At 42.9% G+C, this 56,235-nt stretch carries 47 protein-coding genes and 2 pseudogenes; 26 read left to right on the forward strand and 23 right to left on the reverse strand.

All coding sequences use genetic code 11. The features are described 5' to 3' along the window. Positions 1–759, reverse strand: a 759-nt coding sequence (locus F6K51_RS16645; protein WP_293021946.1) for a caspase family protein, incomplete at its 3' end; no start/stop codon positions are given. A 12-nt stretch (positions 760–771) separates the two neighbouring features. After that, positions 772–1,626, reverse strand: a complete 855-nt coding sequence (locus F6K51_RS16650; RefSeq protein WP_293021947.1) for a hypothetical protein — start codon at positions 1,624–1,626, stop codon at positions 772–774. 890 nt (positions 1,627–2,516) lie between these two features. Between F6K51_RS16650 and F6K51_RS16655 the strand changes: the two genes are divergently transcribed. Further along, positions 2,517–5,426: a glycerol-3-phosphate acyltransferase gene (locus F6K51_RS16655; protein ID WP_293021948.1), complete on the forward strand. Its 2,910-nt coding sequence runs from the start codon at positions 2,517–2,519 to the stop codon at positions 5,424–5,426. 745 nt (positions 5,427–6,171) lie between these two features. On the opposite strand, the gene recG is transcribed toward F6K51_RS16655, so the two are convergent. Together recG and F6K51_RS16665 are read right to left on the reverse strand one after the other, a co-directional pair. Beyond that, positions 6,172–8,658 (reverse strand): ATP-dependent DNA helicase RecG, encoded by a 2,487-nt coding sequence (recG, locus tag F6K51_RS16660; protein WP_293021949.1) that lies wholly within the window; start codon positions 8,656–8,658, stop codon positions 6,172–6,174. A 44-nt stretch (positions 8,659–8,702) separates the two neighbouring features. Beyond that, on the reverse strand, positions 8,703–9,596 hold the full coding sequence (locus tag F6K51_RS16665) for a hypothetical protein (protein ID WP_293021950.1): 894 nt from the start codon (positions 9,594–9,596) through the stop codon (positions 8,703–8,705). A gap of 1,206 nt (positions 9,597–10,802) precedes the next feature. Here F6K51_RS16665 and F6K51_RS16670 point away from each other — a divergent pair. From F6K51_RS16670 to F6K51_RS16690, 5 genes are all read left to right on the forward strand, one after another. Next, positions 10,803–12,281 (forward strand): ammonium transporter, encoded by a 1,479-nt coding sequence (locus F6K51_RS16670; RefSeq protein WP_293021951.1) that lies wholly within the window; start codon positions 10,803–10,805, stop codon positions 12,279–12,281. Between the two features lie 542 nt (positions 12,282–12,823). Continuing rightward, positions 12,824–13,693, forward strand: a complete 870-nt coding sequence (locus F6K51_RS16675; RefSeq protein WP_293021952.1) for a GDSL-type esterase/lipase family protein — start codon at positions 12,824–12,826, stop codon at positions 13,691–13,693. 131 nt (positions 13,694–13,824) lie between these two features. Beyond that, entirely contained in the window at positions 13,825–15,033 is a 1,209-nt protein-coding gene (locus F6K51_RS16680; RefSeq protein ID WP_293021953.1) for a 4-hydroxy-3-methylbut-2-enyl diphosphate reductase, read from the forward strand. 388 nt (positions 15,034–15,421) lie between these two features. Beyond that, the gene (locus F6K51_RS16685; RefSeq protein WP_293021954.1) at positions 15,422–15,772 is read left to right on the forward strand and encodes a DUF433 domain-containing protein; all 351 of its coding nucleotides are present in this window, start codon (positions 15,422–15,424) and stop codon (positions 15,770–15,772) included. Beyond that, the gene (locus tag F6K51_RS16690) at positions 15,769–16,134 is read left to right on the forward strand and encodes a DUF5615 family PIN-like protein (protein ID WP_070395639.1); all 366 of its coding nucleotides are present in this window, start codon (positions 15,769–15,771) and stop codon (positions 16,132–16,134) included. Before F6K51_RS16685 ends, F6K51_RS16690 begins: the two co-directional genes overlap by 4 nt. A gap of 167 nt (positions 16,135–16,301) precedes the next feature. Here F6K51_RS16690 and F6K51_RS16695 read toward each other — a convergent pair whose 3' ends face one another. Together F6K51_RS16695 and F6K51_RS16700 are read right to left on the reverse strand one after the other, a co-directional pair. After that, positions 16,302–17,477, reverse strand: coding sequence for an LptF/LptG family permease (locus F6K51_RS16695; RefSeq protein WP_364301272.1), 1,176 nt, complete (start codon positions 17,475–17,477; stop codon positions 16,302–16,304). 815 nt (positions 17,478–18,292) lie between these two features. Next, the gene (locus F6K51_RS16700; RefSeq protein WP_008185577.1) at positions 18,293–18,505 is read right to left on the reverse strand and encodes a helix-turn-helix transcriptional regulator; all 213 of its coding nucleotides are present in this window, start codon (positions 18,503–18,505) and stop codon (positions 18,293–18,295) included. 132 nt (positions 18,506–18,637) lie between these two features. On the opposite strand from F6K51_RS16700, the gene F6K51_RS16705 reads away from it, so the two are divergent. Beyond that, positions 18,638–18,832: a hypothetical protein gene (locus tag F6K51_RS16705; protein WP_293021955.1), complete on the forward strand. Its 195-nt coding sequence runs from the start codon at positions 18,638–18,640 to the stop codon at positions 18,830–18,832. 186 nt (positions 18,833–19,018) lie between these two features. Here F6K51_RS16705 and F6K51_RS16710 read toward each other — a convergent pair whose 3' ends face one another. Next, on the reverse strand, positions 19,019–21,070 hold the full coding sequence (locus F6K51_RS16710; protein WP_293021956.1) for a hypothetical protein: 2,052 nt from the start codon (positions 21,068–21,070) through the stop codon (positions 19,019–19,021). 169 nt (positions 21,071–21,239) lie between these two features. On the opposite strand from F6K51_RS16710, the gene F6K51_RS16715 reads away from it, so the two are divergent. Further along, positions 21,240–21,440 (forward strand): hypothetical protein, encoded by a 201-nt coding sequence (locus tag F6K51_RS16715; protein WP_293021957.1) that lies wholly within the window; start codon positions 21,240–21,242, stop codon positions 21,438–21,440. Here the strand turns inward: F6K51_RS16715 and F6K51_RS16720 are convergent. Next, the gene (locus F6K51_RS16720; protein ID WP_293021958.1) at positions 21,394–22,608 is read right to left on the reverse strand and encodes a DUF790 family protein; all 1,215 of its coding nucleotides are present in this window, start codon (positions 22,606–22,608) and stop codon (positions 21,394–21,396) included. The genes F6K51_RS16715 and F6K51_RS16720 overlap by 47 nt on opposite strands. Positions 22,609–22,852: 244 nt before the next feature. Here F6K51_RS16720 and F6K51_RS16725 point away from each other — a divergent pair, with 244 nt between their 5' ends. Both F6K51_RS16725 and galE read left to right on the forward strand, forming a co-directional pair. Next, positions 22,853–23,134: a hypothetical protein gene (locus F6K51_RS16725; RefSeq protein WP_293021959.1), complete on the forward strand. Its 282-nt coding sequence runs from the start codon at positions 22,853–22,855 to the stop codon at positions 23,132–23,134. 459 nt (positions 23,135–23,593) lie between these two features. Then, positions 23,594–24,625, forward strand: a complete 1,032-nt coding sequence (gene galE / locus F6K51_RS16730) for a UDP-glucose 4-epimerase GalE (RefSeq protein WP_293021960.1) — start codon at positions 23,594–23,596, stop codon at positions 24,623–24,625. Between the two features lie 339 nt (positions 24,626–24,964). Here galE and F6K51_RS16735 read toward each other — a convergent pair whose 3' ends face one another. Beyond that, a complete protein-coding gene (locus tag F6K51_RS16735) occupies positions 24,965–25,168 on the reverse strand; it encodes a hypothetical protein (RefSeq protein ID WP_293021961.1) in 204 nt (67 codons plus the stop codon). Between the two features lie 2 nt (positions 25,169–25,170). Continuing rightward, on the reverse strand, positions 25,171–25,299 hold the full coding sequence (locus F6K51_RS16740; protein ID WP_267875737.1) for a hypothetical protein: 129 nt from the start codon (positions 25,297–25,299) through the stop codon (positions 25,171–25,173). A 103-nt stretch (positions 25,300–25,402) separates the two neighbouring features. Between F6K51_RS16740 and F6K51_RS16745 the strand changes: the two genes are divergently transcribed. Next, entirely contained in the window at positions 25,403–26,560 is a 1,158-nt protein-coding gene (locus F6K51_RS16745; RefSeq protein ID WP_293021962.1) for a glycosyltransferase family 4 protein, read from the forward strand. A gap of 304 nt (positions 26,561–26,864) precedes the next feature. Beyond that, positions 26,865–28,901, forward strand: coding sequence for an ABC transporter ATP-binding protein (locus tag F6K51_RS16750; RefSeq protein ID WP_293021963.1), 2,037 nt, complete (start codon positions 26,865–26,867; stop codon positions 28,899–28,901). Between the two features lie 159 nt (positions 28,902–29,060). Here the strand turns inward: F6K51_RS16750 and F6K51_RS16755 are convergent, their stop codons facing one another. Together F6K51_RS16755 and F6K51_RS16760 are read right to left on the reverse strand one after the other, a co-directional pair. Beyond that, the gene (locus F6K51_RS16755) at positions 29,061–29,576 is read right to left on the reverse strand and encodes a hypothetical protein (RefSeq protein ID WP_293021964.1); all 516 of its coding nucleotides are present in this window, start codon (positions 29,574–29,576) and stop codon (positions 29,061–29,063) included. Between the two features lie 62 nt (positions 29,577–29,638). Then, on the reverse strand, positions 29,639–31,501 hold the full coding sequence (locus F6K51_RS16760; RefSeq protein WP_293021965.1) for a S8 family serine peptidase: 1,863 nt from the start codon (positions 31,499–31,501) through the stop codon (positions 29,639–29,641). Between the two features lie 261 nt (positions 31,502–31,762). On the opposite strand from F6K51_RS16760, the gene F6K51_RS16765 reads away from it, so the two are divergent. The 6 genes from F6K51_RS16765 (at position 31,763) to F6K51_RS16790 (ending at position 39,654) form a co-directional block, all read left to right on the forward strand. Then, the gene (locus tag F6K51_RS16765; protein WP_293021967.1) at positions 31,763–34,210 is read left to right on the forward strand and encodes a GH116 family glycosyl hydrolase; all 2,448 of its coding nucleotides are present in this window, start codon (positions 31,763–31,765) and stop codon (positions 34,208–34,210) included. A 51-nt stretch (positions 34,211–34,261) separates the two neighbouring features. After that, positions 34,262–34,396 carry a hypothetical protein gene (locus F6K51_RS16770; protein ID WP_293021968.1) on the forward strand — a complete coding sequence of 45 codons (135 nt, stop codon included), beginning with the start codon at positions 34,262–34,264 and terminating at the stop codon, positions 34,394–34,396. 428 nt (positions 34,397–34,824) lie between these two features. Beyond that, positions 34,825–34,947 (forward strand): hypothetical protein, encoded by a 123-nt coding sequence (locus F6K51_RS16775; protein ID WP_293021969.1) that lies wholly within the window; start codon positions 34,825–34,827, stop codon positions 34,945–34,947. Positions 34,948–34,986: 39 nt separating this feature from the next. Continuing rightward, positions 34,987–35,232 (forward strand): DUF4278 domain-containing protein, encoded by a 246-nt coding sequence (locus F6K51_RS16780; RefSeq protein ID WP_293021970.1) that lies wholly within the window; start codon positions 34,987–34,989, stop codon positions 35,230–35,232. Between the two features lie 676 nt (positions 35,233–35,908). Beyond that, entirely contained in the window at positions 35,909–36,712 is an 804-nt protein-coding gene (locus F6K51_RS16785; protein ID WP_293021971.1) for a hypothetical protein, read from the forward strand. 413 nt (positions 36,713–37,125) lie between these two features. After that, positions 37,126–39,654 (forward strand): serine/threonine-protein kinase, encoded by a 2,529-nt coding sequence (locus F6K51_RS16790; protein WP_293021972.1) that lies wholly within the window; start codon positions 37,126–37,128, stop codon positions 39,652–39,654. Between the two features lie 381 nt (positions 39,655–40,035). Here F6K51_RS16790 and F6K51_RS16795 read toward each other — a convergent pair whose 3' ends face one another. From F6K51_RS16795 to F6K51_RS16810, 4 genes are all read right to left on the reverse strand, one after another. Beyond that, positions 40,036–40,809 (reverse strand): DUF1350 family protein, encoded by a 774-nt coding sequence (locus F6K51_RS16795; protein WP_293021973.1) that lies wholly within the window; start codon positions 40,807–40,809, stop codon positions 40,036–40,038. Between the two features lie 59 nt (positions 40,810–40,868). After that, positions 40,869–41,528: an ATP phosphoribosyltransferase gene (hisG, locus tag F6K51_RS16800; protein WP_293021974.1), complete on the reverse strand. Its 660-nt coding sequence runs from the start codon at positions 41,526–41,528 to the stop codon at positions 40,869–40,871. 215 nt (positions 41,529–41,743) lie between these two features. Beyond that, positions 41,744–42,142: a 2-amino-4-hydroxy-6-hydroxymethyldihydropteridine diphosphokinase gene (gene folK / locus F6K51_RS16805; protein ID WP_293021975.1), complete on the reverse strand. Its 399-nt coding sequence runs from the start codon at positions 42,140–42,142 to the stop codon at positions 41,744–41,746. Continuing rightward, positions 42,139–42,561, reverse strand: a complete 423-nt coding sequence (locus tag F6K51_RS16810) for a FolB domain-containing protein (protein ID WP_293021976.1) — start codon at positions 42,559–42,561, stop codon at positions 42,139–42,141. The genes folK and F6K51_RS16810 overlap by 4 nt, the downstream gene beginning before the upstream one ends. Before the next feature lie 19 nt (positions 42,562–42,580). Here F6K51_RS16810 and F6K51_RS16815 point away from each other — a divergent pair, with 19 nt between their 5' ends. After that, entirely contained in the window at positions 42,581–42,730 is a 150-nt protein-coding gene (locus tag F6K51_RS16815; RefSeq protein ID WP_293021977.1) for a hypothetical protein, read from the forward strand. On the opposite strand, the gene F6K51_RS16820 is transcribed toward F6K51_RS16815, so the two are convergent. Beyond that, on the reverse strand, positions 42,731–43,438 hold the full coding sequence (locus F6K51_RS16820) for an SDR family oxidoreductase (protein ID WP_293021978.1): 708 nt from the start codon (positions 43,436–43,438) through the stop codon (positions 42,731–42,733). It lies immediately after the preceding gene. A 199-nt stretch (positions 43,439–43,637) separates the two neighbouring features. Between F6K51_RS16820 and rppA the strand changes: the two genes are divergently transcribed. Then, the gene (rppA, locus tag F6K51_RS16825; protein WP_293021979.1) at positions 43,638–44,312 is read left to right on the forward strand and encodes a two-component system response regulator RppA; all 675 of its coding nucleotides are present in this window, start codon (positions 43,638–43,640) and stop codon (positions 44,310–44,312) included. A 31-nt stretch (positions 44,313–44,343) separates the two neighbouring features. Here the strand turns inward: rppA and F6K51_RS16830 are convergent, their stop codons facing one another. From F6K51_RS16830 to F6K51_RS16840, 3 genes are all read right to left on the reverse strand, one after another. Then, complete coding sequence (locus F6K51_RS16830) at positions 44,344–44,976, reverse strand: ribonuclease HII (RefSeq protein WP_293021980.1); 633 nt, start codon at positions 44,974–44,976, stop codon at positions 44,344–44,346. After that, positions 44,973–46,934, reverse strand: a complete 1,962-nt coding sequence (locus F6K51_RS16835) for an Rne/Rng family ribonuclease (protein WP_293021981.1) — start codon at positions 46,932–46,934, stop codon at positions 44,973–44,975. The genes F6K51_RS16830 and F6K51_RS16835 overlap by 4 nt, the downstream gene beginning before the upstream one ends. A 1,922-nt stretch (positions 46,935–48,856) precedes the next feature. Beyond that, the gene (locus F6K51_RS16840) at positions 48,857–50,026 is read right to left on the reverse strand and encodes an IscS subfamily cysteine desulfurase (protein WP_293021982.1); all 1,170 of its coding nucleotides are present in this window, start codon (positions 50,024–50,026) and stop codon (positions 48,857–48,859) included. A gap of 408 nt (positions 50,027–50,434) precedes the next feature. On the opposite strand from F6K51_RS16840, the gene F6K51_RS16845 reads away from it, so the two are divergent. Next, entirely contained in the window at positions 50,435–50,794 is a 360-nt protein-coding gene (locus tag F6K51_RS16845) for a hypothetical protein (protein WP_293021983.1), read from the forward strand. Positions 50,795–50,878: 84 nt separating this feature from the next. On the opposite strand, the gene F6K51_RS16850 is transcribed toward F6K51_RS16845, so the two are convergent. Further along, positions 50,879–51,481, reverse strand: a complete 603-nt coding sequence (locus F6K51_RS16850; protein ID WP_293021984.1) for a hypothetical protein — start codon at positions 51,479–51,481, stop codon at positions 50,879–50,881. Positions 51,482–51,857: 376 nt separating this feature from the next. On the opposite strand from F6K51_RS16850, the gene F6K51_RS16855 reads away from it, so the two are divergent. The 5 genes and pseudogenes from F6K51_RS16855 to F6K51_RS16875 all read left to right on the forward strand — a co-directional run bounded on the left by F6K51_RS16855 (position 51,858) and on the right by F6K51_RS16875 (position 55,278). Then, positions 51,858–52,034, forward strand: coding sequence for a hypothetical protein (locus tag F6K51_RS16855; protein WP_293021985.1), 177 nt, complete (start codon positions 51,858–51,860; stop codon positions 52,032–52,034). Further along, complete coding sequence (locus F6K51_RS16860) at positions 52,021–52,884, forward strand: helix-turn-helix transcriptional regulator (RefSeq protein WP_293021986.1); 864 nt, start codon at positions 52,021–52,023, stop codon at positions 52,882–52,884. The genes F6K51_RS16855 and F6K51_RS16860 overlap by 14 nt, the downstream gene beginning before the upstream one ends. A gap of 146 nt (positions 52,885–53,030) precedes the next feature. After that, positions 53,031–53,866 (forward strand): annotated as a pseudogene (locus F6K51_RS16865) (IS1 family transposase). Between the two features lie 522 nt (positions 53,867–54,388). Further along, positions 54,389–54,661, forward strand: a complete 273-nt coding sequence (locus F6K51_RS16870; RefSeq protein WP_293021987.1) for a hypothetical protein — start codon at positions 54,389–54,391, stop codon at positions 54,659–54,661. Between the two features lie 29 nt (positions 54,662–54,690). After that, the gene (locus F6K51_RS16875) at positions 54,691–55,278 is read left to right on the forward strand and encodes a phytanoyl-CoA dioxygenase family protein (protein WP_293021990.1); all 588 of its coding nucleotides are present in this window, start codon (positions 54,691–54,693) and stop codon (positions 55,276–55,278) included. Between the two features lie 228 nt (positions 55,279–55,506). Here F6K51_RS16875 and F6K51_RS16880 read toward each other — a convergent pair whose 3' ends face one another. Both F6K51_RS16880 and F6K51_RS16885 read right to left on the reverse strand, forming a co-directional pair. Next, complete coding sequence (locus F6K51_RS16880; protein WP_293021988.1) at positions 55,507–55,905, reverse strand: ectoine synthase; 399 nt, start codon at positions 55,903–55,905, stop codon at positions 55,507–55,509. A gap of 62 nt (positions 55,906–55,967) precedes the next feature. Then, positions 55,968–56,235 (reverse strand): annotated as a pseudogene (locus F6K51_RS16885) (IS1634 family transposase); the annotation flags it as partial.

Consider the following 56,235-nt stretch of genomic DNA (forward strand, 5'->3'; position numbering starts at 1 on the left):
TCTAAATTCTTCCCCATTCTGCCTAAGACTATACAAACATGGGAAGAATTTAGCAAATTTTTCAGAGCCAGAAGCTGAGTAGGAAGCACGTTGCTCTGAGGAAATAATCTGATTAATTTGGTCAACTATATAATCTAGAGGAATGTATAAATTACCGTAGTTTTTACTTAAATCGTTAAGAACTTGCTCCAAGCCCCTAGAAAATACATCTTCTTTGGCTGTATCTTTGGCACGACAAGCCGCAATCCCATGAACTGCGATACCTGCTCCTCCTACTGATTGGTATTTCTGAACAACTTGTGTAGTAAATTTCGAGACATCACTTATTCCGACCCCAGAATAACAACTATCGATAATATACAGGATTTGTTCAATCTTAACTCCTTCGTTATTCAAAGGACGAACTAAATCTTCTGTTGCCAAGGATGTCTGAGGAAGTTGATTGTAATCAGTCTCTTCCATCAAAAGATAATGTCTATCTCCTTTAAGATCTTCACCATGACCGGAATAGTAAAAGATAACGCGATCGCTCTGACATCGTTCTTCATGCTGAAGCCAGTCTGAAAATTGTTTTATCAACTCATTTTTATTCGGATTTAAACGAAGATTCGTCAAGGCTTCTTCATATCCAAATTTATGAATAAATAAATCAACAACTCTCTGTAAGTCTGTCGGAACACTATCTAAGTTATCTACATCCTGATCGTTGTAGTTGCTTGTTCCACAAGCGATTAAATAATACCTGGGTTTTCCCGCCATATACCTCGTCTACTAATCAATCAAGCCCAACTTAATAGCTTCTCCTGTTTCAGATGCAGTAAAATAGTTACTAGCATTGTGAGCATCAGATCCATTATAAACAAGCTTATCTTCCACTAACCCGTCAAATAAAGGATTTAATTCTTTTTCTAAAGCAACAATATCTCCCGCATCCGCAATGTTGATCCACTGTTTGACACTTCCCGGCCAAGACCCCAAATTAGAGACAGGTGAGGGTTCCAGGCGATCAAAAATCAGCCCTCTTATCCCCAATGGGGAACCTAGAGTCACAAAAACCTCCACTGACCATTCTGGATGTTGGCATAGGGCTTCGTAACAGACAACTGACCCCAGAGAGTGACCAACCAATACACGGGTATCTTGATCTATGGCTTCCACAACGCGATCGCGAATTTTCTGTCTTAACTCTGGTTTATGTAAGTAACCCCCAACTTGCTTCAGAAAAAAGATGACGATTTTTTCAGCAACACCACCAAAAAACCTAGAACCACTTAAGGCATTTAAAGCCTTTTGAACAAGTCTGGGTGTTGCCTTTTCTCTGGATATATCCGCTGGGCCTTTAATATCGTCTTCTACTTTTGCTACTTCTTCCCACCATTCCAGGAGGAGTTCCTTCTCCCAATCCGAGTCAATATCACTGGCGTCATAGTTAGGTATCCCCATTGCTGATTTTGACCGACCTCTGAACAGGTCTCCATAAAAGGCACAGCGAAATTCATGATCGGACTCTAATCTAGCTCCAACACGCTCCAAACCATCTTTGAGGGCTGGTAGCCACTTATCATAAATTGTATTACTACCTCTAAATTCTTGATTAATCCCATGAACACCCACAATCTTAGCCACACCATTACCTACCTATCTGTATAAGGATTTGCTCAAATCCTGTATTATAGCACTACCCATTCAGAGGTGCCGTGCCAAAGCTACCAACTCCTCCAGCAACGTTAGACACGTTGTTGTTATCGGCAAAGTTCTGAAAACTTACCCGATTGGTGTTGGGACGCAATCCACGCACCCACACCTTATAGCACTACCCATTAAGCTTAGGACATTCCTAAACTCAGCAAACCTAGTCCTAGCTTACTTTTGACTTCTGACGCAAGAACCTTGCTGACTTGCCCGTAGCGCTATACCAGTACAGAACTTACGTGGTTAAGTTAATTTTGCCCCCCTAGCCTGCCAATTTTGGGGGGGAAATCAACGTAACCGCGTAAGTCCTGTTCATATTATCAATTTACATTATCAATCGTTAAATAAAAGAAAAGAAAAAACGTTAACCTTACCAAACATCGTAGACTAATTCAAAAGTGTGACTACCGAAGGCAGGATGGGGTTTTACGGGCTGCTGGCATGGGAATCTCATTCACTATGGAAAACGCACTTGAGAACCCCTGTGCAAAAGCTGTGGGGATTAAAGCAACTTAGGGACTAAATCAGGTTAACGCATTGAACCCAAACTATAATTATAACAGGTAATAATATACCTACCAAATGATATAAATACTTTACTCGTATTTTAGTTAAATCAAGCAAATTGTTTAGACAATTTGGCTTGCTTTTGGGTTAGATAATTTTACAAACTACAATTGTGATTACTAGTTGTGATTACTAGTCATCTTTTGATGCCAGTAAGTCCAAATATTTATTATATACTTTTGATATACTTCTTATTTAATTCTTATAAAGTAGTTATAAAGCTCTCTCTATCTCACTAAGTGATTTCCATTAGTCCCATGACACTAACCCAGATTTTAGGGTTCTTGCTCATTTTTACCGTCTGTCCTATCTTAGGTGGACTACCTCTGATTGCCTGGATTACCTATGTACTGACAAGGCATAACCTAGCCCAGGTAGGTACTGGTAATATATCAGTTTCAGCCGCCTTTTACCACGGAGGAAATCTGGTTGGTGTCTTGGCAGTACTTTCAGAGGCAGCAAAAGGAATTGCAGCAGTCTTACTAGCTCGTCACTTCTTTCCCAGTGAATCAGCCTGGGAATTGATCGCTCTAATCATGTTGGTGTTAGGTCGTTACTGGATAGGCAAAGGTGCAGGGACGACCAATGTCACTTGGGGAGTATTATGGCATGACCCCATTCTCGCATTGCTAGTATTTTTGATTGGAGGGATTAGCTTTACCATTTTCCGCAATCCCAAACATGGCAAACGGGTGATTTTAGTATTGTTTCCCGTGATTCTGGCTTTATTGCATCCCCAGGATTACTCCAGAATTGTAATTGCCACCAGCTTGAGTCTATTATTAGCTTGGATTTATCAAAAAATTCCCGATGACTTAGACCTTCCCAGTGGGGAAGCTCAAGCAGAATCAAAGAAAGTGTTTCATTTTTTCCAAGGCGATAGTGCCGTAATTTCTCTGGACACCAAACTAGACCCTAAAAAAGTTGGGCAAAAAGCTGCCACCCTATCCCAGCTGAAGCGTTCTGGTTACTCAGTACCTGTCGGCTGGGTACTACCTCCAGGGGATGATCCAGAACCTTTGCTCAAATACCTACCCGTTTCTGAATCTGAACCCCTGGTTGTGCGTTCTTCCGCAGTAGGAGAAGATTCAGCCCAGGCTTCAGCAGCAGGGCAGTATCAAAGCATCTTGCAGGTGACCAGCTCAGCCGCACTACTCGATGCCATTAATCGAGTTTTAGAGTCTTATCGTAATCCAGTAGCTGCACAATACCGTCGCGATCAGCAACTGCCAGATACAGCTATGGCTGTGCTAATTCAAAAACAAGTCAAGGGGGTTTTTTCTGGGGTTGCTTTCAGTCGTGACCCTATTTCCCAACAGGGAGAAGCTGTAGTGGTCGAAGCCCTACCTGGATATGCTACACAAGTTGTATCGGGTAAAGTAACACCAGAGCAGTACCAAGTTTATTTCCAGAAGTCAGGGAAGCAAGAGGATTCAGCAGAAACTTTGCCCTCCTCACGGATTGAGGGCAGTGGTGATGTCCCTCCAGCTTTAATCAAACAAGTGGCGCTTTTGGCACGTCGGTTAGAAAACTATTACCAGGGTCTTCCCCAAGATATTGAGTGGAGTTATGACGGTCAAACCCTTTGGTTACTGCAAGCACGACCTATAACTACTCTACAACCAACCTGGACTCGTAAAATTGCTGCGGAAGTAATTCCAGGAGTAATCCGAACCCTAACTTGGTCGATTAATCGTCCCCTAACCTGCGGTGTTTGGGGAGAGATTTTTACCATAGTGCTGGGGAAGCGAGCTAAAGGAATGGATTTCAAGGAAACTGCCACCCTGCACTATTCCCATGCTTACTTCAATGTAACTCTGTTGGGGAAAATTTTTCGGCGTATGGGTCTACCCCCAGAAAGTCTGGAATTTCTGACTAGGGGAGCTAAGTTTTCCAAACCACCGATAAATACCACTATAAAAAACCTACCTGGTTTACTACGATTGCTCGGTCGGGAATGGCGTTTAGACCAAGACTTTGAAGCGGATTACCAAACCCACTTTCTGCCGCTATTGAATCAGCTTTCAGCAAGAACCCAGTCGGAATTATCTCCAGTACAACTCCTAGAACGCATCGACAGTATTCTGAAGGTGTTGAAACGAGCCACCTACTATAGTATTCTTGCTCCCCTTAGTATGTCCTTGCGGCAGGCAGTACTCAAGATTGATGACAAAGAACTAGATAACAGCAAAACTCCAGAGGTCGATAGTATGCGAGCCTTGGCTAAGATCGCAGCAGATGCTCGCCATTTATTAAGTCACGAACAGATTATCTATGACAGTGGAGCCTCTCTGTTTGCCACCCTAGTAGAAATCCCAGATGGTTCTAGCATTTTAGAGCAGTTTGACCGCTTTCTTGAGGGCTATGGTTACCTTAGCGAAGTGGCAACCGATGTAGCAATTCCCCGCTGGCAAGAAGACCCCCGATCGGTCAGGAAGCTGTTCGCTGAGTTTCTAGCTCATCCACTCCCCCAATCTCCAAAACCTAGAGGGCAAAACTGGAAAGCTGAAGTGGTACAAGCACGGCTGAATCTCAAAGGTCGAGTGACCCAAGTCTACTCTAAGCTGATGGCTCACCTACGCTGGAGCTTCTTGGCTCTAGAGGCACGCTGGCTGCTGTCAGGTTTACTAGTTGAACCAGGGGACATTTTTTTCTTGGAGTTACCCGAAATTCGCTCTCTAGTAGGTAGTGATAACCAGGAACTCAGACAACAGCTTCCAGAAATTGTGCAACAACGGCGCACTAAATTTGAACAGGATGCTCAGCTGACTACGGTACCTTTCCTGGTTTATGGCAATAATCCTCCCTTACCCGCTGACCCCAAATCTTTAGCTGGGTCTGAGCAACGACTGCTACAAGGCATTGGTGCCAGTTCGGGACTTGTAGAGGGTTTGGTAAAAGTAGTGAAAAGCTTGCAAAGTGATATCACTATTGACCAGCAAAGCATTGTAGTTGTACCCTACACCGATTCCGGTTGGGCACCATTACTCGCTCGTGCTGGTGGCTTAATTTCTGAAGTAGGGGGACGTCTGTCCCATGGTGCCATTGTAGCCCGAGAGTATGGTATCCCAGCCGTAATGGATATTAATCATGCTACTGATATATTACGAGATGGTCAACGGGTCAGGATTGATGGTCAGTTGGGGACAGTTGAGGTATTGGACTAGTATAGTAAAGGGAACAGGGAATAGGGAATAGGGAGTAGGGAGTAGGGAGTAGGGAATATGGCATCAAAAATTATCACAATTCATTGAGGATTTCTATACTGCTTTGCCCAATTCAAAATTCAAAATTCAAAAAATTATAGTCATTTACCGATAAATGAATTATAAAAATTCGGCTCTACCGAACTTGCTATGTAAAACTTTTAAAAAATAATTAGTCTAATCCTTATGCGGTAATAGTTTTAGTTTCTGATAGAATGATTTTTTATATAGCACTACGCATTCAGATGTTTGACATTCCTAAACTCCGAAACTTAGTCATAGCTTACTTTTGACTTCTGACGCAAGAACCTTGCTGACTTGCGCGTAGCGCTATAAATAGACTTCCCAATCAGATTTAGTGGTAAATAAGCGCGTATTTATGCATACTAGGTTCGGTATAGCCAAAAATTATAAACAAACAAAATACAGTTTACTTATTACAGCAATTTTAAATTGGGGTTCTTTAGTACCTTGTTTAAAACCCCTGTATACACCATATCTTTGAAGTCAAAAACTAACTCCAAATAATAAAACTAATTAGTTGCTTTTACAGTTAACCATTACCGTTTATCCATTTTATCCATTATTAATTTCTATTATTAATAGGTATCCGTGTAGGAATTATGAGAATTAATTTTTGTTCCCTCTGCCCTACTCCCTACTCCCTACTCCCTACTCCCAACTTATCAAATAATTCTATGGTAAATTAAGTCATAATTGTCCCATCCATTAACCACTGATACCGATACTCTAACTCGACTTTCATTAAAGGGTAATTCTCCAATATTTCATCCTGAAGAATAATCTTTTCTGCTGCATCCCTCGCCAAATTTAATACCTCTTGGTCTTCTACCAAACTAGCTAGAGCAAAATCTGCTAACCCGGATTGGCGCTTACCTAAAACTTCCCCAGGACCACGAAAACGCATATCCATTTCAGAGATAAAAAAGCCATCCTGGGACTGTTCTAATACCCCCAAACGTTGTCTAGCTGTTTCAGTATTAGAACCACTTACTAAAAGACAATAAGATTTGTCAGAACCTCGACCCACACGACCCCGTAATTGGTGTAACTGAGATAACCCAAACCGTTCTGCATTTTCAATCATCATTACGGTAGCATTTGGTACATCTACACCCACTTCAATAACAGTAGTTGAAACAATAATTTGGCTTTTGTTATCCCGAAAGGCACTAAGTGATTTATCTTTCTCAGCTGAATTCATCCGACCATGAAGTAACCCAACCTTAAATTCTGGAAATATACTTTCAGACAGTCGTTTATGCTCTTCAATTACTGACCGCAAATCTAATTTGTTCGATTCCTCAATCAAGGGCAATACCATATAGGCTTGCCGTCCTTGAGCCACTTCTCGACGAATCAGGTCATAGGCATGTTTCCTCTCTTTTCCCTTTAGTACAGTAGTCTGAATCTTCTGACGACCAGGGGGCAATTCATCAATCTGACTCACATCCAAATCCCCGTGGAGGGTTAGCGCTAGGGTTCTGGGAATTGGCGTAGCGGTCAGAGTCAGCACATGGGGAGATTGGCCTTTTTGCTGTAAACGAGCCCGTTGCTTGACCCCAAATCGATGCTGTTCATCGATTACTACTAAACCCAAACTGTGGAAGTTCACTGGGTCTTGAATCAAAGCATGAGTTCCTACCAACAAAGGAAGTTCTCCTGTTTCTAGCTGGGAATGAATTTTTCTACGCTTAGAAACTTTAGTAGAACCTGTTAGTAATTCAACCGGAAGGTGTAGTAAATTAAACCAATTTACTAACTTACGATAGTGCTGTTCAGCTAATACTTCAGTGGGAGCCATCAGAGCAGCTTGGTACCCCGATTGGATGGCGGCTAGAATAGCATAAACTGCCACAATAGTTTTACCGGAACCGACATCTCCCTGAACCAATCGATTCATGGGTGTCTCGGATTCCATATCCTTGAGAATTTCATTGATGACTCTTGTCTGAGCCCCGGTTAATTCAAAAGGAAGCAGTTGATGAAATTGGTCAAAGAGTTTACCAATCGGAGCCATGACCGCACTGCTTTGGGTTTTACGCTGAGCTTGGCGGCGCTGGAGAAATCCGAGCTGTAAGTAGAAAAATTCATCAAAGACTAAGCGCCTTCTGGCATCAGCAAGGGTGTCTGCATCTTGGGGAAAATGAATGTTTGCGATCGCATCAGAAACCCCCATCAACCCATATTCTTTACGAAAGGTTACTGGCAAGGGTTCCTTAATCAAAGAAGTGTAGGGAAGTGCAGCAATTATCGCCCGCCTCACCAAGTCGGCTGGTACCCCTTCGGTTAGGGAATAAACCGGTACAACTCGACCTATTTTCATCGAGTCAATGCTACCCCCTGGATGCTCTAATACTTCCAGTTCCGGGTCTTCTAGAGTAATCCCATATTTATTTTTCTTTACCAAACCCGAAGCAGCTACCACTGCTCCCACTGGATACCGCCGCTTTTGTTGATACTGCCAGTTACGATTACTGTAACGAAAGCCAGCAAAAAAACGACTGAGCTTAATTTCACCAGTAGAGTCTTTTAAGACTATATCTAAAATAGTTAATTTTTTATTACGAGGGCTACTGAAACAGTTACAGCGCTTCACTGTACCCATGATAGTAACTGTTTCACCAGGTACTAAGTCAGCCATATTGACCTGACGGGCATAGTTAACATGATCACGGGGGTAGTAATATAGCAAGTCACGCACTTTGTGCAGACCCAGACGTGCTAAATACTCACTGTTTTTACTACCCACCGCTGCCAACTTAGCCAGTGGTAGGTCAAGGTTTTTTTTACTACCAAGCTCTGAGGATGCCTGTTGTTTCTCCACCAAGGGCTTGGTTTTAGGCACTCTGACCATAGGATGTTCTGTTTGAGATTTATCTTTAGCTAAACGGCGTTGAGTGTCCTGCTGGAGGTCGTTGAGAAAGCGGCGAGTATCAGCTACCAGATGTTGCCTTTGCTGTAGCGTCATCTGAGCATAACGGGCAAACTGATTGCCGATTTCCTGCCAACGCCGTTTCTCAGTTGATGTGAGGACATTAGGAGTCTTACTAAAACTGAGGCAGAGGAATTCACTAAAGCGGTATTGATTCCCTTCCAAATCAGTAAAGCCAACTCTTGCTTCTACCGACAGGGCTTTTTGCAATCGCACCCAATCTGGTAATTCGGTCATTGGTCATTGGTCATTAGTCATTAGTCATTGATCATTACCTCAGTTTAATCATCAAACCAGCTGGCACGCCATGCTGCTTCGGCTTGAGCAACTGCCTTTTGCCGCTGTTTTTTGTAATACTCTCGCTTCAGTTGACTCATTTTAGCTAATAGATCTCTAATTTTATTACGTCCAGGGGTCAAGTTGGGCTCAGCAAACTCTATCTCAGATAAGCGCAGCTTAATGGCAATAATACGGGTTAATCTGGATTCATCGGTTTCCCGATCACCTTTAGTTTCCATCATTATTTTGATAATATTAGGAGATTCAGCCGTTTCGACCGCAGATGCTTCGACTTTTACCGCTGCTTCTAGGATTTCTTGGGGGAATTTGTCTGGTATAATAGAGCATTTATGCAATAGCCGATTAGCTTCCACAGAGACATCTTGAATGGTTTTGGTGATCCCACTGTCTAGGTGCTTGAGCCATTGCTCCAGTTTTTCTATGCTATTTCGTGGGTTACTCGTTAACTCAGCTGCTGGTGATGGCTCGGTTGGAGCTTTAAACCATGAAGAGTCTTCTGTAGATGAAGACATTTCAGAATTTTCAGAGTCATGACTTGGATCATGACTCTGATCATGATCCAAGTCATGATTAGAGTCATCAGTAGTAGCTGACCTTGACTCTTGCCACTGTTCGAGGAGTGATGGCAACTGTTGTTGAGTCTCTTGAGCCAGCTTTCGTAGGGATTGCTGTAACTGTTGCTTACTGTTAACCGACAAATTTAGAAAAGACTCAGGATACCCTTGAGTGCAAATCCGATAGGCAGCCATAATCAGCTGCTGCCCCACGCATTGACCTAAAAAGGTCAAATAGTTAGAGTAGGTTGTTTGGAATTCCTGTGCCAAATGGATGATGGCTTCCTCTAAGGTTGCCAATTCCTGGTCAATTCGATTCACTGCTGTTATCTATACAATTCCATAGTTAATCCGTTGAGCATATCAAATACATGCCTAGTCTACAGTATGCCCATTCTTATAGTTTTACCATGATCGGCTTATACCCGTGAGATTGTCCAATTCTCCACACCCAACTCCACACCCAATGAGATCCCCGACTAGACATGGCATCTACCTAATTTTGAATACGCTCATTTTTTGTGAAAAACAGTATCTATTGATACAGAATCATAACAGAAAAAGATATTATATCAAAACACCTCAAATACAAAGCTATCAACTAGTCAATAACCCCACCTAATCCGAAAGGATGTAAGTGGGCTAAGAAAGCGGTAACACTTTCTTAGGGTTGACTAGACCACAAGCGCGTTTAGCTGGTAAGCACTTCCGTTATACTTCCCCAGTTCGGATTATCGGAAAACTTTCGTGAGCATTAGTGTGTGGTAGTTGGGACATCTTGCTAAACTTGGGTCTTGGGGACTAATCACTTTTACACGAGAGGTTGATAACCATGTATCGTGTAACAGTTTTATCGAAATTGCTTGGTCAATTTTCTACCAAGAAAACACAGTTACTCGAACCTAGAACTGGATTAATTTGTAAACCGTTAGTTGGAGGTGCAGCATCTCACAGGGGGCTGAGTGCGACAAAGTGGCGTTCGCACTTTGACAGGACTTACGCGGTGAAGTTTATTTCGCCCCCCTAGCCCCCAATTATGGTGTGTAATGATGTCACAGTTACCCATAATTGGGTAATTTAGGGTGCAAATGTGTAAGTCCTGTTTGAAATCCCCTTAACCAGGTAACTCTACCAATGTAGAGGGTGTATCCTGCAGAAATTTTTAATGAAATATTTCATTAAAAATTTCAAATAATGCTTTAATTCCCTTGACTATAGTCCCAGTTATTTGTAGGGTTTTGTCTTAAGACGAGGCTTTAGCTGACGAAACTCCCTGATTACTGGCGCAGACAGGGGTCTAGCATCTAGCAATCAGGTATGTAAAGGTAGCAGGGTGAGGTCATGATGAGTCCTTGAAAAACGATGGACTCTTAGGTTTCGGTGGCTAATTTTACAATTTGTTTCCTGAAGTTTCTCAGTGTGAGGAAGTGTATCTAAAAGAGAGGTAAGTTAACGCTTATTATGACAAGTTCAAAATCTCAGCGAACAATGAAAAACAAAGGTACCCTAGTAAAATCTAGGCGACCTATGGCTCACCAAGCCTCCCGCTCATCGTGGGATTCTCCTTATCTAGAGCCATTCAAAGCGATCGCAAAATCCTTTTCCCCCTACTGGCTCGCCTGTATTCCCCTGACAGGGATAATTATTCTAGTTTGGCATACAGCTGCTGTTGCCCAGGATAGTGCGGCACCTACCCCAGCAGAAATTCAGGGAACTCTCAATACTATCTGGGTATTGGTAGCTGCTATTTTAGTTATTTTCATGAATGCCGGATTCGGAATGCTAGAAACCGGCTTCTGCCGCCAGAAGAATGCGGTAAACATTCTCTCGAAGAACCTAATCGTCTTTGCCTTGGCAACCATTGCGTTTTGGGCAATTGGTTTCTCCTTTATGTTCGGCAAAGGCAACGCATTTATTGGACTGTCGGGCTTTTTCCTCAACAGTGAAGAGCCCGCTACCTATGGGTTAGATCCATTTCCGGCAGGTCTACCGATATCGGTATTTTTCCTATTCCAAGCTGCTTTTGCTGGAACTGCTGCCACCATCGTGTCCGGTGCTGTTGCTGAACGGATTAAGTTCCTAGACTTTTTAATCTTCAGCATCCTGATTGTTGGGGTATCCTACTCCATCACTGGACACTGGGTTTGGAGCAGTGATGGTTGGCTTGGTGCCATGGGATTCTCAGACTTTGCTGGCTCAACCGTGGTTCACTCCGTTGGTGGCTGGGCGGCTTTGATGGGAGCTGCCTTCCTCGGACCCCGTAGCGGTAAGTACCAAAACGGTGAACCTCGTGCTATCCCAGGTCACAACATGAGTATTGCCACTCTTGGTTGCTTGATTCTCTGGATCGGCTGGTTTGGCTTCAATCCCGGTTCTGAGTTAGCTGCTAGTGAGGCAGTTCCCTATATTGCAGTAACAACTAACCTAGCCGCAGCAGCTGGTGGGATTACTGCTACCTTGACGGCTTGGCTAAAAGATGGTAAGCCAGACCTGTCAATGATCATTAACGGGATTTTGGCAGGATTAGTGGCAATTACCGCTCCCTGTAACAATGTCACTTATCTCTCAGCAGTGATTATTGGTGCTATTGGTGGCATCATTGTTGTATTCTCCGTTTCCTTCTTTGACAACATCAAAATTGATGACCCGGTAGGGGCAATTTCAGTCCACTTGGTCAATGGTATCTGGGGAACCCTAGCCGTTGGACTTTTCGCTAAAGATTCAGGTCTGTTCACCGCTGGTAGTGCTGGTCAGCTTGGCACCCAAATCATCGGTATTCTAGCGATTGGGGGCTTCACGGTGCTGTTTAGTGGCATCGTCTGGTTCGTGCTGAAACTAACCCTCGGTATCCGGGTGACACCAGAAGAAGAACTGGAAGGCTTGGATATTGCCGAACACGGTATGGAAGCTTACGCTGGATTTGTCAAGGAATCCAGTGTGATCCCTAGTTCTAGCATGGGTAACTTCAGTAGTACTACAGACATGGCTAGTAGCTCTGAATTTTAGCTTCCGGCAAAAGAAGCCCCACAACGAACATGCGCAGCATGAGTGTTTAAAGTTACCGTAAGGATAGGGTCGCCTTTATGGTTAGTCGGTTATGCGTAAAAGGGTTAAAACTTTTTGATTAAGGCGACCCTATCTATCGGTTTCGTCTCCAGGGATGAATTTTGCACAGAGTCTTTCACAAAAGACCAATCTATGTGTTATACTGGGAATACTGACTTTCAAAGCCGTTCGCGTAGCGTGGCCAAAGGCCATAAATGCTGGAAAGTTGGTCAAACATTATTAAACAAAAGACCAAAAAAACAGAGCGGCAGGGCAGTCCGTTCTTAAAGCCCAGCGCCTCCTAAGCAATAGCTGGATTGGCGCTTGTTGCCCACACTGAACTCAAAGAGTCAGTGTGGGAGCTGTCACCGTTTTGCTGATATGGCCGATTGCTTTTAACTAGGTTTTGTGAACAGTTAACAGTTAACTGTAAACAGTTAACTGTTAACTGATGGTATTACCTTTGCCCTCAGGGATGTTAGAACAGAAATAAGGCAAATTTTTTGTTCATTGAGTTGAAGCGTTGTCCACCTTGGGCTTTAATATCCCTTGCTGCCAATGGGTTTATGATTGTGACTCTCACCTGGTTACTACTGGGTGAGTATCACCAGTCAAAGTCAGATCCAGTTAGCCATCCTGTGGTAACTACCCGAATTTTAAATCCTACCCCTGAGCCAGTAATTGAATTAGGGCCACGACACCAGTTAAATTACCAACAATGGCTGGCACTGCTGGAGAAGGAAGCTCAGGTAGTGGCTAATCAACAACCGGAACAGTTAACAGTCCTGTTGGGAGATTCTCTAAGCCTATGGTTTCCCAATGCACTGCTACCCCCAAAACGCTACTGGCTTAATCAAGGACTGTCTGGGGAAACCTCAGCAGGGTTGCTCAAGCGCTTAGATATTTTGGATCAGACTAAGCCAGAAGCAATTTTTGTGATGATTGGCATCAATGACCTAATTCGGGGGGTCAAGGATGAAGCAATTCTAGAAAACCAACGGCTAACGATTCGCTACTTGCGGCGAGCCCATACCGAAACTAAGATTGTCCTTCAATCGATTTTGCCCCATGGTGCTGAACAGGCAACCTGGGAAGGACGCGATCGCTTACTTACTATCCCCAACAGTCGCATCCAAAATCTGAACCAGCAGCTAAAAGCGATCGCTCACGCAGAAGGAGCGATTTATCTAAATCTCTATCCCCTCTTTGCTGATAGTCAGGGCAACCTGCAACCTGAGCTTAGTACCGATGGCTTGCATCTGAGTCCCCAAGGTTACTTAGTCTGGCGCTATGGTTTACAAATCTTTGAGGAACTTATCCTCCAAGAAGGATTAGCTATTCCGATAGCAAAGGGGACAGGGAGCAGGGAGTAGGGAGAAGGGAGTAGGGAACAAAAATTATCACAATTTATTTAGGATTGCTATAGTAACTAAGGTCAAGGTTGATTAAAAGTAAATTAATAGTAATAGCAGTGATTGATAATTAATTTTATTCAGATAGCTCAATGGATACAAAAGCTTTCAAGCGCTCACTCCAAAAATCAGATAACTACCACCGTAAAGGATTTGGTCACGAAGCCGAAGTTACCTCTCAGTTGGAATCGGAATATCAAAGCAGTCTGATTGAACAGATTCGTGCCAAGAACTATCGGCTGCAACAGGGAGATGTGACCATCCGGCTAGCAGAAGCATTTGGCTTTTGCTGGGGTGTAGAGCGAGCTGTAGCCATGGCTTATGAAACCCGCACCCACTTCCCCAATGAACGGATCTGGATTACTAATGAAATTATTCACAACCCCTCTGTTAACCAGCGCTTGCGGGAAATGGAAGTAAAATTTATTGCCGTTGAGGATGGCAAGAAAGACTTCTCTGTTGTCGGTGCTGGGGATGTAGTGATTTTACCAGCATTCGGTGCTAGTGTTCAGGAAATGCAGCTGCTCCACGAGAAAGACTGCAAGATTGTAGATACTACCTGTCCTTGGGTGTCCAAAGTTTGGAATACGGTAGAGAAGCATAAGAAAAAAGAGTACACTTCCATTATTCACGGCAAATATAAACACGAGGAAACGGTAGCAACGAGTTCCTTTGCCGGAAAATATCTAGTGCTGCTGAATCTACAAGAAGCGGAATACGTTGCCAACTACATTCTCAATGGTGGCAACCGGGAGGAATTTCTCGATAAATTTAAAAACGCTATCTCAGCTGGCTTTGACCCGGAGCAGGATTTAGAGCGGATTGGGATTGCCAACCAAACTACTATGCTCAAGACCGAGACCGAGCAGATCGGCAAACTTTTTGAGCGCACCATGATGAAGAAATATGGTACGTCTAATTTAAACGATCACTTCCAAAGCTTCAATACCATCTGTGATGCCACCCAAGAACGGCAGGATGCCATGTTGGAGCTAGTGGAAGAAAAGCTAGACTTGATGATTGTGATTGGTGGTTTTAATTCTTCCAATACCACTCACCTGCAAGAAATTGCGATTGAGCGACAACTACCATCCTATCACATTGACAGTGTCAACCGGATTATTTCTGCTGATGAAATCGAGCATAAACCCCTGCATCAGGAGGTGGAAGTAGCACGAAATTGGCTTCCCTCTGGTTCGATAGTAGTAGGAGTAACCTCTGGAGCGTCTACTCCTGATAAGGTAGTAGAAGATGTAATCAATATGATTTTTGAACTGAAGGCGACTGCTGTCGCAGTTTAGAACTAACTGGGGTTAGTTTAGGAATAACTGGGATTAGTTAAAATTGAAAATTTCAACTGGTTAATAGCCATTGATTATTTTCAATTTTAACAATTTTGTAAGCATTCAGATCTAAGCTCATGCGCTACGCGCACGCTACGCGAACAGCCTAATGCTTACGTGCCTCGATATCGATCCTGGGGATGCTAAAAAACGATTGGATTCTTACCAGGAAAACAATGGTCAAAAGTTTGATTTATCCCTAGCAATCACGTTTCCATTATAAACGAATAGGTTGACTTAAAAAAAATAATAACGGTAAAATTAAATGTAGTTTACATCTACTTAAAAATTGTATTCGCGCCTCATATTTTTTTTTTAAAACTTTTTTTATTAATTGCAAATTGCCATGGAAATCCAAGACTACTTCGACTTCCTAGCCTCTGACGACATTCGCATCAAAGGTAGCCGCATTGGTATCGAAAGCGTCCTCTACGAATATATCTACCGCGCCAGAACCCCTGAAGAAATTACCCAACAATTTGACACCATTACCTTAGAACAGGTTCATGCCACTATTCTCTACTATCTACACAACAAAGAAGAGGTCAGCGCTTACTTAGCTGACTGGCTAGAGTTTTGCCGCCAACAACGAGAAGAACAAAAACAGAATCCTTCTCCTGCACGACAGAGGTTCCGGCAATTGAAAGCAGAAGCCGCTCTGGAGCGAGAGTCATCCCAAGCGAAGAGCGCTGTATGACGATCCAATATTTACTGGACGAGCATATCGCCTCCCTTTACCGAACCCAACTGATGCGCCAAGCACCAGAACTTATTGTCAGAAGGATCGGCGATCCAGGCGCTCCTCCTAAAGGAACTCTCGATCCAGAGATTTTAATCTGGTGTGAGATTCATGATTTTATTTTAGTAACAAACAATCGGAAATCTATGCCTAAACATTTAGTAGACCATCTCGCAGAGAGTCGGCACGTACCGGGGATTTTTGTAATCGATCCATCCAATCATATTGGAGAAACCCTCGCAGAGCTAATCATTATTGCTGGAGCTTCCTTTCCCAAGGAATATCAAGACCGAATTGAATACTTACCCTTGAGCGAATAAAAAAACAACAGTGTAACGCACGTGAATGCTTACAGAATTTTAAATTAACATCCAAGGTGATAAATTTAATGTAAGTATTAGGGTGAATACTGACGATCGTACTTATGAGGTACAGTCAATTTTATTCCCCCTACTCTCTACTCCCTACTCCCTACTCAAAATTACCATCAACCATTACCCTCCAATCGCCACAATAACCATCCTCCTGCTCCGAAACCGAATAAATTAGGTAACCAGGCGGCTAAAACTGGGGATAGAATTCCCGCTATACCGAAACCTCCGATTACAAAGCTCAGTAAGTAGTAGCCAAAAATTACGATTAAACAGACCCCAAAGCTAGTCCCTTTACTAATTCGTTTAGGTCGAATACTCATGCTTGCTCCCACTAAGCCAAAGATTATACAAATGAATGGAAAAGCAATTTTTTGTTGCATCCGCACTTGCAGCATCCGGAGTTTTTTGCGATCGCCAGCTCCCTTAAGCAAGTTAATCATTTCTATGGCTTGAATAATATTCATCTCATAAGGGTCACGGGCTTTAGTGACTAAATCAAGGGGTGCTCTAGGAAATGGGATTTGTTGATGATCAAAGGTTACTATTTTCTGGAAAGAGGTATTAGGACTAATAAAATAAATTGACCCATGGAAAAAATCCCAGGTATTTTGCTTAGAGTTCCAAAGGGCTGATTCCGATAGAATAATTTTCTTCAACTTACCCAGATTAGACCACTCCAAGACAGTCATATCTTTCATTCTCTGACCATCAAATCCATTGGCGTAGAATAAGCGTTTGATTGTCTGAGTACTTGTGCCATTGGTTTGGGTAAAAGTCTGATACTCTGGATACAGAATACCGTTTTCATCGAAAGCGGGTTTTTCCTGATTAAGAGCTTTTTCTAAAGTTATAGTTGCCTGGTAGTTAGCCGCTGGAACAATTAATTCATTGAAGAGGAAAGTTATCCCCGTGACCACTAGGCTGAGCACCAGAGCAGGGGCAACTAGTCGATATAAACTCACACCGCAGCTGCGCAGGGCAATTAACTCACTGTCATTACTCAAGCGAGAATATGCTATTAGTGTCGCGAGCAGTACTGATATGGGTAAGGCATAGGACATAAACTCAGGAAACTTTAAGAGCACGACTTGGGCAGCAATTGTCCAAGATAGTCCTAACTCAGTGATTTTGACTACCATATCAAACAGGCTACCCACAGCCACACCAATAGATGAAAACCCGCCAACACCAAATAGAAACGGTGGGATGAGTTCAGCAGCGATGTAGCGATCCATCACTGATAAGCTAGGAAAAACGAATTTGAGGAAGTAAGGTTTGCCGAGTTTCAATCTTCTTAAGTGGTTAGAGTTTCAAAAAGCATAGAAAACAATTTCATGCCTTTTGTTGCTAAGTTTTCCCAATCCAGTAAACCTACCATGTTTGTTATGCGAGTATCTGCAAACTATCGCAATTCTGATCACAAGTGGTGTGGGGTGTTTTATAGCAGAAGTCAGAAGTCAGAAGTCAGAAGTCAGAAGTCAAACTCTTGCGCTTATTTAGGTTTGAGACTTTTGTCATGTCCGCGCCTGCCCTGGCGACTGCTATACAAGGGTAGGTTTTTTACAAAGGGGCGAGTAGGTACTTTTATTGTCTTGATGCAATAGCGAGTGGGGGAAATCCCCAAGACCGCGCTGCATCGCTACGTATAAATTAATCCAAATATGTATCAAAATACACAATAATTTCCGGGATAATTCTCCCCATTTCCCGCTCTTCCCCTCCTGGGAGGCAGGGCTGTTTCAAACTTTAATAAGTTAACGATTATTGGAGATAGGGGGATAGGGGGATAGGGGGATAGGGAAATAAACTAAAATTTCCCGAAAAATCCGCCAATTTAGTCATTAAAATCTGACAAATTAGTTGGGAGGAAGCAACTCCAATGACTAACAATTCGTGATTCGGCCTTCGAGGAGGGTTAGATAAATTTGGCCAAAATTCCGACTATTCGCGCTCCTTTTCTCCCCATCTCCCCATCTCCCCATCTCCCCATCTCCCCATCTATTTTTGGCGAGAATGAAACAGCCCTGCCTCCTGGGAGGGGTTAGGGGTGGGTTCCGACTCCCGACTCCCGACTCCCGACTCCCGACTCCCGACTCCCGACTCCCTACTCTTCGATAACCTCTACCAAATCTTCAACCATAACATCAAAGGCCCGGGCTAGCTTCAGAATTGCTGTAAAGTCCGTCATACTCATGGCGTCACGTCGGGCATAACTAGCCACAGTGCTATAGGTTACTCCAGAACGATCGGAAACTTCTTTCAAGGTCCAACCCTTCTCCGCTGCTAATTCTCGAACTCGTAACCTAATTAATCCCATTTTGGACTTGACAAACTACGCAACTACATATTTACTAGTAAATAGAATATTCGGCGATCACCCAAGAGGCCGCAAAACTACTGGGCGATCGCCTTTCTTAAAACAACCCATAGAAATGGGGTATTTCACTATATGATATCAACTCGACAAACTTACCGAGACCGATTAAAGCCGTGGTGTGTCATTCGGCACCTACCTAAGATGCAACGCATAACCGTAGCTCGATTTCATCGGCGCAGTGATGCGGAAGCCTATCAGCAAGCTCTTCAGCGTTTGCTGCCCAATTTCAACCATGTGGTGATATTTGAAACACCCTTGAAGGAATAATCCTGTTGGGAAACTGCAGGGCTAAATTGCCCTTGGTGACGGTTAAAGGTTAAAGGGAAAACCTCTTTCTACCTTTAACCGAATCCTTTAACTGAAGTTAACCAGTACTAATGTACTAAATTATGCCAAAAGTCCTATCAATCTTGGCTTAGGAGTATAATTCAAGCATCGTTGCCATAGGCCAAATTAGGACAGCTCTTCCTGTAAAACCTGGTAATAACCATTAATCTTGAGTTTGACATCGGAAGCATTAGCGGGAATAAATTGTTCCAAGTCAATCTCTAAAGCCTCTCCTTGATGTAGACTAAAATAGTCTTCATCCACCTTTTGTAACTCAGTCATTGGATAAATGACTTCCTCTACCTTTTCTGTTTCGGGGTCAGTGTAAACAATTGAAAGTGCATCAATATAAGTAATTTCTGCTTCTCGTTCCTCTATCCTAATTTTCGATACGCTATCCCCCAGGCTATGCAACTCCTCCTGCTGTAAGGATTTATTCTTTCTGGCATATAAAATTGTGCCTAGTTCTAACCAGCCATCTTGTTTAGGATCATAAACCACCAAGTATGGACAACTTCCAGCCTGTAGATAAGTGGATATATAGACAGTAGGCTCATCACTGGGTGGTAATATATCGATGCTTTTACCATTTATTTTTATTGACTTAACATTTAAAATCGAACCGACAGCAATTCTATTAGGAATTAACTCCGATAATTCACTTAAAGAACTAGTACTGTTTATAAACTCTTGAGAAAGAGTGATAGGAGTCGTAAGTAGTCTGTTTTGCTGTTTATAATCTGACGTATTGGAAAATTTTTTCGACTCTGGCTTCGATAAAGCCTTCGTAACATAAATATCTTTAAGATTAACAAGTTTACTTTTATCAAAATATTTTAAACCCAGATTATGATAATACTCCTCAATATATTGAGCATTAAAACCAAACTCTATGGGGATTAAAAAATTATTCCCAGGTTTCAAATAAATGTTGAGTTCTTGTGTCCAAGTATCACTATATTCAAAAATGCTACTCCTTTGATCTGCAACTGTAAGCTCGTAAGGACTCTTTTTAATGGAATCATAAGTTATAGAATTTATCCTGACCGGTTCTTGATTATTGTTGACCAAATCAATAAATTTAACATAAGGCAATGAAGCAATTTTTTCAATTGAAAAAATTGCTCCATTGCCTCCACAGCCAAAAGATTCAAATTCATTTATATCAATAACAAATGGATAGTTAAAGCCGAGCAAACCACGAAACTCAGGATTATTAGCAATAATATTTTTAATCCAAACGTCCCGATTTTTACAGGCACTCAAACGATAGTAATCTTTTTGTCCATACTTAACAATATCTGAAAGCTTTGGGTATTGTATAATATTCCCAAGTACTTTTCCTTGATCATGATTATACATTAAAAATGTATATTTACTGTCATCATCGGTATTAAATTGACCTAAAACCGGTGCATAACTCAAATTCTCACAGAAATCATCTTGTAGAAATTTAATAGAATTATTTGTGTATTCTAATGAAAAGTCCCCAACTCCTTCTTCTCTATTTACTAATACTTTAGTATCATCCAATTTATCTTGACTCGCGATCTGAACACCCGAAGTAACATTTATTACTTCTTGATTGCCACTCTCATTTATGAATTTATTGATGTTGTTAAAAACATCATTACGAGCTACTAAAGGAACACTATCAATATCAATGGTTTGCAATATTTTTTGAATTAAAGGACTGTTTAGATCCGGTTTCATTAAGGATAGAGTTAGTGGAAAAACTTCATTTTCCGCTGTATAGTGTTGATAATCAATCTTCAACTCTAACTTTGATAACTTATTAGACTTTAATTTGAATTTTCTGTTGGTGTCCGGATCTACCTCCAGATTAATTATTTCCACTAAAATTTCATACCCTTCTTTAGTTATATTAATTTCAACACTTTCTCGATCAGGTACTTTAATTTCAGCATAGCCACTTTTTGTAGTATATTTAGTTGTTGGTGCTCCCTTACTGTGAAATTGTACTTCTGCACCTTCTATAGGTTGATTGTCTTCTGTTTGAACCAATAATGTAACGTCAACTAAACCCTCATCATTAAGTGTAGTTAAAATTGAGGGGAAGTAACTTATATTTAGCAATCCAGCCAAGATAAATCCAACAATGAACGATCCTAAAATAACCTTTACAGAATAAGGCAGACTTTGAAAATAGTTAAGCATATAGCATCAGGGGTAATCACCGGCATAGAGAAACTGAGTAAGCCCATAGACTACAGACTAACGAAAGAAGTCTATCAGCACTATTAACACTCTTTTGTCCAGAAGTTTTGAATCCAGTAATAAAAGTTTACATTGTCAACCTATCCTTGTTGTCAACAGAGCACGAAGTATGAGAAAAGCGATGCATCCCTACTCCCTACTCCCTACTCCCTACTCCCTACTCCCTACTCCCTACTCCCTACTCCCTACTCCCTACTCCCTACTCCCTACTCCCTACTCCCTGCTCCCTGCTATAACCCTCAACAACTGTACCTTTCCCCAAACTATTCCAAAAGCTCCAACACAGCTTTCGGTGAAAGTTTATCCTTAAACCAAACAACTTGAGCTGGTAAATTCTTCACCGTAACCCCAGCTTTATCCAAATTTAACCGTTCCGAAATCGCCAGAATCAAATTGTCACATTCGGCCTTGCGCACCTGAGCGAATTTCTTCCTTAAATACTCTGGACGCCAGTAACCAATAATTTCTAATAGGAAATTTCGCCCATCAGGATGAACAATCCGAAAGTCGGGCACCATCACACTACCAGGAATAGGAATTAAATCCACTTCTCGCTCTAAGACCCACTCAGTTTTCTGAGATTCCCAACGCTTAGCAAAGGAAGCTTCTAACATACTGTCGTAGGGTTTACCAGGGGGATAGTGAGTCACCAAGCCACAGCGGTCATTAAGGCTAAAATGCCCCGTCTTGATCGTACCGCTGTAAGGGTCACGGCTTTGTAAGGTAGCCTTGAGACTCCATTTAGTAACGTGTAGTAAGGCTGGAATCAGTTTTGCGATCGCTAAACCATAGCGAGTACTCGGCTTAAATAAACTAGTCGGTCCATCAATAGTAATCGTGAAGCCATGATCCGCATCCCCTTCAATGTAGGTCATCAGCTGAAACAACTTCAAATAGCGGATTAATAGCTTATACTCCCCTGGAACATTGCGGTGAGCATTCAGAGTCATCTCAGATGCCCGATAAAAAATACCCTGAACTTGAGATAAATTATAGCGATGTAGTAATGCCTCTGGTGCTGGGTGATCGAACTGAGTCAGAATACGATTTTCGTGTAAATCCGCATAAAGTCCTTTAGAAATTTGCTCAGGCAACACTTCCTGGTTTAATTCCTTAGATAAAGCAGTGCTCACGCTTTCTAGAGTCTCCTGAGTTGCCTGACGACTAGGAACAGATTGAGCCGCCAGAGCAAAGACTCGTTGACGGAGTTCCTTAGGGTCTATGGGGCTAACAACTTCAAAGGTACTGAAGCTCGTTTTAAGAATATGGGCTAAACCTCGTTTAACCCGGTAGTCAGGGCTATCTCCTTCCCAATCAGACAACTTACGGTCTAGTTCCCCTTGGGTACTACCAGTAGCCTCAATAAAGCAGCAAATTAACTCAGCTGCCATAGCACAGGTCTGATTGTTAATCAGCAACCGTTTGGGAATTATTTCTTCGCCATTTTGTCTACTAATTAGCAAATCAGTCGGTAGCATTAATAATTAAGTGTTTTTTTCTTTCTTTGCTGTGATATCTTGCTTTTAATGGCGGTGTCATGATAATAATAAACGGGTAAAGACACTGCCAGCTTACCTGGTACAGAGAATAAACAGAGAGTAAATGTTCAAGGAGGTTTTTAGTAAACTATTATACCAAAATTTATTCTTTACTCGAAATACTTCCTTTGACCCTAACCGTTAAGGTTGGCTCGATTGAATTATACAGAGGTGCTAAATAACCATGAAAATCGCTCTATCCCCAGAATGGCCATTTTTGATTTCCCACCGACTAAACCATAAATCTGTGGCGTCTACACCTGAACGCCAATCCAACCTGGACATAGAGACAATGGTAAACCAGATGATTACCAGGGGTCAATTGAGCCGTCAAGAGTATTTACAGCTGACGAGTGCCTTCCTCTGCGATTACAATATAAGCGACGCAGAACGCCACCAGATTAATCGGATATTTGATAATGTTCAGACTGGTCGTGTGAAATTAGTTGATTGTCAAGTTAGTTGATTAGGGACGCACAGTGATAACCACCCACACTTTGCTATCTCGAAAGTGTGGGATGACAACCAAGCCTTTGTTATTAGCCGTTATTAGCCTCAGGGTTTCCTTAAGACATCCATCTTGGTTGTGATTATCTCAGAAATACTACCTTACCCCAAACTAGATAAGCACTCCCCCGTGAGCATCCTGATGGATGGGACATTGTTTTAACTGTTGTCAAAGCGCATCTGACAGGCATTGAATCCCACGACCTCCTTACCGCTAGGACGTGGGGCTTGAAGCCAGAATAATTAAGCGGCATAATTAATCAGCTTGACTATTGCGTCACAATTAGGTTTAAGCATCACCAAATCAACTCTGGCATCTCCTAATGGGATTGCTATTTTACCGAATTTTGCGGAATTACAAGCTATCCCAGGGAATAATTTGGTAAAAGCAAAAATCTAGTAAGCGCGAGGTATTCAAGTGTCGCAATCCAAAGCAACTGTGCTAGTTACAGGGGGTGCCGGATATATTGGCTCCCATGCTGTATTAGCACTCTTGGAAGCTGGCTACGACGTGGTGGTTCTAGACAATTTAGTCTATGGTCATCGAGACATAGTCGAAGACGTTCTAAAGGTGAAGCTAATTGTCGGTGATACCAATGACCGGGTATTACTCGACAATCTTTTTAGTGACTATGATATCAGTGCAGTGATGCACTTTGCTGCCTATGCCTATGTAGGAGAGTCGGTAACTGACCCTGCTAAATATTACCGCAATAATGTCACCGGGACACTAACACTCCTGGAAGCTATGGTAGCAGCATCTATTAAGAAATTAGTCTTTTCCTCTACCTGTGCTACCTACGGGGTACCAAAAACTGTACCGATTCCAGAAGATCATCCCCAAAACCCAATTAATCCTTATGGGGCGAGTAAATTAATGGTAGAGCGGATTCTATCGGATTTCCATACCGCCTATGATTTAAAATCCGTAACCTTCCGCTATTTTAATGCCGCTGGTGCTGACCCAGAGGGTAGGCTAGGGGAAGATCACACTCCCGAAACCCACCTGATCCCCTTAGTGCTGCTCACTGCTTTAGGTAAACGGGAGTCCATCTCCATGTTTGGTACCGATTATCCCACAGCTGACGGAACTTGTATTCGGGACTATATTCACGTCAAAGATTTAGCCTCTGCTCATGTTTTGGGGTTGGACTATTTGTTAAAGGGTGGGGATAGTCAAATCTTTAACTTAGGCAATGGCAACGGCTTCTCAGTCAAAGAAGTCATTGAAGCAGCCAGATTTGTCACAAAACAAAACATCAAAGCTATAGAATGCGATCGCCGTCCTGGTGATCCCCCCGCTTTGGTCGGTAGTAGTGACAAAGCCAGACAACTTCTGGGTTGGTATCCCCAATATTCCCATATCAACACCATCTTGTCCCACGCCTGGCAATGGCATCAGAAGCGCCATGGGGTCAAGGATAATGTCCTTAGGGTTCCCGTAGCATAAAGGATTAAGGATTAAGGATTAAGGATTAAGGATTAAGGATGTTCGCCTTAGGCGTCCCTTGTAGGGTATAATTAAGGATTAACTATAATCACCAATTCCAAGATCTAAAACTATGTAGTAGGGACATAGGGACAGGGTTGCCGATTGGCCAGATCTAATGGTCAAGTTTTACTTACCTCTGTTCCCTGTGTTTCCCTTCTTCCCCTTCTGAACTATATTCTAAATTTCTATCTACCACACCCCTGAAACGTTCAACGCTTTAGGGGTTAGTGTCGTTCGTCGATTTTTTGTTTGATTAGATTAGGGTGTGGAAAGGGTGATAGTTGATCACACCTGAGATTATAGCACTTGAAACGGGAATTCTGATTCTATGCGCCATTTTCCATTTCCCTGATTAAAGTCTTTATCTAGCAAAGTGTCAATCACCCCACCTAAATCGAAAGGTAATGGTTGGTCTTCCTGAGATTTGACCCTTAGCACTAAGGGTTTAGCTGGTAAGCACTTCCGAATAGCTCCCGAGTTGAGATTATCGGACAATTCCATAATTATGAGGTAAATTCAATTTTGTTACCCCTACTCCCGACTCCCAGGGCTTGCGCTTGACCCGTAATTAAATTCGCCACGGGTCGCACCGCTCCCGACTCCCGACTCCCAACTCCCTCTTTAGTGACCATTAGTGCGTGGTAGTTGGGACATCTTGCTAAACCCGAGGGGACTAATCACTTTCACACGAGAGGTTGATCACCATGTATCGTGTACCAGTTTTATCAAAATCCGATGAACAAAAAAGTTTCCCTAGTTGTCAGTGACTTGTCCGGAGGTGGTGCTATCCGGGCATTTTTGCTCGGACAAGTCCTGAAAAAGCTCAACTATGCCATAGAGATTGTGGGATTTATGTTTGGGAAGGAGTTATATGCCACTCCTCCTTCTGGTTTTACCATTACTTCCGTCCCTGGTGGTAAATATCCTGGAGTCTTAACCGCTGCCCGAGACCTGTTAAAAAATATAGATGGCGATATTATCTATGCCGTAAAACCCAAACCCACCAGTTTTGGTCTGTCTGTGCTGAAAAAGTTTACTAGCCGTCGTCCAATCATCCTGGATATGGATGATTGGGAGCTAAGTTGGTATGGTGGGGACCAATGGCAGTATCGTCCAACCCTTAAACAGTTCGGTAGGGATATTATTACCAAAGATGGTCAATTGAGATATCCAGACCATCCCCTGTATATCAAATGGCTAGAAAACTTCGTCAATTATGCTGATGCTATCACTATAGATACTCAGTTTCTCAAGGAACGCTTCGGTGGTGTCTATCTATCCAATGGTAAAGATACCGATCTGTTTGACCCCGAGCACTATGACCCAGAACACAGCCGGAAGCGTTATGGGTTATCGGAGTATCGGGTATTAATGTTTCCTGGTGCGCCACGACCCCACAAAGGAGTTGAAGATGTTTTAGTAGCGCTAGAGTATCTCAATCAGCCAGACTTAAGATTGGTGATTGTCGGAGGCAGTCCCTATGATGATTATGATCAACAACTCATCAAAAAATGGGGACGTTGGATTATTAAATTGCCCAGAACCCCAGTCGAAGAAATGCCAGAGGTCGTGTCAGCAGCTCATATTGTGGTGGTTCCCCAGCGAGATACTCTGGCGGCTAGAGCTCAGTTTCCCTTAAAATTGACAGATGGTATGGCAATGGCTAAGCCAGTGTTGTCTACCCGTGTTGGGGATATCCCAACAATTTTAGGTGATACCGGTTATTTGGTTGAGCCTAGTTCGCCACAACAACTAGCTGAGGGGATTCAACAGATATTTCAGAATCTAGATGCTGCCAATCATAAAGGACTTCAAGCCAGGGAGCTATGTGTGAAGTACCATAGTGTTGATGCCATGGCGGCAGTTATTGCAGATGTTATTGCTGATTTATAATCTGCTAAGCTGTTCAACATATAATTTTGCTCAGTAACTAACAGCTTTTTTGTTGACTGTTTATGCTTGAATGGAGCACAAGTAAGTCTTCCCCTTTACCAGGGTAAACGCATCTAATTTTTTTAATTATATATATAGTGTTTTTAAAATCAAATAAACACTATATGTGGAAAAGCCATTGTCAATAAGCACAATAAGGCCAGGTTTATTGAGAACTACCCTCGCTTTATTGACAAGATGCGTTTACCCTGTCCCCTATACCAACAGTCAACAGTCAACACTCAACAATAAAAAAACAGTAATCATGTCTCCTAATCGATTACTCCTTAGCTACGCACTACGCCATCCTATCTTGATTGTATTGACTGTCTTGCTGGGATTTTCCAGTGCCATGTTTAATAGTGTCGGTACAACGATAATTGTACCGTTAGTGCTGGAGTTTTTAGGTCAAAAGAAACTAGAGCTAAGCAAAGCCCCCCCTATCATTCAGAAAACCATGGCTCTTTTTGAGGGGTTTGAAGGGGGCGATCGCGTGCTGATAATGGTACTTGTAGTGCTCTTAGCTATTGTCCTGAAAAATGTAGCTAACTATGTCAATATCTTAGTGTCTACCCATTTATCCAAAAAATTAATTAATACCTTTCGTAAAGAAGGGATTAAATTACTCCTGGATCTGGATCTAGATTTTTATGCTAAGACCAAAATTGGTGATATTATAAATCGGATTAGTCAAGAAATTGGTCGAGCCGCTAATGCCATTAAAATTGCCATTCAATTATTTACGACGGTAATCACAATTTTTGTATTTGTATTTATTCTAATCTCGATTTCCTGGCAACTAACTATTGCAACAAGTATTTTATTATTGGGCGTATTCATTATTAATCAATTTTTTGTTAGGCGGTCTAAGCAATTTGGTAAAATTCTATCAGAAAAATCCATAAAATATTCAGGATCATTACTGGAAATATTAACGGGAATTCGGTTAATAAAATCAGTGAGTAATGAACAAGATGAATATCAACGGATTGAAAAAGTTATTGATGAACGGGAACAGGCTGAATTTCAATCCCAGGCTAATTTTGCGGCAATTAACCCCATTAATGAAGTCTCGGGAATATTGGCAATTTTAGCCATCGTCTTTGTGGGCAAAAATCTCCTGTTGCAAGATAGTTCAGCAGAAGAACTGGAAGCGATCTCTACTGTTTTGGGGATTTATTTATTCTTACTATTCCGTTTGTTACCAGTAATCAGTCAGTTGAATGGGCAAAGAAGTCGGTTTGCTAATGTGTCTGCTAGTACAGCAATCGTGGCTGATTTTTTGCAGCGAGACAACAAACCGATTATGACCAATGGCAAAAATATCTACACGAAGCTATCCCAAGAAATTCGCATAGAAAATCTATCGTTTGCCTATCCTGGTCATGAGGATTTGGTACTCAATGGCGTGAATTTGTCGATTCCCAAAGGCACTACTATGGCATTAGTGGGTGCTTCCGGTGCCGGTAAGTCAACTTTGGCAGATTTGTTGCCACGATTTTATGACCCAGTTGAAGGACGAATCACTATCGATGGCACAGATTTGAAGGAGTACGATATTCGTTCCCTTAGACAAGCTATGGGGGTTGTCAGTCAGGATACGTTTTTATTTAATAATTCCGTGCGCAACAATATTGCTTATGGAATGAAAGATGTTACCGAGGCAGATATTATGGCAGCAGCGAAACGAGCTAATGCCTATGAATTTATCATTGAATTACCCGACGGGTTTGATACCAAAGTAGGCGATCGCGGTGTACTCTTATCCGGTGGACAACGCCAACGCATGGCCATTGCCCGGGCGCTGCTGCGCAATCCAGATATTTTAATTTTAGATGAAGCAACCAGTGCCTTAGATACGGTTTCCGAACGGCTAGTACAACAAGCTATTGATGAACTCTGTCGCGATCGCACAACGGTAGTGATTGCTCACCGACTGTCCACGATCCAAAAAGCTGATCAAATCGTGGTTATGGACAAAGGGCAAGTGGTTGAGATTGGCACCCATCAGGAACTGCTTAACAAGGAGGGTTACTACTCTCGTTTGTACAAGATGCAGTTTGAGCACAATAGCAATGGAGAGGTTAAAAATGTGGTCAAAAAGGAGTTAGTCAATACCTCCCATGAAGTGCGAACTCACCTGACCCCAATGATTGTTTGCTTGCAGTTAGTGGTGAATGACCTAGTTGATAGCTCTCAGGAACGTCAGGAATTAACTGAAGAAGCCTATCACTCAGCAGTTCGTCTGCTTAAAACCTTGGAGTCTTTAGAAGAAAGCTCAACTATAAAATCAATAGCCTGATTTGTGATCCCTTTTATCTAAAATCCCTAAAAGGGATGCAACATAGGATTGTGGGGTTATTGGTAATCGGTAAGCGGTCATTGGTAATCGGTAATCGTACTCCAGTTAACAATTGTAAGCATTCAGCTATCAGCGATCAGCTGAATGCTTAGTAGATAATTAATCATCATTTGTACTAATCGAGCCAATCCAGATCTCGAAGTCATAACCCTCTGCACGCTGGTCAACTCGCTTACCAATCACCCTCACCTTGCGATTAACAAATCGATCCAATATTTCTTCTTCACGACTGCTGACGTAGACACTCAGGGTTTCTGTTTGAGTTTCAAGCTTGAAGGGCATATCTCGTGTATTGGGACCAACCCGAACAGGGGATGATTGCAAAACTCCTGTTAAAGTTATCTCAGGTTCTGGTCGTTCACGATAAAAGGGTTTGTCCGCAAAAATTGTTAAAGTCTGTCTGTTGTTATCCATACTCGCTTGGGTGAGGAAGAGAGCCTCAGGTTTGACCAATCGCCTGTACCAAGGTGATACTGGTAATACTCTCAATGGTGTAGTTGAAGGTTTCCAGACGGTTGCCAAACCGTCTGGAGTGGTTTTGCCCAGTTCACATCCAAGACAACTAGCGCCCAGGAAGATGATTGCTATGAGTAGGATCCGATAATTTGTTTGCATAACATTTATCTTCCTGTGTACTATAAGCTAGTACTATGTGCTAGTTACGGATTAGTTACAGATTAGTTACGGATGTGGGATGCCCAGTAAACCACCTGGGAGCCTGTGGGGACATTAAATCCACGAATCCGAATCTTCCAAGTACCAGGTGTCAGACTACCGGAAACCCTTGCTCGCTCGAATACACTCACAGCTGAGAAACCCCTGGCTCTTTCAGTTCCTGTGGGATCAATCAGGTGGATATCAATGTCGTTGTGAGCCTGGGATGCAGATTCGGGCCACCACAGTGCACCATCAAAATCTTTTTTGCCAGCAGTGACATTAATTGGAATGTCAATAGTCATTCCGTTGCCTACTACTACTTTACCCCAATTTGCCCAACCATTAGTTGCCATCTTTAGAGGGCCAGCACCTTCTGTATTGTTATAGGGATAGGGATTCTGTCCGTAAAGAATCATGAAGGCGTAGGTTTGACCATGATCAAATGTTCCGAACTGTCGGAGCCAATTGCGGGAAAGCATAGCAGCAGCGGCGGCGTAAGGGGTTGCCCCACTAGTTCCTCCAAAGACCCTCAGAGCATTGTCAGAGACGTTACTAGCGGTTTCGCTAAATGTGGGAGTTTGGATATCTGGCTTGTAGCGACCATCAGTAGCTGGACCACGACCCTGGCTATTGTACTGGGTCTGATCAGTTGTCATGAAGCCGCCGACTCCGATTACCTTGTGAGCAATTCCGGGAGAACGAACTGTGCTACTGCTAGGTCCGAAGTTGCCATTAGCAGATACAAAAATCACACCAGCATCATAAGCATTATCAGCAGCGGTGGCGATTGTTCCTGTTTCCGACTCGTTGGCTTGAATCTCTCCAACAAGTACTTTATCAAACAGAGCGATTCCTCTTTGAATGCCCCTAAGGGTGGCGGTGGTATTGAGACCAAAGTTGCTATAGATGTTCCAACTGTCTAGCCGTATTCCAGTCACACCCCGATAGGCATTCCCCAATCGATTGTTACCACTGATAATGGCGGCGGAGCTAGTTCCGTGATTCCAGAAAGTGTCAAAGGGGTCGTAGCCAGGGTTTGAAGTATCGTTGCAGTTTGGACCACCGTTAACGCAATCTCTTACTAAGGCAATATTGCTTGGGGAGTTGAATAGGACATGGGTGCGTCTGATTCCAGTGTCGAGAAGACCAATCCAAGGTTGAGTTAGTCCCAGATTGAAGTAGGGATCGGATACAATTAAACCTCTACCGTCATCAACATCATTGTTGCTAATGGAGTCCGGTGGCTTTTCCCCTCCTTCTACTGGTTGAATGTAAGCAACATCTTGGGATTCAACCAATTGGTTAATCTTGCCAATCTGTGTCTTTCCAGCCACAGCATTGACAATCCAAAAGTGTTCAGTTGGTTTAAATGTACGGAATGCCTGGTTTTTTTTAATTAGATTCAACTGGGATTTAGTTCTTGCTGCTTTGAGCTCTTCAATCGCCTTGTGGCGTCGCGTACCTCGCTCTCCACGCTTCTCCCCTTGCCCTAATTCTGGCATGAGGGGAATTCGCCGGTCTTCCTTGAAAGTAACAATGACTTCAATATCATCACTCGGTCTCTTAATCTGGCGCAACCGCTCTAGGGCTGGGCTGATCTTTGAGGTCGGGCGAAGTTTACCTATGTCAGGTTTCTTTTCTATGGGAAAGTTCACCTTGTAGATATTCTGGTCTGGGATAAAACTGCTTTTAAAGTCAGTAAACGAACCAGTCTTAGGAATGAACACGGAATTGATAGTGTTAGCCCGGTCTACCGGTACTTGGTAAGGATTGTAAAACTCACCACTGATGGTTTGCTTGCCCTCACCCTTTACCATTAACGGGAACATTAAGGAAATGAGCAAACCTCCCGTCAACAAGAAAAAGCTTTTTCTCGTTACCATTTTGTTTTCCCTCGCGATCACTTAGAGAAATTTTTTTGAATTTACAGACCAGGACTATTGAAACAGTCAAGTTTTACTGTCAAACTTGACTACAGCAGCTATAGTAATTAACAACATGTTGTGATCCTGCTCTATTGATATATCTGGAGAAGATCATGATTTTTATGCCAAGCGGGCTGGATTTGTTGTAAATGTTTACAATAAAGTCTTACCTTGATCGATATTTAATCGATAGTTATGTGAGCATGTGACAATCAGGGAATGATCTATCAACAACCACGCCCAAAAATTCCTGAGTGTAGCTGGCAACGCCCCCTGGGACTAGGCTGGGATAACCCTTATACTGTCCGTTACCCAAGTAATCTTGATGATGGTCCCTGGCACGGCATGCCCTTGGGGGGATTTGGTGCTGGTTGTATTGGTCGCTCTCCCCGAGGAGATTTTAATTTATGGCACTTGGATGGGGGAGAACACATCTTTAAAAGCCTCCCCCCTTGTCAATTTAGTGTATTTGAACAACCAGAGCATTCTCTAGCCCAGGCTTATGCTTTATGTACTCAACCACCAGAGGATGCTCAGCTGGGCTCTTGGCAATGGTATCCAACACAAGGCAAAGGTGAGGAAAACAGCTCAGAGGTTTCTGGTCACTACTATGCTTTGTATCCTCGCAGTTGGTTTACCTATAAAAATGTCTTTCAGACTGAACTAACCTGTGAGCAGTTTTCCCCGATTTGGGCAGGATGTTATCAGGAAAGTAGTTACCCAGTGGCGGTGTTTGAGTGGACCGCTCATAACCCTACTGATACCCCCATTACCCTTAGCATCATGCTCACTTGGCAGAATATGGTGGGTTGGTTTACCAATGCAATTAAAAATCCCGAGGTGCGGGTAAGGGATGATGGCAGCCCGGTGTATGAGTACCAGCCTCGGTGGGGAGATAGTACGGGGAATTTGAATCAGTGGGTTGTGGATCACTATCGGGTCGGATTTGTTCTAGACCGGGTGAGACTGGGGGATGAGATTAAAGAAGGGGAAGGGCAATTGTGCCTCGCTACAGTTACTAATCCCAGTATGGAGGTATTTTACCACGGTCGCTGGAATCCAGTTGGTGATGGTGCTGAGGTTTGGGATACCTTTGCTACGGATGGTAGCTTGGTAGACCATCAAGATGAAACCCCAGCGGCACCAGGAGAACAAATTGCGTGCGCGATCGCAATTCGCTTTACTCTTCGTCCAGGTAAAACCCGCAAAATTACCTTTATCCTGGCTTGGGACTTCCCGGTGACAGAATTTAAATTAGGTATTAACTATTACCGGAGATACACGGATTTTTTTGGACGCAACGGTAATAATGGCTGGTCAATGGTGCGCACTGCTCTCAAGCACCATGATCTGTGGCGAGAACAAATTGAATCATGGCAAGAACCGATTTTAAATCAGGAGGATTTACCGAATTGGTTCAAAATGGCCTTGTTTAATGAGCTTTACTTGCTCACGGATGGCGGTACTCTCTGGACAGCAGCAACTGAACTTGACCCAATTGGACAGTTTGGTGTATTAGAATGTCTAGATTACCGTTGGTACGAAAGCCTGGATGTGCGGCTCTATGGTTCTTTTGCCCTAGCAATGCTGTGGCCGAAACTGGATAAAGCGGTGTTAGAAGCCTTTGCCCGAGCTATCCCGACCAGCGATGAAACAATACGTATTATTGGCTACAACCAAGCTCAAGCTGTCCGTAAAATTGCGGATGCTACTCCCCATGACCTAGGAGCGCCCAATGAGCATCCTTGGCAACAGACCAATTATACTAGCTACCAGGATTGTAACCAGTGGAAGGATTTAGCCAGTGACTTTGTTTTACAAGTCTATCGGGATTTTGTTTTTTCTAGCGCTACAGATATAGACTTTTTGTGGGAGTGCTGGTCATCCATTGTCAAGGCACTGGCTTATCTCAAGGGGTTTGACCAAGATGGAGATGGGATCCCCGAAAACTATGGCGCACCAGATCAGACCTTTGATGATTGGCGATTGCAGGGAGTAAGTGCTTACTGTGGGGGGTTGTGGTTAGCGGCCTTAGAGAGTGCGATCGCAATTGGAGAAATTCTGACCAAGAATTATCCACCAACATCCCCATTAGTAGAAGTACCTGAGCTAGATTCCATTCAAGACACCATTGACTGCTATCGCCAATGGTTAGCACAAGCTATGCCAATTTATCAAGAAAAGCTGTGGAATGGGCAGTACTATCAACTAGATAGTGAAAGTGGCTCAGATGTGGTGATGGCAGACCAGTTATGTGGTCAATTTTATGCTCAGTTACTGGGATTACCGGATATTGTACCACCAGAGTGTACTCTCTCAGCCCTCAAGACTGTGTATGATGCCTGTTTTTTAAAGTTCCATCAGGGTCAACTGGGAGCAGCTAATGGAGTCAGACCCGATGGCACACCAGAAGATCCCGATGCTACTCATCCGATGGAAGTGTGGACAGGAATTAATTTTGGATTAGCAGCATTTCTGATTCAGCAAGGCATGAAAGATGAAGCTTTAGGTATGACTGAAGCAGTGGTGGGGCAGGTTTATGATCATGGCTTGCAATTTAGGACACCAGAAGCGATTACAGCAGTAGGGACATTCCGGGCTAGTCACTATTTGCGAGCCATGGGCATTTGGGCAGTTTATTTAATGCTTAACGATAATACCAACTAGAAAAAGACAGGTAATGGCGGGGGTTGTGTACCCTTAGTGATGAGATTAGTTATGGGATGCTCCTTGGCCTTGGCCTATTGGCCACGCTACGCGAATGGGCCACGCTACGCGAATGGAGCCGCTACGCGATTGGCCGTAGGCCACGCTACGCGAACGCATTGCCACACTATCAGCAAGATGGGCTAATCACTGGTTTCTCAACGGAAAATCCGATAGGCAAATTTTATAATGTCCTGATGATCAACTGACCAATAAGAAGGTAGCTAAGGGAGCAATCCTGATTGATATTCCAAACTACAGCAGCTTGGGTATCATCAAGATGATAGTTAAATTTATTGCTGTTTCGGTCAATTTCTTACCTGGTTGACTGAATTTTATAGCTGCAAGGGTTTATTTTAACATAGTGAAATCAACCTTGGCAATAGTTTTGTTGGGTTTAGCTACCACTCAACTGCTCTCTACATAAAATCAAGGGTGTTAGGAGTAAAGTCACTCACTCAGATTTGTTACTTGTAAGCATTCAGGTATCAGCACAACAGCCGTCAGTTTTTCAATCAAGCAAAACTTAGGAATTTTCCTGAGGGGAACGAGTACATCAGTTATCTTGGACAACCTTGGCCTTTGGGCCACGCTACGCGAACAATCAGCCGATAGCTGATAGCTCTAAGCTGAATGCTTACTGTTCCGTTAGTCTAACTTTCGGTAATTATCTAAGTATAGGCTCTGACTTGGAGTGATCAATTACAGATATCACAAACAATTAAGAGGATAAAATAATGAAATTCACTTACCGTGGTATTACCTATGAAAATAAACCGGTAACTTTTGAGATGAAATTAGAAAAAATTGTTGGTAAGTATCGTGGTATCCGTTGGCGACAGCCAAAGCTCAACGGTGTGCTTTTACCGGAAGCGATCGGTAAATTAAAGTATCGTGGGGCATATTATCTCCACGTTGTTTGGGGTAAACCGATTGATTTTACTAAGCAACGTTACGGAGCAAAGCATCCTTGTTCTAAATAGCTAAGCTATTGCCTTATCCCATATCAGCTATAGCGCCAATCGGCCTTAGCTGAATGCTTAGATACATAAGCTATAGAGTATCTTGAAATTCTTCCTTAAGTTGGGCTTTGGGTAATCTACCATAGCAACACTATTACTAAACTAAGGCAAAAGGCTTCCATGGAAAAGGCTTCAATTGCTTACCCAAATTGCCACAATACTTGGCACAATACTATAGATGCTTTGGATGCCTTCCCGTAGGGGTGCGGAAAGCCCGTTATATCCTTGGGACGCTTCTGCTGAGGAAAACCTCTGGATGATTGGTTCAGCTAGTGCGCCTCCTTATAGCTAGAAACTGGTGGCGAACACCAGGTTATGATATAGGTTAGTACCCAAAGACTAACTAGTCGAAACTAATCACCGTTCGCGTAGCGTGGCCCAAAGGCCATGGATGGATATGGCTTGAAGCTCCACTCCTGCAGTGGACAAGGGAAGTTCCGTAGCACTCCTTCTAAGGAGAAGGACAAAGGCTTCCAAAAGAAAGTAAAAAACATTTATATGTAGATACTGCGAATTAGCATTTGTCTCTGACTAACTGATTCAAAAGCGAATAATAGCAGGTGCTTACAAATTTTTTACGATATCCACGCTAAGGTAATCCTAGTCAAGAGGTTTTGAGTTTTATTCGATAGTGATTATGTCCCATCATCTCATCTTCAGAGAATCACGGACTCAGGTTTTTGTACCTGTGAAAATTGCATCCTCACCTCCATCTACCATTCCCAAGACGTCTGGCTCTGCTGGGCAACTGGGGAATTTTAATCATTGGATTTTTGTGTCTATTGGACTAGCTTTAGTGGTGATTGGATTAGTAGTGTATGGTAAGCTGCAATTCAAGGATAGGGACAAAAAGCTCAAATTGGAGCAGTATAAAACTGCTGATCTCCGAAAAAAGTTAAAGCTGGCGCTTAATACCATCCGGAAAATGGAATCAAATCCCGATTTGGTTCACTCGCGGGAATTTAATCTGGACTACCTCAGAATGCGAATGGAAGAAGAGGTATTCCACTTTGGAGTTATCAATCAAATTAAAATTCGAATAAAACAGTTAATCAGTATAGCATTACGACCTACTCAAGACTCTAGAAATGTTATCGGTGTTGCTAGTACGTCAGGTCGTAAAATTAATGAAATATTTGATGTTAAGTACGAGACTGAAATTCGAGGTAAACGCAGTGTGGGAGTGCTTTTCCGTATTCAAGTTAAGTTAATGAAATTACCCACTCAACGCACCTCGGCAACCGTTAGCCAAATTATTGACTGTATTGAAACATTTCTTAGTCCAGATGCGGACAATGATACCTGGCAACCAACAATTCAAGGACGTATTGTTTGCATGCGTTGGGATCAAAAGGCAAAACCAACGCCATTATTAGTATTGGAGCAATCCACTGAAGGGGTTAATGTTACTCTAAGAACCAAACGGGTTGGGATGACGTAATACCAATTTAATTGATAGTAGTTTTCAATAGTTTTAGGGAGTAGGGAGTAGGGAGTAGGGAGTAGGGAGTGTGGGGAGATGGGGAGATGGGGAGATGGGGAGATAAAATTTATGTGTAGCCGTAATTTCCAAAATTGGTATTAGCCATTAGCCATTAGTCATTAGTCATTAGTCATTGCCGATTAATAATTACCGATTACCCAACCTTTACAATACCAATGCTCCCGGACATGATATTACGCAGTGAATCTAGTTAATAACGCACCCTACTATTTATAGAGTTTGGTTTCAGTTTGCCGTAAGTCTTGTTGAAATTATTCCTTAACCAACTTTTTAAACAGGCTTTAATAATCTTTATGCAGCTAATAAATTTGCTTCGATACTATAGATAATAAACGATTAAAATAATCAAAATGTTTATTAATCCTAGGGGGTGGTTCGGGAAGATTATTCCTTCCCATACACCAACTCAGTATACAGATATTTCTACAAATAAAGATACATCATCACAGCATAACACTCGGTTAAATCCAGCTAGATTAGGTTTTATACTAGCTGTTTTTTTTCCCCTATTCGGATCAATTTCAACGGCTCGGGATTGGGAGGGAGTGCAACGGATGGAAAGACAAACCCAAGCTTGGTTTTTCCAACTTAGGGGTCCGGTGACTCCCCCAGACAATATAGTGATTTTGGCAATTGATGAGGAGTCTCTGAATTTAAATCAATCCTATTATAATGATGAGTCTCAAGCACTAACTGATTTAGAACTTATCAAAAGCTGGCCTTGGAAACGAGCTGCTTATGCTACAGCAATTGAGCGTGTGATGGCTGCTGGAGCTAGGTCTGTCGCCCTCAGTATTGTGTTAGATAGTCCCAGTAGTTACGGCCAGGCAGATGATCAACGGTTGAGAGAGGTGCTGGAAAACTATGGCGAAAGGGTTACTCTGGCCGCTATGTATGAGACTTACGAAACTGTTGAAGGTGAGACTATCAAGCTAGTTAAGCCAAATTCTGTGTTTGAGAGACCCCAGCTATCTGTAGGTTCTATTAATTATCCCATTGAGCCGGATGGCAGAATCTATCGTCTAGCCAATCAGTTTCCCAAAGTTTGGGCTAAGAATAATCCAGAATTGGCAGAAACATCTGATCAGCTGATTTTTACAGTACCTTCCTTTAATGAGGCTACCTTGGCCAAAAGGCCACGCTACGCGAAGGCAGCTGCTCAGCAATCAGGACTGAGGACGAAGCCCAAAGCAGAGAATATTTTCTTCTACGGTTCGGATGCATTTACATCTATTCCCTTCTGGTATGTCTTAGATGATAATCGCTGGCACACTCGCCTAGAGGATGGTAAGTCTTTCCAAGACAAGATTGTGTTAATTGGACCAACTGCTAGCTCATTACCAGATTTTCATCGGACTCCTGTGTCCGACAGAATGGCTGGGGTAGAAATCAATGCTAATGCGATCGCAACACTACTCGAAGGTCGTGCCATTGTCCAAGCAATTCCCAATCCTATCCACAGAGGAGTGTTGATCTTCTTAGGGGTTACTGTCGTCAGGTACTTATTCAGTCGGATTAAGCGATGGCAAGTTTGCCTAGGCTGGACAGTGCTCGGGGTAATCACTTGGGGAGGAATCAGTTATCTATTTTTCGTGTATGAGGGGCTAATTTTGCCTACAGCAGTGCCTTTAGTTAGCATGACTCTCAGTGGTATTTTCTGTAGCGCTATGGGAGCAATTCAAGACCTGAAGAACAAACAGCAACTACGCCAAACTCTTAAACATTACGTTTCTGCGCCCATTGTCCAAGAAATTATCTCTGGACAGGATGATTTAAGGAATTTGCTGGAGGAGAGGGAACAAGAACTATTAGCGACTAAGTTAAGTGGACGCTATCAAATCATCAAACGACTTAGTGCCGGAGGATTTGGCGAAACCTTTATTGCTGAAGACACCCAGCGACCGGGAAATCCGACCTGTGTGGTCAAGCAGCTCAAACCTGCTAGCAATAATCCTCAACACTGGCAACTGGCTCGACGGTTATTTCAAACGGAAGCAGAAATTCTGGAAAAGTTGGGCAAACATCACCAAATCCCTGAGCTGTTAGCTTATTTTGATGAAAATCAAGAATTTTATCTAGTTGAAGAGTTCATTAATGGTCATCCTCTCAGCAATGAGTTACTACCGAAACCTCTTCCTGAAGCCAACGTCATTGGGATAGTGGTAGATATTCTACAGGCATTGCAGTTTGTCCATAGTCACAGTGTGATTCACCGAGATATTAAACCTGATAATCTAATTCGGCGCAAATCAGATCAGAAGCTGGTGCTAATTGACTTTGGCGCTGTTAAAGAAATTACTAATCAATTGCATCCAAGACGAAATTTGACTAAGTTCACGGTGGGCATTGGTACTAAAGGTTATATGCCTAATGAACAAGCTGTGGGTAGTCCAAGATTTAACAGTGATATTTATGCCACAGGTATGATTGCTGTGCGATCGCTTACTGGCATACCTCCTAGCAAATTACCCACAGATCCCATAACTGGAGAAGTAATTTGGCTCGATAAGGCACAGGTCAGTCCTGAATTAGCTACAGTGGTCAACAAAATGGTGCGCTATAGCTTCCGAAGTCGCTATCAGTCGGCTCAGGAAGTATTAGAAGCACTGAAACCTTTAACCAAAACCTTGCCAAGATTCTCGTTTAGTAGCCCTGAGTCATCGGTAGCGCTACAATCTCAGGCTTCCACCTTGCCAGAACCAGAGGAAACCATGGTCGATAGTGACTTTTCAAGTTCACAGAAAACTGTTCCGTTGTCAGAATCTACCACAGTGCTAGAGGAGGAAACCATGCCCGATAGTGATTGTTCCAGTTCACAGAAAACTGTTCCGTTGTCGGAATCTACCACAGTGCTAGAGTCTGACGAAACCTTATCCTAGTGATTAGTCATTCAATAGAATAACCTTGGCCTTTGGCCACGCTACGGGAACAAGCTTCAACCGATGGCTGATCGTGGTGCGTTACGGGACCGGCTGTCATACCCTGGCCCATAGGCCAAAAATCCAGGTGAGCCGGTCCCTAACGCACCCTACTGGACCGACACATCTAAAATGGTGCAATAAGCGTAGGTTGGGTTGAAGAATGAAACCCAACACCAGTAACGCTTTGTTTGGTTTCCCTACCGCTCAACCCAACAAACATTTTTAGGTGTGCCACGCCACTACGCCACTTCAACAGAATAACCTTCAACAGAATAACCTTCAACAGAATAACCTTCAACAGAATAACCTTGGCCTATTGGCCACGCTACGCGAACAACCTTAAGCCACTGCTAGAGGATTTAACCATCGCAAAATTTCCTGTTGCAACCGATTTAAATCGCGATAGACTTCTTGCTTGACCCACTGACCTACGGCATCCAATGGGGTAAAAACTGCCCCTGGGTTTAAGGTGACATCTTGCCCTAAAGGTGTTAAATGATTTCCTGGTATCTGCTGTAGGGCAACCATATTTGGAAAACGTTTCTGTAAGGCTTGGGTCAAGCTAACACTTTGGTCAATCTCGTCATCAGTGAATTTAATCAGTAAATTACGCTGGATTTGATAGCGTTGAGTAATCAGATAGTTAGTTTCTTGGGGTGAGGGAGTAAACTCTACCTGAAAGACAGGATTGAGGTTTAACTGTTCCACAAAGGGGATAGCACGGTCAGCGGAATAGTTGTTATAGGAAATCAAGATATTACCAGCTCGCTCTACACTGAAGAGGCTGCCAATCAACAAATGCAGTTTGCACCCCATACTGTGGCCTATACCATAGATGGGTAGATACCGTTTCCTTAAAACATTGGTTACCTGTAAGCGATTTAGAGTAGTCTCGAAGCGGTTGAGTACATCTCGTGCGATCGCAATATGGTCGAGGGTATTCACAAACGGTGTCGCAATCACTGCATACCTTTGAGCTGCTAATTTTTCCAGTAACAATCGGTAGGTTACTTGGGGAGCTGTAGCAATAAATGCCCCACCCAGAAAATGGATAATCCCGGTGGGACGATTGGGGATTAAAACCCAGTTACCAGATATCTCTTGCCAGTCCATGCTATACTCTACTTGCGAGGGTGCTCTATTAACACACCCTACTAACTAAAGAATCGTAACTAACTCACTAAAGATTCAGCACTGACCTTAGTCAATTCTCGAATCTGCTCAATCAAATTGTTCATACCATCAATATCGAGGCGATAACTGATGGGATGGGCAATCAGTCGTGCTGTACTCTCATACAAAATGTCAATTTCAATCAAGCCATTCTCTTTTAAGGTACGACCTGTGGACACCAAATCCACAATTGCCTCCGACATCCCGGTAATCGGACCAAGTTCAACAGAACCGTAGAGCGGGATAATTTCCACTGGCAAATCCAGGTTATTGAAATATTCCCGAGCACAGTGAACAAACTTGGAGGCTACGCGACCATGAGCTGGCAAATCCAAAGGGCTTAGATAAGAGCTAGCGGCACGAACTGCCAATGACATCCGACAATAACCAAAGTGTAAGTCACCTAAGGTAGCCACTGCCGGGGTTTTTTCCCGTAGCACATCGTAACCAACTATCCCCAACTGAGCTTGACCATATTCGACGTAAACCGGTACATCTTGAGCTCGTACCAGTAGAGCTTGAGCCGTTTGACTGGGGTCTTGAATCTGGAGTTGGCGGTTGGAGGAGTCTAGGAAGGCACTAAAGTCTAAGCCAACGGATTGCAGTAGCTTGATGCTGTCTTTTAGGAGTGCGCCTTTGGGTAATGCGATGGTAATCATATGGGGAGCTTCGGGAGCTTTGGGAGGGTGTAAATTAGTTCACTGATCAGATCAACTATACCGGTAGAAGCTCAATTATAGAAACCCGTGCTCCTCAAATTACCACCAACCTAATCATTTACTTAGGTGCGCTTTCCGCATCTAATTATTAAATTCGCCACAGGTCGCACCTGTTGAATACTTATGATTCCGGGAGGTACGTCATTAGTTATTTGTTAAACCTTTAAATCAGGAATCAGCTCTAGCACAGTTTTTTTAATGAAATCCCGCTGATAAAAGTCAGGATCAACAATCCTTCGATTCCAGACCACAATGTCTAAATCTATACAGCGCGGTCCATTTTTATTGGATTGCTTCACCCGCCCTTGGTCAATTTCGACTTGTTTAAGTTTTTGACGAAAGGTCTCAAAACAGTCTTCTGTATGAATTAAAAAGGCACCATTTAGAAAATCAGGTTGCTCAGTAAAGCCTAGGGGTTCTGTTATGTAAAAGCGAGATTCATTAACAAAATTATCAGTTTTTGATAAATTATATTTGGCTAATTTTACATTTTCATGAGGTTTAATATTAGAGCCAACACTTACTACCACTTCATTCACTAGCACTTCATTCATCGTTTAGCACTCAATTCTATAGACACAGAATCGGAAAATCGCAAAGCAAAAGGTTTATCAACTTTGACCTTAGCCCATATTATCCGGGGATTTTCCATTACAATATCTAAAATCATCTGGGTTAGCTTTTCTAGTAAATTAAACTTACTTTCTTCCACTGCTTTAATTACACGCTTGCTTAGGGTTTTATAATTTAGGGTATCTTCAACGCGATCGCTTTTTGTAGAATTTCCTGGGGTAAAGCCAGCCTTAATATTAATCACAACATCTTGTTTAGTTTTTCTTTCCCAGTCATTAAATCCTATTATCGTGCGGAGTCTTAAATTTTTTATTTCCAGCAGCGCTTCAACATAACTGTGTTGTTTTTGCCTCCCGAAATCATTAACTTTTATTGATGTGATATCAGTAAGTTTTGTCATTTTTTTGATGTATATAGTCTTGATTAAGTTTATTGTCAGCTATCAGCCGTCAGCTATCAGCCGTCAGCTATCAGCGGTAAGCTATCAGCCGTCAGCTATCAGCGGTAAGCTATCAGCCGTCAGCTATCAGTTATCAGTTATAATTGAAAAGCGGGCGGCTTACAGTTGATTACAAATGTTGACCGCCATCCACAAATAAAAACTGTCCGGTAACAAATTGATTAGAGAGCAAATAGCGAACAGCCTGACAAATCTGATCCACATTGCCCTGGCTATGCATGGGTACTCTTTGTCTAAGTGTTTCGATATACTGTTCACTTGCCCCGGCTGGAAGTAAAATCCACCCAGGGCAAATTCCATTCACTCGAATATATGGAGCAAACTCCAAAGCTGCCATCTCCGTTAAGTTAGCCAAGGCTTTCTTAGCTAATGTGTAAGCAGAATAGGAAAAATCATTCTTGTTGATTCTGGTATCAATAATATTGATAATGTTCCCTTTTTGATAAAGACGAGCAAAATCACGGGTAAAGAAATACGGAGCCTTAAAGTTTACAGCAAAGTGACTGTCAAACAAGTCAAGTTCCGTTTCTTTGAGGGTTGCTGGTTCAAAAATGGAAGCATTATTCACCAACACATCAAGCTCAGGAACATCTGCTTTCACCCTTGGCAAAAGATTAAGCATATCTTGGTCACAGGTTAGATCAGCTTGGTAAAACCGACAATTTCGGTTTAGGGACTGGATCTGTTCCCCTAGGATTTCCGCGTCTTGGCGAGAACGGTTGTAATGAATGGCTAGATCATAGCCCTGTTTCGCCAAGTCTAATGCGATCGCTTTACCAATCCTTTTGGTGCCACCTGTAACCAATGCCCAAGCCATACTGGTTTGTCTTTCTAGCCCTTAAATTATAATTACCCTATGATTAACTTTATCTTAACTAAAATAGTATATCAATGACTTGGCTGTTAACTACAAGTAGTAGGCTTCGTTAATAACCCACGCTACAGATAGAGTCGCTGCGTAAGTCTTATAATTGTGTTGATAGTCAAGCGTCAACCGTCAACTATCAACAAAATCAATGCGTATCCTTTTAGTAGATGATGAAATTGAGCTGACTGACCCCCTGTCTCGGGTATTAACTCGTGAAGGTTACACTGTAGATGTGGCGTATAATGGCGCGTCAGGAAATGAGTTAGCATCCCTTGGCGCTTATGACTTGTTAATCTTAGACTGGATGCTACCGCACATTTCTGGGTTAGAAATTTGCCAACAAATGCGATCGCATGACACCACTACCCCAGTTCTTTTTCTAACCGCCAAGGACACTGTAGATGACAGAGTGATGGGATTAGATGCTGGTGCTGACGACTATCTAGTTAAACCATTTGAACTGCGGGAGTTACTCGCTAGAGTCCGGGCTCTGCTTCGGCGTTCTGCTGCGACTGATGCCAATCCCAGCCAGCGGTTACGGGTTGGACAAATAGAATTAGACTTAACCAATCAAATAGCTTATCGCCACGGACGCCCAATTGAGCTATCAGAAAAAGAAAGCCAACTGCTAGCGTACTTCATGAGCCATGTTGGTCTATTATTATCCCACAAGCAAATTTATCAACATTTGTGGCCATCTGAGGAAATCCCAAAAAGTAACAATTTAGCTGCTCTAGTTCGTTTGTTGCGTCGCAAAATCGAAATTAAGGGTTCCGCCCCCCTGATCCATACAGTTTATGGTAAGGGTTATCGATTTGGTTGATTGTTATTTGTTAATAAATAATTTAACTTATTTATTGATTAGCCTGACTACAGGGGCTAAAGGACATGCGATGCAGCCGACATGGTCCGTATTTTTGCAGTGCTAACCGATGCTTTTTGGTACCATAGCCCATGTTGGCTGTCAAATCATACTCTGAATACTTGGTAGCTAGACGAATGATTAAATCATCACGCCACACCTTGGCTACAATACTGGCCGCTGCAATATGAAGCGATCGCTGATCCCCCTTTACTAGATTTCGTTGTGCTATCGGTAAATCTGGCAACCCGTGTAACCCATCAATCAGACAAATATCGGGCTTAACTTTTAATTTAAGCACAGCCCGTTTCATAGCTAACAATGAGGCTTGTAAGATATTGAGCTGGTCAATTTCTGCACTAGTGGCATAACCAATAGTCCAATCCAGTGCCAATCCCTGAATTTCTTGAGACAGCCTTTGGCGTCGTTTCCGGGACAACTTTTTACTATCTTTAACGCCAGCTATAGCCAGTTGTGGCAGGACAGATACAGGTAAAATCACTGCTGCTGCCACAACTGGACCAAATAAGGCACCTCGCCCTACTTCATCTACTCCAGCCACTAAGGAAGGAGTACCGGATTGATCCGGTAACTCAAACACTTCAGTGACTTTGTCCGTTGTCATTTATCTGCTGAAGAGCGGCGACGGCGGCGGCGCACTATGGGGGGACTATTAATGGTGCCATTGGTAGTAATAAGTTGATCAGATCCAGTTTCTGGAATTGCTGTGGCAGCAGTAGATTGCACCAAGTCTGATTCGTCTAACTCTAGCTGATCGTCGATGGAGGATTGACTATTAGTTGAATCGGTAGTTGAATCGGTAGTTGAATCGGTAGTTGAATTGGATAATTCTTCTTCATTATCCTCGATTTTTTCTCCCGGCAGTAACACTGAGATAATTGCTGACCTAGGATCTTTCACCTCTCGGTCTAAATTTAGTATAGGGGAAATGCCCATCAACGCATAAACATCTTGTTCTTCTGGGCTCATTTCAACCCTGACCAATTCTGGTGGTTCCTTTTCTTGAGCAAACTTGACTAGCTGAGGTTTTTCTACTCCTGAGGTGGATACCTCGGGTTCTGTGATGGCATCAAAGTTGGATGAGACAGAGATCACCCGATTGACTCCCCTAGTAATTGGTTCTTCCCTAATCACTGGGTCATCAATACGACGGCGGCGGCGGCGGCGATTATTTACCGCTCCCCGTTCCTGATAACTGGGGTGATTGAGCAAGTCCAACTCATTATCATTCTCAGAAGATAAGTCTACGGGTTCGTTGAACTGTGGAATGCTTCGCTCTGCTGGTAAGGGGATTGGTGCTAAGGTCTCTAGTGCTTCTGCTTCGACTTCACCGGGAAGATGTGCCAGATGTCCTAAGCCGCCACAGGTAGCACAGCTTTTACCAAACAACTCATAAATATTTTGCCCTTGGCGCTTGCGAGTCAGTTCCACTAAGCCAAGTTCCGAAAGCTGGGCAATCTGTGGTCGGGCTTTGTCCTCTTTTAGGGCTTGATTGAAGTGTTCGAGAACCTGCAACTGATCCCGCCTGGTGTCCATATCAATAAAGTCAACAACGATCACCCCAGCTAGATTACGTAGGCGCAGCTGGCGGGCAATTTCTGTTGCTGCCTCACAGTTAGTCCACAAAACCGTTTCCCGTGCTGTAGCTGAGCGGGTAAAGGAACCAGAGTTCACATCAATTACGGTTAGAGCTTCGGTAGGTTCAATGATAATGTAGCCACCAGATGGTAAATCTACTCTTGGCTTGAGGGCTTCTCGAATTGCAGCATTGACCCGGAAGTATGCCAAAATTGGCATGCGATCGCGGTGATGGTCAATCAAGACCCCCTCTGGTGCTTGACCTCCACTCCAGCTCAACAAGTGTTGTTTAACCCGTTTGACTGCAGTACTAGAATCCACCACAATCCGATTAACATCAGCAGTGTACATATCCCGGAGGACACGCTGAATAAAATCATCATCCCGATTAAGTAGGGCTGGTGCTCTGGTAGAGGTTGCTTCGAGCTGGACAGCTTCCCATTGTCTTTGCAGGTTTTCCAAGTCTTCCATAATGGCTTCTTCGGCTCTGCCTTCGGCTTCGGTGCGCACCAGCACTCCCATGCCCGATGGTTTGATTAGAATTGCTAGAGCTCTGAGGCGATTACGTTCACTTTCGCTCTTAATCCGCCGAGACAAGTTTACTCCTCGGCCATAAGGCATCAGCACCAAATAGCGACCGGGTAAACTAATATTACCTGTAAGCCTGGGCCCTTTATTACCAGTAGGTTCTTTCATCACTTGCACCAACACCTTCTGCTGGGGAGTCAGCAGTTCGGTGATCGCACCAGACCGGCGTTTCAAGCGCAATGGTCCTAAATCTGTCACATGAATAAAACCATTGCGATCAGGATCCCCAATATTGACAAATGCTGCATCAATACCCGGTAAGACATTTTCTACAATGCCTAGATAAATATCACCGACCTGGTGATTACCGGTGGCAACTACTAGTTCTTGAATTTGATCTTCCCAAAATACAGCAGCAAGTTGATGTTGCTCTGCAATAATAATTTGCTTTGGCATGCAATTTCCTCAAAACTTCGTGGTACGCTTAGTCCTACAGTTAACGATAGGAGTCGTACTCTATTTCTAGGTCTGAAATGTTCGGTGATTTACTGCCATTAAACTGATCGGCCACAGAGACTAATAAATAGACTATGAATAACTAGAGGTGCGACCCGTGATGGCGAGCAATGCCTTGACCGTAGGTCACGCGGGGCGCGTTCGCCATCACGGAAAGCCCACTTAACTATTTTGTTGCTCATTGTTTGTTCGCGTAGCGTGACCTACGGTCAATCGAAAACTGTAGTCAATGGCTGTAGTCAATGGCTGTAGTCAATGGCTGTAGTCAATGGCTGTAGTCAATGGCGGTGAAACTGTCTCGAAGCCCCGTCTGTTTAAAGGGGGGTGCTGACAGGGGGTTTGTTTGGTGAATGGGATTGTAGCGGCTCTGCTGATTGTACCACTTGGAGGTGCGACATTAGTTCTCTACTTTAAGACTCGCTTTCCAGTAGGATGTTCTGTCGCAAAGTCGAAAATTTTTGAGGTGCGCGCCCGAACGCGCCCTGCGTTGGGCTTTGCCTAAAGGCGCGACCCAAGAAGCCCGGGTTCCCGAGCCAAAGTAAAGCGCACAATCACGCGAATTTAAATAGCCAAGTAAGAGCGCACCTATGTGTAATTGTCTCGCAATCTGCCTCGCCTTTCCTATAATCCCGTAGGGACTTCGGGGGATGTTAAGCCTGACAAATTGATCACGTGACTCTTGTGGATTCAAATAATTCTAACCGATTTTCTGAGGATTTTGACTAACACTTGTGAATCCCTGTCTCTATCCAGTCGCACTCTGAAATATAGACAACGGATTACTTTGCCACTGATATAACTGATACAAAAATGGAGGTTAAGCCACTCCCCCCATCAAGAAGTGTGACCAGTGGCAAATTTAATTCGCATTAGGAAAGCGCACCTATGGTGACATACTCCCACACTGACAAGCACGGTTCAGTGTGGGCTTCTTACCAACTCCAGCTATTGCTTAGGATACTCGGTAAGCTTTATTAACGATACGGGATGCCCCTCCGCACCGGAACAATACAAAAAGTTCTATTTTTAAACACGCAGGTGGCGGTTAGCTCTTAATTTGTCTTCCCTGCTATTTTTATTATAACGTTTTTCAGGCTGTTTATCAGAGTTCCTGCCCGCGATTCATCCCTGGAGACGAAACCGATAGATAGGGTCGCCTTAATCAAAAAGTTTTAACCCTTTTCGCCTAACCGACTAACCATAAAGGCGACCCTATCCTTACGGTAACTTTAAACACTCATGCTGCGCATTGAGGTGTGGGGCTTCTCGCGGAGGAAGCTAAAACAGGCTATGCGCGATGGTTTTGGCTAACCACAGCTCCGATAGCTGAAAGTCAGTTGACCCCTTATCGGCACTGTTCGGGATTTACCACAAACTACCCAGTTGCTACCAATCTATCCAAAAGTTTTAATTTTTTGTTAGCTGACTATTTCCTGACCAGAGGTCTGGAAATTCTTCAGGGTTTCTGTCTATATCTCCTGAATCTCCCTGTTTCAGCAGCTTTACTGCTTAGATTTAGGGTCTTGAGGCACATATGTTTGCGGTTAGCTCTTAATTTATCTTCCCTGTCTTGATGCAGTTGCTCATGGGGGAAACCCCCAAGACCTCGCTGCATCGCTACCATTCCTAGTGTATCACATTGGTAAGATCCTTTGGGACTCTTACCCTGCGCTTCCCATAGGACACCTAGCCAATAAAGGTAAAGTGCGGGGCTTTTCGCGGTTCAGCTAAGGAGCGAAATCTCCTTTGTGGTACCGATGTGATCGTAGCCTAGAAGCTTACGCTTTGCAATTTAAAAGCTGGTTTCGGTTACCCCACCCAAATTATAAAATATGCCTAGGGACTGCGCTCAACCATTTTGTTCAATTAATTTTGACAGCTTGAGATTGGCGCAGAGACTGAATCGTTGTGATCGTATGCTCAGCCACCTGCTCAATTTCTGCCATGGTATTAAAGCGTCCAATTCCAAACCGGATGGAGGCATAAGCCAGATTTTCCGGATGTCCTAGGGCTAATAGTACATGGGAAGGAGCTACAGTTGCTGAGGAACAAGCGGAGCCAGAAGAAACGGCTGCCACAGGCTGTAATCCTAGCAGCAGGGCTGCGCCATCTACTCCCTCCACACTAATGTTAAGGTTTCCGGATAATCGCTGGGTAGGATGACCATTGATCTGGATACTTTCTAGTTTAGAGAGAGTGGTCCACAGACCCTCCCGGAGTTCTATCAACCGTTGAGATTCTGAGGGTTGTTCTTCTAACCCCAGTTCCACAGCCTTAGCAAACCCCACAATCTGAGGGGTATAAAGTGTGCCAGAACGCATCCCTCGTTCATGTCCACCGCCATGGAGCTGGGGTGCAAGCCTTACTCTGGGGTTACGACGCCGGACATAGAGAGCCCCAATCCCCTTTGGCCCATAAATTTTATGGGCTGTCAAGGACATTAAATCAATCTTCATCGACTGCACATCCAAGGGGATTTTGCCAATAGCCTGGGCAGCATCTGTATGGAAGAGTACATTATGCTGGCGACAAAGATCCCCAATCTCGGCCAAAGGCTGCAACACTCCAATTTCATTATTCGCTGCCATCACTGACACTAATATGGTATCAGGACGGAAAGCCTGCTCTAGCTGGCTTAAATCCACTAGTCCATCATCTTTTACCGGTAGAAATGTCACCTCAAACCCTAGGGTTTCTAAATAGTGACAGGGGTCAAGAACAGCATTGTGTTCAGTTTGCACGGTAATCAGGTGACGTCCTTTACTTAAATAAGCCTCAGCCACCCCTTTAATGGCTAGATTGTTAGCCTCTGTGGCACCACTAGTAAAAATGATCTCGACTGGTGTGGCATTGATAGCATCTGCTAGAATCTGACGACCTTGTTTCACCGCTGCTTCAGCTTCCCAGCCATAGGTATGGCTGATACTCGATGGATTGCCAAAATGTTCAGTGAAGTAGGGTAACATTGCCTCCAACACCCGTTCATCCATAGGTGTTGTGGCATGGCAGTCTAGGTAAATTGGGCGATGCATGGTTTTTCGTTAGTTACAAATTGGAGCTGCTACGGGATACATTATGATCAACCTCCTCCCCATGACCTGATCACCCCATCATCAGGTGATAGGGAGGAGGCGAGCACAAAGAGCGGAAAGCGCACTAAGATGTTTCACCACTCAAATTAAATTCCTAGATCTCAAGTCCACAGTTTTTGAGAGGTGCAACTATTAGCCTTATAGCTCTCTAAACTTTGTCAAACATTATCCATTATTTTATAATGAAATAAGTTAGTAACTTGTTTAACAAGGGAACACTACCGCCCAACGAAGAACTAAAAGCTGATCAGCTGGTCGTAAGTTAAGCGACGTAAAATAATGGACTGAGTGAAGTGACAGTGCGGTTTGAGAGTAGGCAGCAGAGCCTCCATTAAGAAAATTAGCGCAATGCTTTTGGCATTGCTTTGTCGGCAACAACCATTAGTTAAAACTAATGCTATACCATCGTCCTATCTACTTGTGAGTAGGTTTGTACAGGTTAAATGTTGCACTGCTTTCCTAGATCACCAAGGGCTACTGGTTAAAATCCCATTACCCAAGCGATGCAGAGGTGCGACCCGTGGCGAATTTAATTCGCCTAGCGATGCAGAGGTGCGACCCGTGGCGAATTTAATTCGCCAACGGAAAAAGCACCATTACGGTCTTGGGGGTTCCCCCCATGAGCGACTGCATCAAGACAAGGAAAACGCACCATTACGGTCTTGGGGGAAACCCCCACTAGCTATTGCATCAAGAATGGATGGTTAATTTTCCATTGTCCATTTTTTTGCAGCTTTCGCTGTTCATTATCCTCACAACACACTCCACCCTTTAAGAATTTAGTGCAGTTCATCAAAACGGCAATTTTGACTGAATACGCTTTAACTCAAGACATGTTGAACAGATTGATTTAATTTTCCCTGGTGTCAAGGCAGAATTAACTACACGAGTTTTGAGACCGCATTTAGGACAGATGGGTTGATGATTAATGATCACCCACATGCCCCACTTGAACTCAATTACTTTTTCAAGCTCAAGCTGTTTCAGTCCTTGGGCAAGTCGCTCTTCTGAATACCGGCACTTCCTGTTCAATTCATCTTGAGTCAGTTTCCCATAGTCAGAGGTACAGAGCAGATGAATGATTTTACCACAGGTTTCTTGTAAGTTACTTAATTGTTCTTGGGGAGCTACAGGCTTCTCGGGTTTGGTGTAGCGGGGAGGGCACAGTGGGTAGCTCGAGAAATTCACTCGATTGTGTGTAGTGACTTTCTGTGTAGTGACTTTCTGTGTAGTGACTTTCTGCTTCCAACGGACTAACGTTGAAGAACCACCGTGGCCACTTGTCATGGGAATGTAGCACTTATCTGACTTAATTTTGAGTTGCTGATTTTCCTGAGCAAGGGTATTGCTTTGCTTAGCGGTTACCCTTTTCTCCCAGTTCTGATGCTTTAACATATGGTGTAGATGTAATGTAGATGTTCAACCCTTTTCACAACCATCATAATTTTGTTAAAAATATTGAACAACCGTGATTATACGTAAGATACTCTTTTGCCCACCGGGGAGTTACCACTGAGTTTTCACGGAGAAGATTAGCGATGCTCCATTCATGTTTGGGCAGCATGGTGGTATAGCGCTACGCTTAGCGTCAGAAGTCAGAAGTCAGAAGTCACAAGTAAGCTAGACTCACGTTTCGGAGTTTAGGAGCGATGCAGCGCGGTCTTGGGGAGGCAGTGCGGTCTTGGGGGTTCCCCCCATGAGCAACTGCCGTGGTTTCCCCCACTCGCGCTTTGCATCAAGACAATGTCCTAATTTGAATGCCTAGTGCTATATGGACGCGCTTCGGTTGTGGCTATGCGATCGCATGGTTGCCAGCTGGGGTCAATTTCGATTTCTAGTGCTCCCTACCAAAGCCGAGAATGACCACGCCCAAGCCCACACTTACCAGATCGGGAAGTGTTACATTATGTCACCAGAACAGAGTGGTAAAAAAATTGGACACAAGTAAAGACAGTTCCTTAAAACACAGCAAAATTCACCAAAGGCTAAGTCAATTGATTAAGGTACTGGCTCAAAAATTGGGTAGTGTCCGGGAACTTGCTAGGCAAGTCAATGTCACTAACAATACCTTGACAAATTGGATGAATTGTGATAATACTCCCAGCTTAGAGAAGCTAGAGAGGCTGGCTAAAGGTATTGGTTGGACAACGGAAGAGTTGATCAGCTTCTTGGTCAGTGAGGAAAACCCTCTCGAAGCCATTGAGCGAAACAAGAAATCGAGTTCCTCTACTTTGACACCACCTATTTCCATGGAGCAGATTTTGGCAGAGCTTCAGTGGCGACCAGTACAGCAATTAGTTGAGATTAATTTAGCGATCGCTAAACGGTTGCAAAGGGAATTCAGTGGTTCGACAGATACCACCGGCCTAGAGGAGGTGTTAAATCAGTCTCCTAAATTTGAGGAACTCAAGGGAGTGAAATTTATTTCACTGAGCTTAAAGGCCAGGCGACGATTAAAGAATTGGGTGACAATCTGCCAAAGTTATGTAGGCTTGAGTCCAGAGGAATTTATCCAAGTCGCTGTCGAGAAGCACAAAATTGACCCAGGAACCTTTGGGCTATTTTATAAGAGCATCATGGAACTCTCTAGTACTCCGTTTCCCCAGAGTTACTATGAGTGGCTTTTCCCGTTAATTTCTCCAGTGAGTGGTTGGATCGGGTCAGCACAAGAAACTCCTATTCTAGATTTTTCGAGAACTTACACAGAAACTTACACAGAACCTTGGAGTCATTTTATTGAGAATTTAGAAGACAGTGGTAATGGAGTGACTAGCAAGTCTAGTTCAGTTCTGTGTTAACCAGGTTTTATTAACGGTTGACGATTGACGGTTGACTGTCAACGGTGAAGATAAAGAAACTTTCTACACATAAACCGTTGCGGGTAGTGCATCACAGAAGTGTGGGAATGGTAAGATGGCAGAGGTAAATAAAATACTTCAATGTTATGGAATGTCCTCTGTGTGGTCATCACAAGACTCATAAACACGGGAAAACTAGCAAGGGTTGTCAACGCTATTACTGTCGAGTTTGTCGGCAGACTTTCACAGAAACCTTTGATACTATCTATTACCGATCGACTTGTGAACCCTGAACAAATCCGTGCAGTATTACAAGCGATCGCAGCAAGGTTGCAGTTTAAGAGGAGTTAGCCGTACTACGCATCTGGCATACAACACAGTGGTGAGTAATGTCCGAAAAGCTTCTCTATTTGGACAAATGGTTCATAACGCTCTTGTGCAAAAGGTAGAAACAGAGCAGATAACTAGCGATGAGTTTTGGTCATTTGTGCAAAAAAACAATTTCACTGTCTCCGAGATCAGATGATAGTGGGAGATTGCTGGATTGGGATAAATCAAGATCTTGGAAACGGACTAATTCTTGCTGCTAGAGTGGGCAAGCATACTGACGAGTTGATCTCTCAATTCCTAGTTAAAACAGAAGGCAAAACAGATTGTCAACAATGGCATACAGATGGTTGGGGTGGGTATGAGCGAGTTCTACCAACTGATGTCAAACACATCTGACGGTAAAGACCAGACCCAAAAATTAGAGCGAACGTTCCGGAATTGTCCGCCAGCAGACTCGACGGTGGCATCGCCGACAGAACTTGCTTTGCCAAAGCCTGGAAGCAAACTGAGGCAACAGTAAGGTTAGTGGTCAGCTATTTCAATTGGATTTGGATTCATAGTCGTGCATCACAATACAGCAGCACAAAGAGCCGGATTAGCTATCGCTCCTTGGAGCTGGCATGATTTAATCACCTATTCCACACTTTGCTAACACCATTACTGCTATTGAGTAGTGCATCGTGCCATTACCGTGACAATCACGATTTAGCTATCCCACACTTCTTTAATGCACCACCCCTGAATCCTTACCTTGGAGGTTGCAACAAAAAGTTACGAGGTAGTATTTCTGTTAAGATAGCACTGGGGGTCGCCTGGTTGACTGACAAAACTTCCAGAATGCTTGTCCGATGGGGGCTAAGCGCGTTTATAGCCATCAGACCGTGAAAAGCTTATAAGCGCGGTAGTTGTGGTCGCGAGTTCACCCGCTCGATTCACCTGTTAAACAACAGATACCGAATAGGCTTTTTCCTTGGAGCCGAAAAAGTTTATAGAGAAAGGTATTTGGGGCTTTATTCCCAACTTTTGTCAGTCAACCAGGGTCAAAACTGATGATTGCTTCAAAACCAAACACTAAAAAAAGTAATTTAAACATTATTTTGGGGTATCATTATGGATACTGGAATAGTAGCATTAACAACTTATAAAATTCCAATATATTTGGAGAAATAATTCTATGAAAGTTGAGGTGGCACAAGATCTGTACCCTTCTAGGGGAGACAAGAGTGGATTTATTAAAAGAAAAGAGCAAATCATTTATGGTACTATTGAACAATTTAAAAAGGCTCAACTTGATAACAAAGAAGTTACTTTTTATAAAAAAAATGGGTACTTGATTATTGAAAAGATGTTATATTTTAATGAATTAAATAATTTAAAAAATGAAGCTAAAAAAATAAAAAAAAATCCTTATAAGAATCTGAAAATCCAGAAATTATTAGAGAGATAGACTCTAAAATCGTAAGGTCTGTATTTAATATTCATAAAACTAATGAAATATTTAAAAAACTCTGTTACAGTCGGAAGATTTTAAATATTGCAGAAGCATTGCTAGGAAGCCCAACGTATATTCATCAATCAAGAATGAATTGTAAAGATAGATTTGATGGTAAAGGGTTTTATTGGCATTCAGATTTTGAGACTTGGCATAGTGAAGATGGTATGCCTAACATGAGAGCTGTAAGCTGTTCTATTTTGCTTACTGATAATAATGAGTTTAATGGTCCATTACTACTAGTACCAGGCTCTCATAAATACTTTATTCAATGTCCGGGGAAAACTCCAGAAGCTCATTATAAACACTCTTTAAAGAAACAGGAATATGGCGTACCTACAAAAGACTCAATCACCAAAATAATCAAGAAACATGGTATAACTTCGTTTAAAGCCAAAGCAGGTTCGGTTATATTTTTTGATTGTAATATAATTCATGGTTCATCTGACAATTTATCACCATTTCCTAGATATAATCTTTTCTTTGTTTACAATAGTATATACAATAAATTGATATCTCCCTATGCTGGCACAAAACCAAGACCAGAATTTATTGCATCAAGAGAGCATTAATTTATTATAGATAAATCAAATAGAATTTATCTATAAATTATCAAAAAGTCGTAAGCATTCAGCTCTCAGCTCTCAGCTCTCAGCTCTCAGCTCTCAGCTTTGAGCTTTTAAATAAAACAAGTAAGCATTCGTTTAATCTTTGTTACGTCAGCTGAATGCTGACGGCTGACGGCTGACGGCTGACGGCTGAATGCTTACAAAAAGTCTCTGTTGGAGTTGATTATTTTATTAGCTTGACTCACTATTTATTTCATAAAAACCTTCTTTATTATGTACCTCTTCTCCAGTCAAAGGAGGATTAAATACACATATCATACGCATGGTTTCTGTTGCTCTTAAATAATGTCTTTCGTGCTTGTTCAAAAAATACAAAGTACCATCTGAAATAGGATGTATTTCACCTGTTTCTATGTCTTCTATTTCTCCATTTCCAGCTACACAATAAACAGCTTCGATATGATATTTATACCAAATATAAGTTTCTGTTCCAGCATGAATTAAAGTATCATGTAGAGAAAAGCCAACTTGGTCATCTTTTAATAAAAAACGACGACTTGTCCAGTTGCCATTTGGTGCTTTAACTTCCCGCTTTGTTCCAATAATTTCTTTTAAGCGACGTACAATCATATAGTATTTCTTATTTACATATACTAATTACTACATATTGTATCCCACATTCCGCAGGTTTGTTACACCAGTAGATAATATTTTTGGCAGGGAGCACCAAGAAACTGAAGAATCCTGTGATGCTCATGAGTTAAGTTGACAATTTGCTCGACTCCGCCTAGGATAACTAAATGAATCGACTGAAAGCACTGAAATACCCACCGCATTGTCGGGGTAGCCGTCGGCTTACCCAATTGGTTGTTAATAGTTTGCTTAGTCCGGGCGAGAGCTTGGCGTAAGGCTCTTTGGGCGAGAGTGTAAACCAATAAACAAAGACGGTCATCAAAGAGA

It is taken from the genome of Moorena sp. SIO3I8 (genome assembly GCF_010692325.1).
In the GTDB taxonomy this organism is placed as follows: Bacteria; Cyanobacteriota; Cyanobacteriia; order Cyanobacteriales; family Coleofasciculaceae; genus Moorena.

What these genes read in the sequence shown, in the direction of transcription:
- F6K51_RS16655 (WP_293021948.1), top strand. Translation starts at nt 2,517, where the DNA reads ATGACACTAACCCAGATTTTAGGGTTCTTGCTCATTTTTACCGTCTGT.
- recG (WP_293021949.1), bottom strand. Translation starts at nt 8,658, where the DNA reads ATGACCGAATTACCAGATTGGGTGCGATTGCAAAAAGCCCTGTCGGTA.
- F6K51_RS16670 (WP_293021951.1), top strand. Translation starts at nt 10,803, where the DNA reads ATGGCTCACCAAGCCTCCCGCTCATCGTGGGATTCTCCTTATCTAGAG.
- F6K51_RS16680 (WP_293021953.1), top strand. Translation starts at nt 13,825, where the DNA reads ATGGATACAAAAGCTTTCAAGCGCTCACTCCAAAAATCAGATAACTAC.
- F6K51_RS16685 (WP_293021954.1), top strand. Translation starts at nt 15,422, where the DNA reads ATGGAAATCCAAGACTACTTCGACTTCCTAGCCTCTGACGACATTCGC.
- F6K51_RS16690 (WP_070395639.1), top strand. Translation starts at nt 15,769, where the DNA reads ATGACGATCCAATATTTACTGGACGAGCATATCGCCTCCCTTTACCGA.
- F6K51_RS16700 (WP_008185577.1), bottom strand. Translation starts at nt 18,505, where the DNA reads ATGGGATTAATTAGGTTACGAGTTCGAGAATTAGCAGCGGAGAAGGGT.
- F6K51_RS16705 (WP_293021955.1), top strand. Translation starts at nt 18,638, where the DNA reads ATGATATCAACTCGACAAACTTACCGAGACCGATTAAAGCCGTGGTGT.
- F6K51_RS16710 (WP_293021956.1), bottom strand. Translation starts at nt 21,070, where the DNA reads ATGCTTAACTATTTTCAAAGTCTGCCTTATTCTGTAAAGGTTATTTTA.
- F6K51_RS16715 (WP_293021957.1), top strand. Translation starts at nt 21,240, where the DNA reads ATGAGAAAAGCGATGCATCCCTACTCCCTACTCCCTACTCCCTACTCC.
- F6K51_RS16720 (WP_293021958.1), bottom strand. Translation starts at nt 22,608, where the DNA reads ATGCTACCGACTGATTTGCTAATTAGTAGACAAAATGGCGAAGAAATA.
- F6K51_RS16725 (WP_293021959.1), top strand. Translation starts at nt 22,853, where the DNA reads ATGAAAATCGCTCTATCCCCAGAATGGCCATTTTTGATTTCCCACCGA.
- F6K51_RS16735 (WP_293021961.1), bottom strand. Translation starts at nt 25,168, where the DNA reads ATGGAATTGTCCGATAATCTCAACTCGGGAGCTATTCGGAAGTGCTTA.
- F6K51_RS16740 (WP_267875737.1), bottom strand. Translation starts at nt 25,299, where the DNA reads ATGGTCACTAAAGAGGGAGTTGGGAGTCGGGAGTCGGGAGCGGTGCGA.
- F6K51_RS16745 (WP_293021962.1), top strand. Translation starts at nt 25,403, where the DNA reads ATGAACAAAAAAGTTTCCCTAGTTGTCAGTGACTTGTCCGGAGGTGGT.
- F6K51_RS16750 (WP_293021963.1), top strand. Translation starts at nt 26,865, where the DNA reads ATGTCTCCTAATCGATTACTCCTTAGCTACGCACTACGCCATCCTATC.
- F6K51_RS16755 (WP_293021964.1), bottom strand. Translation starts at nt 29,576, where the DNA reads ATGCAAACAAATTATCGGATCCTACTCATAGCAATCATCTTCCTGGGC.
- F6K51_RS16760 (WP_293021965.1), bottom strand. Translation starts at nt 31,501, where the DNA reads ATGGTAACGAGAAAAAGCTTTTTCTTGTTGACGGGAGGTTTGCTCATT.
- F6K51_RS16765 (WP_293021967.1), top strand. Translation starts at nt 31,763, where the DNA reads ATGATCTATCAACAACCACGCCCAAAAATTCCTGAGTGTAGCTGGCAA.
- F6K51_RS16770 (WP_293021968.1), top strand. Translation starts at nt 34,262, where the DNA reads ATGGGATGCTCCTTGGCCTTGGCCTATTGGCCACGCTACGCGAATGGG.
- F6K51_RS16780 (WP_293021970.1), top strand. Translation starts at nt 34,987, where the DNA reads ATGAAATTCACTTACCGTGGTATTACCTATGAAAATAAACCGGTAACT.
- F6K51_RS16785 (WP_293021971.1), top strand. Translation starts at nt 35,909, where the DNA reads ATGTCCCATCATCTCATCTTCAGAGAATCACGGACTCAGGTTTTTGTA.
- F6K51_RS16790 (WP_293021972.1), top strand. Translation starts at nt 37,126, where the DNA reads ATGTTTATTAATCCTAGGGGGTGGTTCGGGAAGATTATTCCTTCCCAT.
- F6K51_RS16795 (WP_293021973.1), bottom strand. Translation starts at nt 40,809, where the DNA reads ATGGACTGGCAAGAGATATCTGGTAACTGGGTTTTAATCCCCAATCGT.
- hisG (WP_293021974.1), bottom strand. Translation starts at nt 41,528, where the DNA reads ATGATTACCATCGCATTACCCAAAGGCGCACTCCTAAAAGACAGCATC.
- folK (WP_293021975.1), bottom strand. Translation starts at nt 42,142, where the DNA reads ATGAATGAAGTGCTAGTGAATGAAGTGGTAGTAAGTGTTGGCTCTAAT.
- F6K51_RS16810 (WP_293021976.1), bottom strand. Translation starts at nt 42,561, where the DNA reads ATGACAAAACTTACTGATATCACATCAATAAAAGTTAATGATTTCGGG.
- F6K51_RS16820 (WP_293021978.1), bottom strand. Translation starts at nt 43,438, where the DNA reads ATGGCTTGGGCATTGGTTACAGGTGGCACCAAAAGGATTGGTAAAGCG.
- rppA (WP_293021979.1), top strand. Translation starts at nt 43,638, where the DNA reads ATGCGTATCCTTTTAGTAGATGATGAAATTGAGCTGACTGACCCCCTG.
- F6K51_RS16830 (WP_293021980.1), bottom strand. Translation starts at nt 44,976, where the DNA reads ATGACAACGGACAAAGTCACTGAAGTGTTTGAGTTACCGGATCAATCC.
- F6K51_RS16835 (WP_293021981.1), bottom strand. Translation starts at nt 46,934, where the DNA reads ATGCCAAAGCAAATTATTATTGCAGAGCAACATCAACTTGCTGCTGTA.
- F6K51_RS16840 (WP_293021982.1), bottom strand. Translation starts at nt 50,026, where the DNA reads ATGCATCGCCCAATTTACCTAGACTGCCATGCCACAACACCTATGGAT.
- F6K51_RS16845 (WP_293021983.1), top strand. Translation starts at nt 50,435, where the DNA reads ATGCTTTTGGCATTGCTTTGTCGGCAACAACCATTAGTTAAAACTAAT.
- F6K51_RS16850 (WP_293021984.1), bottom strand. Translation starts at nt 51,481, where the DNA reads ATGTTAAAGCATCAGAACTGGGAGAAAAGGGTAACCGCTAAGCAAAGC.
- F6K51_RS16855 (WP_293021985.1), top strand. Translation starts at nt 51,858, where the DNA reads ATGGACGCGCTTCGGTTGTGGCTATGCGATCGCATGGTTGCCAGCTGG.
- F6K51_RS16870 (WP_293021987.1), top strand. Translation starts at nt 54,389, where the DNA reads ATGAAAGTTGAGGTGGCACAAGATCTGTACCCTTCTAGGGGAGACAAG.
- F6K51_RS16880 (WP_293021988.1), bottom strand. Translation starts at nt 55,905, where the DNA reads ATGATTGTACGTCGCTTAAAAGAAATTATTGGAACAAAGCGGGAAGTT.